This is a genomic window from Orbaceae bacterium lpD02 (assembly GCA_036251875.1).
Lineage (GTDB): Bacteria > Pseudomonadota > Gammaproteobacteria > Enterobacterales > Orbaceae > Orbus > Orbus sturtevantii.
Map to the genome: position 1 here is coordinate 173014 of CP133960.1, position 57671 is coordinate 230684.

The 57671-nt window shown below is 36.5% G+C and carries 54 protein-coding genes and 2 tRNA genes (2 of these 56 only partly in view); 31 read left to right on the plus strand and 25 right to left on the minus strand.

Going from position 1 to position 57671, the window contains the following annotated elements; translation table 11 throughout:
• Window positions 1–828 carry the 3' portion of a 16S rRNA (guanine(1207)-N(2))-methyltransferase RsmC gene (gene rsmC, locus RHO12_00765; GenBank protein WVD66318.1) on the plus strand. Its footprint begins 204 nt before the window's first position, so only the last 828 of its 1032 coding nucleotides appear in the window; its start codon lies beyond the left edge, outside the window; its stop codon occupies window positions 826–828.
• A 48-nt stretch (window positions 829–876) separates the two neighbouring features.
• On the opposite strand, the gene RHO12_00770 is transcribed toward rsmC, so the two are convergent.
• The gene (locus tag RHO12_00770) at window positions 877–1764 is read right to left on the minus strand and encodes a LysR family transcriptional regulator (GenBank protein ID WVD66319.1); all 888 of its coding nucleotides are present in this window, start codon (window positions 1762–1764) and stop codon (window positions 877–879) included.
• 330 nt (window positions 1765–2094) lie between these two features.
• Between RHO12_00770 and RHO12_00775 the strand changes: the two genes are divergently transcribed.
• From RHO12_00775 to RHO12_00785, 3 genes are read left to right on the plus strand one after another with little or no spacing between them, the layout of a single operon-like run.
• Window positions 2095–3414 (plus strand): citrate:proton symporter, encoded by a 1320-nt coding sequence (locus RHO12_00775; GenBank protein ID WVD66320.1) that lies wholly within the window; start codon window positions 2095–2097, stop codon window positions 3412–3414.
• Between the two features lie 26 nt (window positions 3415–3440).
• Window positions 3441–4778, plus strand: coding sequence for an acyclic terpene utilization AtuA family protein (locus tag RHO12_00780; GenBank protein ID WVD66321.1), 1338 nt, complete (start codon window positions 3441–3443; stop codon window positions 4776–4778).
• Between the two features lie 2 nt (window positions 4779–4780).
• Window positions 4781–5080, plus strand: coding sequence for a hypothetical protein (locus tag RHO12_00785; GenBank protein ID WVD66322.1), 300 nt, complete (start codon window positions 4781–4783; stop codon window positions 5078–5080).
• A 388-nt stretch (window positions 5081–5468) separates the two neighbouring features.
• On the opposite strand, the gene RHO12_00790 is transcribed toward RHO12_00785, so the two are convergent.
• A complete protein-coding gene (locus tag RHO12_00790) occupies window positions 5469–6164 on the minus strand; it encodes a S24 family peptidase (protein WVD66323.1) in 696 nt (231 codons plus the stop codon).
• A gap of 404 nt (window positions 6165–6568) precedes the next feature.
• Here RHO12_00790 and RHO12_00795 point away from each other — a divergent pair, with 404 nt between their 5' ends.
• From RHO12_00795 to RHO12_00825, 7 genes are all read left to right on the plus strand, one after another.
• Complete coding sequence (locus tag RHO12_00795; GenBank protein ID WVD66324.1) at window positions 6569–8671, plus strand: 3-hydroxybutyrate oligomer hydrolase family protein; 2103 nt, start codon at window positions 6569–6571, stop codon at window positions 8669–8671.
• 426 nt (window positions 8672–9097) lie between these two features.
• Entirely contained in the window at window positions 9098–9307 is a 210-nt protein-coding gene (locus RHO12_00800) for a cold shock domain-containing protein (GenBank protein WVD66325.1), read from the plus strand.
• A 97-nt stretch (window positions 9308–9404) separates the two neighbouring features.
• Window positions 9405–10256: a carboxylate/amino acid/amine transporter gene (locus RHO12_00805; GenBank protein ID WVD66326.1), complete on the plus strand. Its 852-nt coding sequence runs from the start codon at window positions 9405–9407 to the stop codon at window positions 10254–10256.
• A gap of 160 nt (window positions 10257–10416) precedes the next feature.
• Window positions 10417–11541 carry a 23S rRNA (uracil(747)-C(5))-methyltransferase RlmC gene (gene rlmC / locus RHO12_00810; protein WVD66327.1) on the plus strand — a complete coding sequence of 375 codons (1125 nt, stop codon included), beginning with the start codon at window positions 10417–10419 and terminating at the stop codon, window positions 11539–11541.
• Between the two features lie 16 nt (window positions 11542–11557).
• Window positions 11558–12268, plus strand: a complete 711-nt coding sequence (locus tag RHO12_00815) for an aspartate/glutamate racemase family protein (protein WVD66328.1) — start codon at window positions 11558–11560, stop codon at window positions 12266–12268.
• 94 nt (window positions 12269–12362) lie between these two features.
• Complete coding sequence (gshA, locus tag RHO12_00820; protein ID WVD66329.1) at window positions 12363–13934, plus strand: glutamate--cysteine ligase; 1572 nt, start codon at window positions 12363–12365, stop codon at window positions 13932–13934.
• 28 nt (window positions 13935–13962) lie between these two features.
• Complete coding sequence (locus RHO12_00825; GenBank protein WVD66330.1) at window positions 13963–14754, plus strand: endonuclease/exonuclease/phosphatase family protein; 792 nt, start codon at window positions 13963–13965, stop codon at window positions 14752–14754.
• A 58-nt stretch (window positions 14755–14812) separates the two neighbouring features.
• Here the strand turns inward: RHO12_00825 and RHO12_00830 are convergent, their stop codons facing one another.
• Genes RHO12_00830 through rnhA form a run of 3 tightly spaced genes read right to left on the minus strand, consistent with a single transcriptional unit; the run spans window position 14813 to window position 17355 of the window.
• Window positions 14813–16063, minus strand: a complete 1251-nt coding sequence (locus RHO12_00830) for a transglycosylase SLT domain-containing protein (GenBank protein WVD66331.1) — start codon at window positions 16061–16063, stop codon at window positions 14813–14815.
• Window positions 16064–16102: 39 nt separating this feature from the next.
• Window positions 16103–16876, minus strand: coding sequence for a hydroxyacylglutathione hydrolase (gloB, locus tag RHO12_00835; protein WVD66332.1), 774 nt, complete (start codon window positions 16874–16876; stop codon window positions 16103–16105).
• An 8-nt stretch (window positions 16877–16884) separates the two neighbouring features.
• On the minus strand, window positions 16885–17355 hold the full coding sequence (rnhA, locus tag RHO12_00840) for a ribonuclease HI (GenBank protein WVD66333.1): 471 nt from the start codon (window positions 17353–17355) through the stop codon (window positions 16885–16887).
• An 83-nt stretch (window positions 17356–17438) separates the two neighbouring features.
• Here rnhA and dnaQ point away from each other — a divergent pair, with 83 nt between their 5' ends.
• The 4 genes from dnaQ to RHO12_00860 all read left to right on the plus strand — a co-directional run bounded on the left by dnaQ (window position 17439) and on the right by RHO12_00860 (window position 19503).
• Window positions 17439–18188 carry a DNA polymerase III subunit epsilon gene (dnaQ, locus tag RHO12_00845; protein WVD66334.1) on the plus strand — a complete coding sequence of 250 codons (750 nt, stop codon included), beginning with the start codon at window positions 17439–17441 and terminating at the stop codon, window positions 18186–18188.
• Window positions 18189–18321: 133 nt separating this feature from the next.
• Window positions 18322–18398: transfer RNA gene (locus tag RHO12_00850), tRNA-Asp, on the plus strand.
• A gap of 364 nt (window positions 18399–18762) precedes the next feature.
• A complete protein-coding gene (locus RHO12_00855) occupies window positions 18763–19146 on the plus strand; it encodes a hypothetical protein (GenBank protein ID WVD66335.1) in 384 nt (127 codons plus the stop codon).
• Between the two features lie 90 nt (window positions 19147–19236).
• Window positions 19237–19503: a hypothetical protein gene (locus tag RHO12_00860; protein ID WVD66336.1), complete on the plus strand. Its 267-nt coding sequence runs from the start codon at window positions 19237–19239 to the stop codon at window positions 19501–19503.
• A gap of 25 nt (window positions 19504–19528) precedes the next feature.
• Here RHO12_00860 and RHO12_00865 read toward each other — a convergent pair whose 3' ends face one another.
• Window positions 19529–19780, minus strand: a complete 252-nt coding sequence (locus tag RHO12_00865; GenBank protein WVD66337.1) for a recombinase RecT — start codon at window positions 19778–19780, stop codon at window positions 19529–19531.
• 106 nt (window positions 19781–19886) lie between these two features.
• Between RHO12_00865 and RHO12_00870 the strand changes: the two genes are divergently transcribed.
• The 6 genes from RHO12_00870 (at window position 19887) to aroA (ending at window position 26267) form a co-directional block, all read left to right on the plus strand.
• Entirely contained in the window at window positions 19887–20024 is a 138-nt protein-coding gene (locus RHO12_00870) for a transposase (protein WVD66338.1), read from the plus strand.
• A 22-nt stretch (window positions 20025–20046) separates the two neighbouring features.
• Window positions 20047–20508 carry an IS3 family transposase gene (locus RHO12_00875; protein ID WVD66339.1) on the plus strand — a complete coding sequence of 154 codons (462 nt, stop codon included), beginning with the start codon at window positions 20047–20049 and terminating at the stop codon, window positions 20506–20508.
• A 37-nt stretch (window positions 20509–20545) separates the two neighbouring features.
• Window positions 20546–20845, plus strand: coding sequence for an integrase core domain-containing protein (locus tag RHO12_00880; GenBank protein ID WVD66340.1), 300 nt, complete (start codon window positions 20546–20548; stop codon window positions 20843–20845).
• A gap of 1558 nt (window positions 20846–22403) precedes the next feature.
• Entirely contained in the window at window positions 22404–23858 is a 1455-nt protein-coding gene (locus RHO12_00885) for a catalase (protein WVD66341.1), read from the plus strand.
• 164 nt (window positions 23859–24022) lie between these two features.
• Window positions 24023–24895, plus strand: a complete 873-nt coding sequence (locus RHO12_00890; GenBank protein ID WVD66342.1) for a helix-turn-helix transcriptional regulator — start codon at window positions 24023–24025, stop codon at window positions 24893–24895.
• Window positions 24896–24977: 82 nt separating this feature from the next.
• Window positions 24978–26267 (plus strand): 3-phosphoshikimate 1-carboxyvinyltransferase, encoded by a 1290-nt coding sequence (gene aroA, locus RHO12_00895; protein ID WVD66343.1) that lies wholly within the window; start codon window positions 24978–24980, stop codon window positions 26265–26267.
• A 53-nt stretch (window positions 26268–26320) separates the two neighbouring features.
• Here the strand turns inward: aroA and argE are convergent, their stop codons facing one another.
• The 4 genes from argE to RHO12_00915 all read right to left on the minus strand — a co-directional run bounded on the left by argE (window position 26321) and on the right by RHO12_00915 (window position 32021).
• Entirely contained in the window at window positions 26321–27478 is a 1158-nt protein-coding gene (argE, locus tag RHO12_00900; protein WVD66344.1) for an acetylornithine deacetylase, read from the minus strand.
• 173 nt (window positions 27479–27651) lie between these two features.
• A complete protein-coding gene (locus tag RHO12_00905; protein ID WVD66345.1) occupies window positions 27652–28950 on the minus strand; it encodes an MFS transporter in 1299 nt (432 codons plus the stop codon).
• A 113-nt stretch (window positions 28951–29063) separates the two neighbouring features.
• The gene (gene xylB / locus RHO12_00910; GenBank protein WVD66346.1) at window positions 29064–30533 is read right to left on the minus strand and encodes a xylulokinase; all 1470 of its coding nucleotides are present in this window, start codon (window positions 30531–30533) and stop codon (window positions 29064–29066) included.
• A gap of 108 nt (window positions 30534–30641) precedes the next feature.
• Window positions 30642–32021, minus strand: a complete 1380-nt coding sequence (locus RHO12_00915) for a mannitol dehydrogenase family protein (GenBank protein WVD66347.1) — start codon at window positions 32019–32021, stop codon at window positions 30642–30644.
• Between the two features lie 303 nt (window positions 32022–32324).
• Between RHO12_00915 and RHO12_00920 the strand changes: the two genes are divergently transcribed.
• Complete coding sequence (locus tag RHO12_00920; protein ID WVD66348.1) at window positions 32325–33287, plus strand: sugar-binding transcriptional regulator; 963 nt, start codon at window positions 32325–32327, stop codon at window positions 33285–33287.
• Between the two features lie 23 nt (window positions 33288–33310).
• On the opposite strand, the gene RHO12_00925 is transcribed toward RHO12_00920, so the two are convergent.
• From RHO12_00925 to RHO12_00940, 4 genes are all read right to left on the minus strand, one after another.
• Window positions 33311–33988 carry a YafY family protein gene (locus RHO12_00925; GenBank protein ID WVD66349.1) on the minus strand — a complete coding sequence of 226 codons (678 nt, stop codon included), beginning with the start codon at window positions 33986–33988 and terminating at the stop codon, window positions 33311–33313.
• Between the two features lies 1 nt (window position 33989).
• The gene (locus tag RHO12_00930; protein WVD66350.1) at window positions 33990–34157 is read right to left on the minus strand and encodes a hypothetical protein; all 168 of its coding nucleotides are present in this window, start codon (window positions 34155–34157) and stop codon (window positions 33990–33992) included.
• Between the two features lie 17 nt (window positions 34158–34174).
• The gene (locus tag RHO12_00935) at window positions 34175–34558 is read right to left on the minus strand and encodes a VOC family protein (GenBank protein ID WVD66351.1); all 384 of its coding nucleotides are present in this window, start codon (window positions 34556–34558) and stop codon (window positions 34175–34177) included.
• A gap of 170 nt (window positions 34559–34728) precedes the next feature.
• Window positions 34729–35094 carry a DUF4156 domain-containing protein gene (locus tag RHO12_00940; GenBank protein ID WVD66352.1) on the minus strand — a complete coding sequence of 122 codons (366 nt, stop codon included), beginning with the start codon at window positions 35092–35094 and terminating at the stop codon, window positions 34729–34731.
• Window positions 35095–35322: 228 nt separating this feature from the next.
• Here RHO12_00940 and RHO12_00945 point away from each other — a divergent pair.
• The 6 genes from RHO12_00945 to RHO12_00970 all read left to right on the plus strand — a co-directional run bounded on the left by RHO12_00945 (window position 35323) and on the right by RHO12_00970 (window position 42703).
• Window positions 35323–35399, plus strand: a tRNA-Ile gene (locus tag RHO12_00945).
• A 259-nt stretch (window positions 35400–35658) separates the two neighbouring features.
• Window positions 35659–37070, plus strand: a protein-coding gene (locus tag RHO12_00950) for an IS1182 family transposase (protein ID WVD66353.1) whose coding sequence is annotated in 2 segments (ribosomal slippage) — window positions 35659–36232 and window positions 36232–37070 — 1413 coding nt in all. Because the reading frame shifts where the segments join, the coding sequence is not laid out codon by codon here.
• A gap of 543 nt (window positions 37071–37613) precedes the next feature.
• Entirely contained in the window at window positions 37614–37847 is a 234-nt protein-coding gene (locus RHO12_00955; protein ID WVD66354.1) for a hypothetical protein, read from the plus strand.
• A gap of 15 nt (window positions 37848–37862) precedes the next feature.
• On the plus strand, window positions 37863–38084 hold the full coding sequence (locus RHO12_00960; protein WVD66355.1) for a hypothetical protein: 222 nt from the start codon (window positions 37863–37865) through the stop codon (window positions 38082–38084).
• A gap of 488 nt (window positions 38085–38572) precedes the next feature.
• Window positions 38573–39517: an NAD(P)-dependent alcohol dehydrogenase gene (locus RHO12_00965; GenBank protein WVD66356.1), complete on the plus strand. Its 945-nt coding sequence runs from the start codon at window positions 38573–38575 to the stop codon at window positions 39515–39517.
• A 390-nt stretch (window positions 39518–39907) separates the two neighbouring features.
• On the plus strand, window positions 39908–42703 hold the full coding sequence (locus RHO12_00970) for a filamentous hemagglutinin N-terminal domain-containing protein (GenBank protein WVD66357.1): 2796 nt from the start codon (window positions 39908–39910) through the stop codon (window positions 42701–42703).
• Window positions 42704–42814: 111 nt separating this feature from the next.
• Here the strand turns inward: RHO12_00970 and RHO12_00975 are convergent.
• The 7 genes from RHO12_00975 to RHO12_01005 all read right to left on the minus strand — a co-directional run bounded on the left by RHO12_00975 (window position 42815) and on the right by RHO12_01005 (window position 52168).
• Window positions 42815–44226, minus strand: a protein-coding gene (locus tag RHO12_00975) for an IS1182 family transposase (GenBank protein WVD66358.1) whose coding sequence is annotated in 2 segments (ribosomal slippage) — window positions 42815–43653 and window positions 43653–44226 — 1413 coding nt in all. Because the reading frame shifts where the segments join, the coding sequence is not laid out codon by codon here.
• A 169-nt stretch (window positions 44227–44395) separates the two neighbouring features.
• Window positions 44396–45301, minus strand: coding sequence for an endonuclease/exonuclease/phosphatase family protein (locus RHO12_00980; GenBank protein WVD66359.1), 906 nt, complete (start codon window positions 45299–45301; stop codon window positions 44396–44398).
• Between the two features lie 225 nt (window positions 45302–45526).
• On the minus strand, window positions 45527–46642 hold the full coding sequence (locus tag RHO12_00985) for an ABC transporter permease (GenBank protein ID WVD66360.1): 1116 nt from the start codon (window positions 46640–46642) through the stop codon (window positions 45527–45529).
• A 23-nt stretch (window positions 46643–46665) separates the two neighbouring features.
• Entirely contained in the window at window positions 46666–47784 is a 1119-nt protein-coding gene (locus RHO12_00990; protein WVD66361.1) for an ABC transporter permease, read from the minus strand.
• Between the two features lies 1 nt (window position 47785).
• Window positions 47786–49537, minus strand: coding sequence for an ATP-binding cassette domain-containing protein (locus RHO12_00995; GenBank protein ID WVD66362.1), 1752 nt, complete (start codon window positions 49535–49537; stop codon window positions 47786–47788).
• Window positions 49538–49563: 26 nt separating this feature from the next.
• Window positions 49564–50400, minus strand: a complete 837-nt coding sequence (locus RHO12_01000) for an efflux RND transporter periplasmic adaptor subunit (protein WVD66363.1) — start codon at window positions 50398–50400, stop codon at window positions 49564–49566.
• Window positions 50401–50770: 370 nt separating this feature from the next.
• Entirely contained in the window at window positions 50771–52168 is a 1398-nt protein-coding gene (locus RHO12_01005) for a hypothetical protein (GenBank protein WVD66364.1), read from the minus strand.
• A gap of 549 nt (window positions 52169–52717) precedes the next feature.
• On the opposite strand from RHO12_01005, the gene RHO12_01010 reads away from it, so the two are divergent.
• From RHO12_01010 to RHO12_01020, 3 genes are all read left to right on the plus strand, one after another.
• Window positions 52718–52936 (plus strand): DUF333 domain-containing protein, encoded by a 219-nt coding sequence (locus RHO12_01010; protein ID WVD66365.1) that lies wholly within the window; start codon window positions 52718–52720, stop codon window positions 52934–52936.
• A gap of 96 nt (window positions 52937–53032) precedes the next feature.
• Window positions 53033–54444, plus strand: a protein-coding gene (locus RHO12_01015; protein ID WVD66366.1) for an IS1182 family transposase whose coding sequence is annotated in 2 segments (ribosomal slippage) — window positions 53033–53606 and window positions 53606–54444 — 1413 coding nt in all. Because the reading frame shifts where the segments join, the coding sequence is not laid out codon by codon here.
• 219 nt (window positions 54445–54663) lie between these two features.
• Window positions 54664–55320 (plus strand): YoaK family protein, encoded by a 657-nt coding sequence (locus tag RHO12_01020; GenBank protein ID WVD66367.1) that lies wholly within the window; start codon window positions 54664–54666, stop codon window positions 55318–55320.
• Window positions 55321–55354: 34 nt separating this feature from the next.
• On the opposite strand, the gene RHO12_01025 is transcribed toward RHO12_01020, so the two are convergent.
• The 4 genes from RHO12_01025 to RHO12_01040 all read right to left on the minus strand — a co-directional run.
• Window positions 55355–56122 carry a phosphatase PAP2 family protein gene (locus RHO12_01025; GenBank protein ID WVD66368.1) on the minus strand — a complete coding sequence of 256 codons (768 nt, stop codon included), beginning with the start codon at window positions 56120–56122 and terminating at the stop codon, window positions 55355–55357.
• A gap of 188 nt (window positions 56123–56310) precedes the next feature.
• Window positions 56311–56655: a hypothetical protein gene (locus RHO12_01030; GenBank protein ID WVD66369.1), complete on the minus strand. Its 345-nt coding sequence runs from the start codon at window positions 56653–56655 to the stop codon at window positions 56311–56313.
• 219 nt (window positions 56656–56874) lie between these two features.
• A complete protein-coding gene (locus RHO12_01035) occupies window positions 56875–57360 on the minus strand; it encodes an SCP2 domain-containing protein (GenBank protein WVD66370.1) in 486 nt (161 codons plus the stop codon).
• A 28-nt stretch (window positions 57361–57388) separates the two neighbouring features.
• Window positions 57389–57671 carry the 3' end of a Na+/H+ antiporter gene (locus RHO12_01040; protein ID WVD66371.1) on the minus strand. 1352 nt of this gene lie beyond the right edge of the window, so the window shows 283 of its 1635 coding nt (coding positions 1353–1635); the start codon falls outside the window, past its right edge — the gene reads right to left on this strand; the stop codon is at window positions 57389–57391.

A 57671-nucleotide genomic window follows, 5' to 3' on the forward strand; every position in this document is an offset into this window, starting at 1 on the left:
TTACCAACAAAAGTGTGCTATGAAAATTGTAATACATTGATCTATTATTGGCCTAAAAATAAGCTAGAAGCGCAATTTCAATTAGCTTATTTATTAAATAATCTTACTAAAGGTTGCGATATTTTCATCATTGGAGAAAATACTACCGGCGTGAGAAGTGCTGAAAAATTACTAAGTGAATTTGGCTCTATTCAAAAAATTGATACAGCAAGGCGTTGTAGTCTTTATCATTTTAATGCAGATAGCCGCTTAGCGTTTGAACTTGATGAGTGGTGGCATCAATATAATTTACAGCTTGATGATATGGCGCTAACTATTTCAACTCTACCGGGTGTCTTTAGTCATAAAACATTAGATGCAGGAAGTGACTTGCTCTTAAATTCGTTAGCACAACAATCTGACTTAATTAAAGGCCGTGTGCTTGATGTTGGTTGTGGTTGCGGGGTGTTATCTCTTTTTGCTGCAAAGATTAACCCTGCTATTGACTTGAACTCTACTGATGTTAGTGCGTCGGCATTAGCGTCGACCGAAAAAAATCTAAAAGATAACAGTATTAGTGGTAATGTCGTGGCCAGTGATGTTTTTTCGAATGTTGAAGGTCGGTTTGATTTGATTATATCAAATCCTCCCTTTCATGACGGTAAAGAGACTAATTATGATGCGGCAGAGGCTTTAATCAAAGAGAGCAAAAATCATCTTAAAGTAAATGGTAAACTTTGCATTGTGGCAAATTCATTTTTACCATACTCAAGACTATTAGCTGAGCAGTTTAGACGCGTAGAGGTGATTGCACAAACCACTAAATTTAAAGTCTACTTAGCCTCATAAGTGAGTATTTTCCTAGGTGGAAATCAATTGTTCTTATTATAGTCAACACTAGTCATAGTTAGCATGTTCTTTTATAAATTTATATAGTTTAATTGCCTGACTAGATAACTGACGCTCTTTTTTCTTAATTAAATAAACGGCTCTTTTTAGTGAGAGATCCTTGAAAGGTATAATTGAGATACTATCATGCTCAAATTGAAATAGCGTTAAGCCAGTTGTAATGCTAATACCTTGACCAGCTGCAACTAGGCCCATCATCGTTGTAAGCTGTCTCACTTCAAGCACGTAGCGGATGTTGTAAAGTAAAGCCAGCTGGTCGGTGAATAGGCGAATGCTAGTCCCATTTGAGAATGCAATAAACCGTTCTTCTTCTAAATCTTTTAGCTCAACTTGCTTTTTTTGTGTAAGGGGATGATGTTTAGAGCAAATTAGATAGAAATCGTCAGAAAAAAGTAACTCAGCTTGAATTTCCTTTAATGACGGTGTACCTGCTGTAACCGAAATATCCGCGGTATTATTCACTATTGCTTGTAAACATCGATCCCACTGTGTATCAATTATATTAATGCGAATATGAGGATTTTCGATATTAAATCTTGACATTAGTCTTGGTAGCCACTGGACAGCAAGAGAGGGAAGTACCGCTAGCGTTACGCAGCCTTCTTCTCCTTGCGAATAAAGCTTAATTTCTTCGACAATATTTTGATAATGGTTAGCGAATTGATTAGCGAGTTCAATAAAATGTAATCCATTAGCATTTAATTGAACTTTTCGTGTATCACGATCAAATAGACGGTAACCAATTTCTTGTTCTAATGAGGCAATTAAAGCACTAAATGCAGGTTGTGACAAACAGAGAATTTCAGATGCTCGAGTAAAGTTCCCAGCTTCAGCCAATGCTAAGAATGCTCGCATTTGGCGGATAGAAATATTCATTGTTTGCTCCTTAACACAAATATCTACGTTATTAAAATGACCCAAACTCTAACATAATTTAACTATTTTGAATGCAATAACAAATTTGATTTTTAATTTTTGTGATCGTAGTTGAGCAAAATGGTTTTAACTATTTTTTATTATTGCTAACTCTCTAATAATTAAAAATATTATTGGTAGATGAATTATTACTATTTTGAATAATTTGATTTGAATAGCTAATTAATTGTTTTTAATTTGAAATCTCAATTAAATTATTTGATTTTTGACTAACTACAAATTTATTTTTGCCTAATATAGGAACATATCAATAATAACAAGGAGAATAAAATGTTAGCTCTTGTTGGGGTTTTGACAATTGCGGTCTTACTTTATTGCATTATGTCAAAACGTATGTCGCCTATTGTGGCACTCATTATGATTCCAACCATCGGTGCTTTAGCTGCGGGTTGTGGGCTGGAGACGCCAAAGTATATTGTATCAGGTATTACTAAGCTTGCGCCAATGGCGGCAATGTTTGTATTTGCAATCACATTTTTTGGTGTAGTAACCGATGCCGGGATGTTCGATCCAATAATAAAGCGAATTTTACGCTTTGTTGGTATCAACCCTGTTCGTATTATTATTGGTACGGGCATATTAGCATTAATTGCCCATCTTGATGGTAACGGTGCGGTAACGTTTTTGATTACCATTCCAACCATGCTGCCGCTGTTTGAGAAGCTGGCAATGGATAAACGAATACTTATTGGTATTACGGCATTAAGTGCTGGTGTCAATTTTTTACCTTGGACAGGGCCCATGATTCGCGCAGCGAGTGCATTAAATATTACCACTCATGATCTATTTATTCCTTTAATTCCCGCTCAAATTGTAGGATTAGCCTTTATGATTTTAATGGGATATTACTGGGGGAAAAAAGAACAAAAACGCTTAGATTTAAGTTCTCATAATGCCATTAGTATGTTGGCTACTGGCGAATCATCATTATATGAAAAAGCATTAACGGATGAAGAAACAAGGCTTCGTCGACCCGGTTTATTTTGGGTAAACATTACATTAGTTGTTACAGTACTTGGTACTATGGTTTTTACACGTATCTCGCCAACCGTAGCGTTTATGATCGCACTTACTCTGGCATTAATGATTAATTACCCGAATGTTAAAATGCAATCAGAACGAATTAATGCTCACGCTAAAGCGGCCTTAATGATGGCAAGCATATTATTTGCTGCGGGGGCATTTACTGGAATTATGGGGGGATCAGGTATGCTGCAGGCTATGTCAGAAGCTGCAGTTCACCTTGTTCCTGAGCATTTCGCTAGCCATGTTCCTTTTATTACAGGCTTAATTTCAATGCCATTAAGCCTAGTTTTTGATCCCGATTCATATTACTTTGGTATTATGCCCGTTGTTGCTCATACCGTTGACATGCTAGGTGTACCAAGTATTCAAGTCGCACAAGCATCTATTATGGGACAAATGACAACAGGATTCCCCGTTAGCCCACTCACGCCTGCAACATTTTTGTTAGTTAGCTTGGCGGGGGTTGATTTAGCTGATCATCAAAAATTTAGCATTCCTATTTTATGGTTAGCGAGCATTATTATGACTTTTGCTTGTGTTGCAACTGGTGTATTTCCAATATAAAAATCATTACGTTAGAGGAGTTTGTTATGAAAAAAGTAAGGATTGGCTGTGGCGCAGGTTACGGTGGAGACCGAATAGAGCCAGCCATCGAATTAGCACAAGAAGGGGATATTGATTATTTGATTTTTGAATGCTTAGCCGAGAGAACCATTGCAATAGGTCAACGGCAGAAAAAACAAAATTCACAATTAGGCTTTAATGAATTTTTAGCAGCGCGGATGGAAGCTGTGCTACCGATTTGTGCAGAAAAGAAAATTAAAATTATCACCAATATGGGCTCTGCTAATCCGAGGGCGGCGGCAGATCTTACTTGTGAGATCGCTAAAAATTTAGGTCTATCTAATCTAAAAATAGCGATTATTGAAGGTGATAATGTGTATGATACGGTAATCAAGCAAGACTTAAAATTAGATGAAGCAGGTACGCTTATTTCGAAATCGGGAAAAGATATTATTTCAGCAAATGCTTATTTAGGTGCCGCCCCGTTAGTTGAAGCCTTACAAAATGGTGCAGATATCATTATTGCAGGAAGGGTCGCCGATCCTTCATTATTTTTAGCGGCTATGATGTTTGAGTTTGATTGGCAGGATAATGATTGGGATAAACTTGGTAAAGGGACGGCAATCGGTCATTTACTTGAGTGTGCAGGCCAAATAACAGGAGGTTATTTTGCCGATCCAGGCTATCGAGATGTGCCTAATTTAGCGCGTTTAGGTTTTCCTATCGCAGAAGTCACTGAGGATGGCAATGCTGTGATCACTAAAGTTGCTGATGCTGGTGGCTGTGTGACAATTGATACTTGTAAGCAGCAATTATTATATGAAATACATAAACCAGATGCCTATATTACACCAGATGTTGTGGCTGACTTTACTGGTATAAAATTTAAAGAAGTTGCTAAAAATTGTATTGCTGTGAGTGGCGCTAGAGGCAAACAAAGAACAGAAACACTAAAAGTGTCAGTTGGTTATTGTGATGGCTTTATCGGTGAAGGAGAGATGAGCTACGCTGGTCCGGGTGCGGTTCAGCGAGGGCGGCTTGCTTTAGATATTGTTAAAGAAAGACTAAGTATTTGTCATATTAAGCCCGAAGAAGTTCGTTTTGACTTAATAGGTATTAATTCTTTACATGGTGAACGTCTTTCTAAAAACGTTGAACCTTATGAAGTTCGCGCTAGAGTTGCAGCCAGATTTATTGATAAAAATGAAGCTGCTTTTATCGGCAACGAAGTCGAAACACTTTATACTAATGGGCCTGCTGGGGGAGGGGGGGCATTTAAGTCAGTAAAAGAGATAATCGCAATGGATTCAACTTTGCTTGAGCGCAATTTAGTCAAGGTTAACGTTAGTTATTTGGAGGTATAAATATGAAGCTTCGTGAGATTGCTCATTCACGCACAGGTGATAAAGGTAACATATCTAATATTTCTATTATTGCTTATGATATAAGCGATTATGAAAAAATAAAACAAATAGTAACGGCTGAAAAAGTAAAAAACTATTTTGCCGATATCGTAAAAGGTGATGTTATTCGTTATGAACTTCCTAACTTAGGTGCATTAAATTTTGTAATGTATGATGCGTTAGGTGGTGGTGTTACTCGTACGTTGAGCCATGATATGCATGGTAAGGGATTAAGTGCGGCTTTGATGAATATGGATATTTAAATAAACTTATGTTGCCTTGCATTCCATATGCTTTATGTTGTGAATAAAGCATATGGCTTATAATTTCTAAATGTCTAAGCAGTTACCCATCGATTGAATAACTCATAAAATAAGCGATACACCGACGTATAATCTGTTCAATTTTAGCGATATTTTCGATTATGGATACTTTTATAAAAGGCTTAAATATCAAAATTTATTGATAACAAAACAACATTGAAAAGAAAATAAGATTAGGCCGTTGTATATTTCGGCCATATTGATAAATGAAAACCTACAAAAAAATTAATTAGTAATGAGTTAATTACTAATTAATTTAACAAGATGGTACTGCTATTTTTATCCTAGACGAAGTACCGTAAATCGGGATATTTTGTCTGTAAGATATTTAGTCTGACACATTAGTCAATACGCGTTCTATCTTAGCTACGACCAGAAACTGTGTTGAGCCGTTTTTTTTAATTAAGTGATTGGAAAACGTAGCATTATCATTGATAAGGTGATAACCATCTTCTATCGGATCATATTGAATACGTTTGATCAGTAATTTATCATTCAAAAGAATGATATAGATTCCAGTTAGGACTCTTGTAAGCTCATTCTTACCTAAGCTAATAATTGCGACATCGCCTGATTTTATAGTAGGTGCCATATTATTATAAGGAATCTGAACAATCGCTAAGTTATTGTTTACTAAACCGGAACGAGATAGCCAGTCTCTGCTTATTACCCACTCTGTAATAATTTTCTCTTTCGGTGGAGAAAGTAATAAATCTTGATTATAAAGCTCTACCAAACAATTAAACTCTATCTCTGGAAGAGTTATCACAATGTTCTTACTATCTTTTGGTAATAAATTCGCATTAGATAGAAATGGGTCACTTCCAGTCGCCAACCAAGCAACGGAAACGTTTCCTACTTCCGCCATCGTTAGCAAATTTTGTAGGGTTGGTTCTGATTCCTCTCTAATATATTTTCTAATTGCGCTTTCAGATAAGCGACATTTTTTAGAAAAACTCAGTAGAGAGTCATCTCCGATGATATATTTTAGCCGTTTGGCAAAGGTAGAGTAATTCTGTTTCATAAGCTTTCTTTGCCTTAAAAATTATTTAAAAACAAAAAAGTTTTTATCGTTATTGTTAACAGTAGAGGTTATCGATTCCCTATGCCCACAATCATGCCACAAGCCTTTTTAAAAGTAAAGATAAATAAGGTTTTGGTTAAGATTTCAACATATATTTTTACTATTTTAGAAAAAATTTTCGTTTTTTAAGTTAAGATAAATTGTTGTTCATTACTGCAATACTATATATTTATTACCGCTTCTTTGTAAACATATAAATTATAAAATTTTATAGAAAACAAAATAAAAACTCACTTAATAATTCAAAACAATATTAGCATTTCTGCTGTTCTATCGCTATATTGGTTACCATTATGACGTAATCGTTATATTGCAAATCTTTCAATCAGACATCGAGTTTTAATATGTTTAATATAAAAAATATTTTTATCTTCGTTGCTTTTTGTTTATTAACGACATTAAGTTATAGCCTTAGTTATGCTAATGAATCGTTGCTGAAAAAAAAATATAAAAATTTATCGTTTAACATTAAACCTAATTGGTTGCATATTAATAATAGCTATTTTTATGATGGAGAAACCGATGATTTGGTTACGGCAGGGTATGGATTCACTAAGTTATCACAATTTAAAGTGAAGAGTATATTTAGGGATGTGCATAATCCGACGACCGTAGAATTCAAAAGAGCGAGGCTAAATCGTTATATTGACACTAAAAGTGGCGAAGGACGCTTTTTTGGATTTAATAAACAAAATTTAACGCCACTATTTGATGGTAGAGTAGCTGGTACTGAAATTCAGGCTAGGTTAAATAATGGTGATGAAAAAGTTGATTTTTTACTACAAATCCCTCTAGATTTTGACACAAAACGACCTTGCATTATCGCGATCCCAACTACAGGCTCAGAGGGTGTGTATAATGCAAAAGATATACAAGTTAGAGGATTATGGGGACTAAATCGTAATTGTGCTGTTGTTTATAATGATAAAGGACTAGGCAATTTACTGTTTGATCTTTCTAATGAAAAAAATTACTTAGCTAATGACCGTATTTTGACTGAATCGGCAGTTAATAAAGAACGTTTATTTAATATTAATCTTGATAAAAAAACAACAGAGCAATTTAACCATAGGTATGCAATTAGGCAACTATATTCACAACAAAATCCAGAGGCAAAATGGGGAGAATATGTTCTTAATTCTATAGAATTTGCTTTTTATGAAATCAATGAGCTATTTGCATCAAATAGAGAACTAATGTTCGATAAAAATAATACTCTTATTTTGGTTTACGGTGAGTCAGATGGTGGGGGAGCCGCATTAAAAGCAGGTGAACTTGATAAAGATGGCGTAATTGATGGAATTGTTGCTGTTAATCCTCAAGTCCAAATTGCTGATAATACTGGTTCTCTATTTATACAAAATGGCCAATCAAATGCTAAACCATTAATAGTGAAATCATTGATAGACTATAGTTCTTATGGTGCCTTATATATTCCTTGTGCAATTGCAGCGATAAAAAACGATCTAGCAAAGAATACTATTCCAGAGCTCGCAAGCTTCTTTTTTGCTGAGAACCGTTGTTTAGCTTTAAGGAAAGCCGGATTATTATCACAAGATACAATCAATGAACAAGCTAAAGAGGCTCTAAATAAGCTTTACGAGTATGGGTTGTCACCCAATATGATTGCTCAATTACCTTACTATTATGCTACTCAATCAATTAATTACCCTTATAAGTATATTAGCGAATATGGGCGATATGGTATAGCTGATCATCTATGTCACTATTCAATAGCGAGTATTGAACAAAATGAATTACTCAATGAAGGTACGGTTTCTGGTCTAGGGGAAATAAGCTTTGCGCTTTTATTGGCTAAAAATAACGGTTCATTACCTATCAAATTAGATAGCAAGCTGATTGTGATGGATCTTGTAAATGATGATGATCCAAATGGACCACGTCGAGAATTTTACTCTCGTTCAAAAGAGAGTACGACCATCGATTACAATTTATCAGGAGCAATCTGCTTAAGAGAAAAAATATTTGATAAAAGAGTAAAAGATGGCTTATCGGAAGTTTTAGCCAATGGTAATTTAAATAATATAAAAACAATTATTGTGCATGGTCAGCTTAATATTAAAAACTTGCCTAATTATTCAGCGAGGGCTTACGTTGCTTTAAATAGTCTTTTAGAAGGTGAAGGTTCTAATTTAACGTATATTGAAGTTGAAAACGCTAGCTATATTGATAGTGTCCCTCCGTTTGATAATATCCTACTCCCTATTGATTATTATGGCGAAAGTGCAATGAATTGGTTATGGAATAGTTTAACTCATCAGGCTTTATTACCAGAAAGTCAAGTTATTAGAACAAAAATTAGGGGAGGGAACAGTGGCTTTGCACCAGCAATTAATTACTCCAATTTAGCGACAATAGAACAGAAGCCTAAAAAAGAAAATCGAATTGAAGCTAAGAATGGAACAGTCATCTTGCCAAATAATTAACGGATAATGCAATAAAATAGCTTTTTATTTGCGAGCTAATTAAATCTGCGTATAAGAGAATAATATTTGAAAAATTAGTTTTATGTGAAGGAATAACTTAAATTTATAGTCTGAGTTTTATATTAATTAAGTGCAATTTGATGTAAATCAAATTACACTTAATTGTTAAAATATTTATAAGAAACTGTGAGCTAGTTCTCCAAAATATACATTATTTACTTGCTTTCGATTGTAATCTGTGAGGTAATAACAAGGGATTTATAACACAGAATAAACTTTGTGGTAGCATTAAGATTTAAAATGTAATTTTTAGTGGTTTTGTTTTTTTGCTTATTACGTTTCTAATGTTTTTTACTGAGTTGGCTGATGTTGTAGTCTTTAAAAAAAGCCAATAGGCAAGAGATTAATTTTTGTAGGAAATTCATAATGACTAAGAAAACAGGCCAAGTTAAATGGTTTAATGAAAGTAAAGGGTTCGGTTTTATCACTCCAACAGATGGTAGCAAAGATGTATTTGTTCACTTCTCAGCAATTAGTGGTGATGGATTTAAAACTTTAGCTGAAGGGCAAAAAGTTGAGTTCTCAATCCAAGATAGTCCTCGTGGACCAGCAGCAGCTGAAGTTGTTTTGTTATAACAAATCTATTTTGATGAAAAATCCGCAACAATGCGGGTTTTTTTTGTTTCAAATAAATGTAAACTATTTATGATTTTTTTATACATAATGAGATATTATGGTTTATTTATTTCTTGTTACAATTATTTGGTCTTTTTCATTTAGCTTAATTGGTGTTTATTTAACAGGTGTGGTTGATAGTTGGTTTGCTGTTGTTACCCGTATCTTGCTGGCATTTTTGGTTTTTGTTCCTTTTTTACGTTTTCGGATTTTTTCGTTAAAGCAGAAAATATTATTAATGTCAGTTGGTGCGTCTCAATTAGGTGTAATGTATATTTTTTATTATCATGCTTTTTATTATATTTCAGTGCCAGAACTATTATTGTTTACAATTTTTACGCCCATTTATGTTACGCTTTTATATGATATCCTACAAAGACACCCAATTAGAGTAAGCTACTTGCTAGTTGCTATATTTGCTGTGATTGGCACAGCCATAATTCGCTACGATCATATTTCAGTCAACTTTATGACCGGTTTTTTGCTAATTCAGGGCGCTAACATTGCTTTTGCTGTTGGTCAAGTTGGCTATAAACGTATAATGGAATTGTATCATTTACCTCAGCACTATTCCTTTGCATGGGTGTATATGGGGGCTGTAATTATATCTATTATATGCTGGCTTATATTTGGTAATGCACAACAATTACCAACAACAATAACTCAATGGTTAATTATTATTTGGTTAGGTATTTTTGCTTCAGGTGTTGGTTATTTTTTATGGAATTATGGTGCAACCAAAGTTGACTCTGGAATGTTGGCAATAATGAATAACATGGTGATCCCAGTAGGTATTTTACTTAATGTAGTCATATGGCATCACCAAATTGATTGGATACGTTTTATTAGTGGCTCTGCTATTATTATTTTATCAATCGTTATTCATCAAAAATGGTTAGCCCGCTCTTAATCGACTCAAAAAAAAGCCATCTAAAAATTAGATGGCAAATATTAAATGAAAAAAATAATGCAGTGGCACATATTAAGACAGGTGAATATCCGATAAGTTCCCCAAAAAAGAAATTTTTTTAAATTAAAAATTATATAATTTTATTAAGTGTATTGTAGCGATGATATGTAACTATTATGAATCTAAAAAATGCTTATCCTGTCAATGGATAAAAAAGCCTTATAATGAACAAATAAATGCAAAGCAGGCTAAATTATCTCAGCAGCTACTTCCTTATCAGCCTCAATCTATTTTACAACCGATAAGGAGCGCCGAATCAGCATTTCGTAATAAAGCTAAAATGGCGGTATTAGGTACGGTAGAAAAACCGATCTTAGGCATTATGACTAATGGTGAGCCAATCGATTTATGTGATTGTCCGCTTTATTCTACATCAATGCGCTTTACTCTTTATAAAGTCAGAAAACTAATCAAAAAACTCGCTTTAGTCCCTTATAATATAGGTAAAAAAAAAGGCGAACTGAAGTTTATTATATTAACGCAAGCAGATGACCAATTTATGCTTAGGTTTGTGTTACGTTCAGACAAAGAACACTATAAAATTGCTAATTCTATTGCATATATACAGCAAAATATTACGCAATTAGCCGTAGTTTCGGTCAATATTCAACCTGAACACGCAGCGATTGTGGAAGGTTCACTGGAGTTTATTCTTACCAAACAAAGGCGATTAGCCATAAGGTTGAATAATGTTCCGCTATTTATGCAAAAAGGTAGTTTTTTTCAAACTAATACAGAGGTAGCAAGTTTATTATATGCAACAGCAAGGCAATGGTTATCACCATTAACGATTAGTCGCATTTGGGATCTTTTTTGTGGCGTAGGCGGATTTGGGCTTCATTGTACGAATAAAGATACTGAATTGGTTGGTATTGAAATTAATCCAGAGGCAATTGAATGTGCCAAATTATCAGCTAAATTGATGGGATATGATAAAATTCGTTTTGCATCATTAGATGCAAGTCAATTTGCGTTTGAAAAGTCTACATTAAAAGCGGATGTTATTTTAGTTAATCCACCGCGCCGTGGATTAGGTAAAACGCTTACTAATTACCTACAACACATCTCGCCAAATTATATTGTTTATTCGAGTTGTAATCTAGATAGTCTAACAGCTGATTTGACCTATTTAACGCATTATAAAATTTTATATGTTCAACTATTTGACATGTTTCCTCATACTGACCATATGGAAGTATTAGTGATGTTGCAATTAACAACTTGAAAGAGGTAAAGCTAAGATGAAAACAATTGGATTAATTGGGGGAATGAGTTGGGAAAGCTCGGTGACTTATTATCAAGTTATCAACCAAATCATTAAACAAGAACTCGGTGGATTACATTCTGCACATTGTATTTTATACAGCGTTGATTTTCACCAAATAGAGCAATGTCAAGCTAGCGGTGATTGGGATAAAAGTGCAGAAATTTTATCTGCCGCAGCACTAAAACTACAACAAGCAGGGGCCGATTTTATTGTGATCTGTACCAATACGATGCATAAAGTGGCTAAGGATATTCAAGCTCATATTACGATTCCTATCATACATATTGCCAACGCCACGGCGCAGGCTCTAAAAAGTCAATCTCTCGATAAGGTAGCACTACTCGGAACTAAATATACGATGGAGCAAGATTTTTATAAAAAAATCATTATTGACCATGGCATAGATATTATTGTTCCGGAGCAAAATGATAGGGATATTATCAATAACATTATCTTTCAGGAATTATGTTTAGGTACGATCAGCATCAGTTCAAAAAATATTTTATTAAACATTATTGATAAGTTGGCCGCAGCAGGGGCACAAGGTATTATTTTAGGTTGTACTGAACTAGGGTTACTTATTGAGCAAAACGACACTCAATTTCCTTTATTTGATACGACTCTTATTCATGCAAGCAATGCTGCTTACTATGCACTTGGAATTGATCCCTATAAAAAATTATAGTACTTGGCGTGATAACAAGTATCTAAGTTTGTGGTATGATGACCCAATTTAGTTATTGAGTACCTAATTATTGAGTACTCAGTTACCGAGTGCTATGGAGGTTATTTTGATTCCTGATGTATCAAAAGCATTAGTTTGGCTTGAAAAGCATTACACGATTTTAGAAGGTATCCAACGAGGACTTGAACGAGAGACGCTGCGAATTTTACCCGATGGTACACTATCTAAAATGCCATTTCCCTCTGAAATTGGCCGTGCATTAACTCATCCATGGATCACTACTGACTTTGCGGAGTCAATGCTTGAATTTATTACGCCAGTTAATACCAATATTGATTATATGTTAACATTTCTCAGTGACCTTCATCGTTATGCAAATATAAATATTAATGATGAACTAATGTGGCCTCTGAGCATGCCTTGTTTTGTCGCCAATGAGGCGGACATTATTTTGGCTCAATATGGTTCATCAAATGAAGGGTTATTTAAAACGCTATATCGTGAAGGATTAAAGAATCGTTACGGTGCTATGATGCAAACCATTTCAGGGGTTCACTATAATTTTTCTTTACCGATGGCTTTTTGGCAGGCAAGGGATGGTATTAAAAATGCTGAAGAAGATGCAAATATCATCTCTGAAGGTTACTTTAGGCTCATTCGTAACTATTATCGTTTTGGCTGGGTGATCCCTTATTTATTTGGCGCATCGCCTTCTGTTTGTGGCTCTTTTATTAAAGATCCTGCAAGACGAAAAGAATTTGCTATGCAAACAAACGGCAGCTGTTATTTACCTTATGCGACATCGTTACGTTTAAGTGATATTGGTTATACCAATAACGCACAAAAAGAGTTAGGTATTACCTTTAATCAGTTAAATACTTATGTCGATGGATTGAGAAGAGCTACACATACTAAGTCGTCCGAGTTTAGTCAACTTGGTATAAAAGTTGACGGTAAATATCGGCAAATAAATGATAATATCTTACAGATTGAAAATGAATTTTACGCACCAATTAGGCCGAAACGAGTGCCTAAAAAAGAAGAGACCCCTTCCTCAGCACTACTACGTGGTGGGATTGAATATATTGAAGTGCGATCGCTCGACATTAATCCTTTTTCTCCAATAGGGGTGACTGAAGAGCAAATCCGTTTTGTTGATCTATTTTTAATTTGGTGTGCACTTGCTCCGGCGCCAGAAATGAGTAGCGAAGAGTTGCAATGTAGTAAAATTAATTGGAATCGCGTTATTATGGAAGGGCGTAAACCTGGGCAAATAATTAGCATGGGGTGCGGAAGCTATCAAGAGCCGTTGGCTAAAGTAGGTCATGACTTATTTAAAGATTTATTGCGGGTTGCCGACGTATTAGACCATAATGATGCACTAAAACGCTATCGCAAGGTGTGTGAGCGACTAGATAGCATGTTTGATAACCCTGAATTAACGCTATCTGCGAGAACATTGCAAGCGATTAGTGATATGGGTACCTCTGCATTTGGTCTTGCACTTGCTAAGCAATACAAACAACAGCTTAATGCTGAGCCATTAAAAGTGCTGACGGAAAACGATTTTACTTATCAAAAAAATCAATCGATTGCTAAACAGCAGTTTACAGAGCAAAATCAAACAGTAACATTTGATGAATATATTAAACAGATGAATCAGTAATATAATTCAGTCATGAATAAGGAATAATATGAACAAGATTGTTGGTTTTTTATCTCCTTATGATTATGTTGTCCGTTACCATGAGGACAACAAAGTAGAGCTGATTTACTCCGAACACAACACGATACTTAGTCAACCCTTAGTTTCAGCTAATAAATTAAATATTTTAGTCTGGAATATCTTTAAGCAAAAGCGTTTGGATTGTTTAAATGTATTGGCTAACTATATGGATAAAACCGAATTAATCTTACTACAAGAAGCGCAAACAACCACGAGTTTACTTAATTTGATTAATCAGCATAAAAAAATCGCTGATCATGTTCCTGCCTATTCCATTAATAAGATTCATACTGGAGTGATGAGTATAGCCAATGTTATTCCTATTAGTAGCTTATCATTTAAAGAAAATGAGCCTTTAATTCGCATTCCTAAGTCAGCCTTAGCAACACAATATTTATTACCTCATACGCAAGATACATTACTGGTTGCTAATATTCATGCCGTCAATTTCAGTTTTGGTATCAAAATCTATCGTCAACAAATAAGAATATTACTAAATCAATTAAAAACACATCAAGGACCGGTTATTTTAGCGGGTGATTTTAATGCATGGAGTCGCAAGCGTAAGCATCTGCTTTATAGTCTAGTTCGTAATATTAATTTGAAGCCTGTTAATTTTACGACGGATATCCGTAAAAAATTTATGGGCAGCCCGCTTGATTTCATTTTTTATCGAGGCTTAAAAGTTGAACAGGCGGAAATCATTCACACCAAAGCATCTGACCATAATCCGCTGCTCGTTAGCTTTATTCTTGCTTAATAACGTTTCTCACAAAAAATAGCGGTCTAAAAAAACAATAGAATGTAAATTTACTAAACTATGAGCTACCATTTTTAATATTAATCGTCAGTTTATCGCCAGGTTTCAATTTATTTAAATTATTAATTTTATTCCATTTAGCTAATTCACTTACTTTTACTTTATGATTTTTAGCGATGTTATAAAGATTATCGCCTGATTTTACCCGATAAATAATTTGGCTATAACGCTTATGCTCTTGTTCATAATAGTTAATATCATGATCGGTAATTTGAATATATTTTTTATTAGTAAATTTAGGATCGAAATAAGTATATTTTGGCTCAAAGGTTACAGGTTGTGAAAGCAGTAAGTCAACAACCTTTGAAGTGACCAAATTAGACTCTTGCAATTTACTATAAAGTGTTTGAGCATAAGATGATGGAATAAATAAATGATAAGGTCCTTTTACGATTTTCTTTAAATAACCGGCATTAAACTCAAGTAACTCATCTAATGAAATACCTGAATAATCGGCAATTTTGTCTAAACTAATTTGTTTAGATAGATCGATTCTAACTAAAGAATTAGCATAGGTACATGCAGGTAATGATACGTCGTACTGGTCATTATTTCTAATAACACTGGTTATAGCCAAAAACTTAGGTACATATTGCATCGTTTCTTTTGGTAAATTTAATGCCCAAAAATTAGTCGGTAATCCTTTGGACTTATTCCATTCAATGGCCCTACGTACTCGTCCTTCTCCCGCATTGTAAGCGGCAATTGTTAACAGCCAGTCTCCTTCAAAGCGCTGATTCAAATATTGCAATAAGTTCAATGCGGCATCGGTTGATTCGATAAAATCGCGCCGAGGGTCATACCAACTACTCTTTGTTAAGCCATAGGCTTTTGCAGTAATAGGGACTATTTGCCATAAACCTACCGCTTTGGCATAAGACGTAGCTAAGGGATTATAAGCACTTTCAATTAATGGTATGAGCGCAAGCTCTACTGGCATTTTTCGCTCATTTAGCTGGCTTACAATATAATAGATATAAGGCTCTGAACGTGATGTATTTGCTTCAAATGACACTTTATTTTTTAGGATTTTTTCTTTTTCACTGGTGATGCGTTTATTAGCCGGAATATCAATTATCAATTCATTTTGAATAAATGACCAAGGATCTTGCGTGATCGATCGATAATTAGTTTGAGCTACAGATTGTAGATTTTGTTTAGGGGATACTATCACATTAGGTGATTGGGTATTTTGACAGCCATTAATTAAAAAGGTTAAAAGTAAACCAGTAGTAATACGTAATTTCATTATACAACAACTTTATTTGATCATTGCGGGCTATTATACCTAAAAATTATTCTTCTGTGTTCTAAAAAATTCAAATAATTTCAGTTCATTATTAATCTTAAACTCTGTTTGTAATTTTAAATCGTCACAGCGAAAAAATAAATTGACCTTTTTTTCTATTTCAATGGTTGTTGGTAGGGTTATCGCATCGTGAGCTATTTTTTGATAATAGGCATTAATATCAATATCATTAGGGACTAAATGAGTAGCAAATTTTAAATTGCTCAGCGTATATTCATGGGCTGGGCATACGATAGTATTATCAGGCAGGGATTTTAATTTATTGAGCGAATTCAACATTTGTGTATAGGTACCTTCAAAAACTCGACCACAGCCAGCAGAAAATAGTGTATCGCCACAAAATAAGTATGGATTAATGTAGTACGCAAGATGACCAAGAGTATGACCAGGAACCGCAATAATATCAAAGGTAAAATCACCAATCGTTAGCGTTTTTTGCTGTGATATTTTTGTAATGGGTAAGTTTATTTCATCGGGGCCAAACACGGGCAAATTATCATAGTTTTTTTGTAAATCAATAACGCCATCAATATGGTCGTTGTGATGGTGGGTAAGCAAGATGGCAATAGGTGATAATTGATGGGTTGTCATATAATTTATAACAGGCGTTGATTCGCCAGGATCAATAATAACGACCTGCTTTTGGGTATTTCCTAATAACCAGATATAATTATCTTTTAATGCTGGAATAATATGTAATCGCTTGTTACTTGTCATATGATTCTCATTAATGGATATAATCGTTCTATTCATAACATCCTTTAGCTAGATTCTGCTGTAAATCCTTGATCATCATGTATTGGATTATTCGCCGATTCTTTAGCAAGGATATCGCATCGTTCGTTTTCAATATGTCCAGCGTGACCTTTGACCCAAACCCAATTAATATTATGTTTTACTACTACAGCATCTAATCTGGTCCACAAATCAACATTCTTGACTGTTTTCTTATTTGCTGTTCGCCAACCATTTTTTTTCCAGTTGTGGATCCAAGATAAAATACCATTACGCAAATATTGGCTATCTGAATAAAGTGTAATATCACATTTTTGCGTTAATGCTTCAAGTGCAACAATCGCTGCGAGTAGTTCCATACGGTTGTTAGTGGTTAAAAAATAACCTTCACCTAAAATTCGTTCTGCTTGTTTATATTTTAGTATTGCCGCATATCCTCCCGGCCCTGGATTACCAAGGCATGAGCCATCGGTATAAATATCAATTTTTTTTAGCATAGCAAAACAGTTGTTAAAATTTGAGAATAAACGATAAACTATACTACAGAATTAATCCTTAATTAAAAACAACTAAATTGACCATGAACAGTAAAAATATTATCACACCAAATAGACAAATAGTGCTTGATACTGAAACAACGGGTATGAATAAAGACGGTAAAAATCACTATGAAGGCCATAAAATTATTGAGATCGGAGCCGTTGAAATTATTAATCGGCGTCTTACTGGTAACCATTTTCATGTTTATATTAATCCCTTACGATTAGTTGATGAAGAGGCATTTAATATTCATGGTATTAGTGATTCTTTTTTGCAAGACAAACCGACTTTTAATGACGTAGCTAATCAATTTATTCAATTTATTGATGGCGCCGAGCTAATTATTCATAATGCATCGTTTGATGTTGGGTTTATGGATTATGAATTTAAATTAGCGAATGTTGATTTTATTACCGCCTCACATTGTGTAGTAACTGATACGTTAGCCATGGCACGTAAAATATTCCCTGGTAAACGAAACAACTTAGATGTACTTTGTGAACGCTATCAAATCGATAACTCTCATCGAACATTACATGGTGCATTGTTAGATGCCGAGATTCTAGCTGAAGTCTATTTAGCTATGACAGGAGGGCAAACGTCGTTATCATTTAATCAAGAAGAGGGAGGACAAAACCATTCATCTTCAGCACATTCAGTTCAGCATAAAATAGCGAGAGAACACTTTAATTTGAAAGTAATTATGGCAAATGACAATGAATTAGCTGAGCATAATAAATCATTAGATAAAATTGATAAAAAAAGTGAAGGTGCAATTTGGCGCAAATAGCGGCAATTGAAATTTAATGATGAATTTATGTGCAATTGAGGTTAAGATGGAAAAATTTCATTGACGACTTTGTAATAAATCTTTAATATTCAGCCTACTTTATAACGCTGTTTATTGACATAAAGTAAAAAATGGAGCGGTAGTTCAGTTGGTTAGAATACCTGCCTGTCACGCAGGGGGTCGCGGGTTCGAGTCCCGTCCGTTCCGCCACTTTTTGATTATAAATCAATTTATTAAAAGTGCTTTCGCAGAGCGCATTTGTTATTGTAAAACTCTCTGTGTCAGCTTTACTCCATGTCTCTAAGTCTTGCAATGCGTGTGGGTGATTACCATTCATAGTATGACGGCTATCCCAAACATGACACATTTGACCCATGCTGTTTTCTGATTATCGCCATAACCTTGTTTAACTGGTAGGCTAAACTCAGCTACAGCAGTGCCATTTTGTCAATATCTTAACTCTGCATCTTTGCCAACATTTCCGCTAGCTGTTAGTGTGTTAATTGCATCTTGCTTTTCCTATCAATTATAATGTTTTATACTAAATTAACTTTAATTATCTTTATGGAATGGTATGTTCATTCGTTCAACTACTGAAGATGTAATTTTCAATTTCACAACAATGTTTTCTTTTGGAGGTTTTCTTTATATAGCGCATTTTATTTACCCAAACTCAATAGCGCTTTATGGTCTGGATGCTCCGATAGGTGACTATTTTTTAATTCCAATATTTTTAATGAGTTATGGCATTTTGGTTTATTTCTTTGGATTGTCGGTAATTAATCGAAAAGTATATGATCACTCAGATATCTTCAATATAAATGCAAATCAAACAAAGAAAAGAGTTAACAAACATCTTGTTTATTTTATACCAGTGCAAATTTGGGGCCTAATATCTGCTTGCATTGGGTTATTTATGTTATTGATTCAAATTATATACAGGCTTATTTATATGTAATTCTACTTGCCATTTTCTTGCTCCAGTTGTTTTCTTAATATAAAATAAATACCCCTTATTAAACCAAATGAATTCTAGGAATCATAATTTATGAAAATTGATAGCCCTAATGAAAATAAATTGGCTATTAAAATAATAAAAATTATATGTGTTTCTTTGATATTTATTGGTATTGGTTTTCTTATTTATTACCAATTATTCATAAATCGTAAAGATATTAGAGCTGATATTATTCTCTTGAGTGCTTTATTGTTATTACAGTTTTTTTATTTTTTATTTAAAAGAGATTTTTCCGCTACAAAAATAAAAATGATGCTAATTGAAATCAGCGTTGTATTAGTGCTTTGGTGTATTTGATTTATTCGTTATAGCCATATTTACCTCATTGGTTTATTACGTTAAAATCACCATCTAGGATCATGTCATTATTTTGACTAATTCCTGCTTCGGCTTTTTCATCTAATACGACAGCTTTTTGAATTTCAATTGATGCTGGTAGGTATTTAAATAATCGACGAATAACTGTTTTCTTTGCCATTTCTTCGTAATATGTTTTCCATGGGCCTATATCACCAGCTTTACTGGTTTCCTTTACTTTATCGATTTGGCTTTTTGTCATAACTTCAAATTGCACGCCGCCGTCTTTTAACTTAGCAACAGCATAAATATGATGTAACGGTATACATTTATTGGAGAGAAACTTAGCGGTATGATAAAACCTCAACTAAGGAGGTATACCAATGACTCGACAATTAAGTAGCGAGTTTAAACGAGAATGTGCAGAGCTCGTCCTCAATTATGGTTATACACATAAAGACGCGGCTAAAACAATGGGCGTAAGCTTATCGTTACTTCAGCCTTCTTCGCTGTGGAAATGATAAACAGCAACAAGTCGTGTTGATGTTAAAGAAGGCAGGTAATTCAATTCATCAGATTTGTCGATGTTTATCCTTGTCATCGAGTACATTTTACTACCGAATGAAACCTAGAGCATCTAAACTCACTAATATCAGCCTTGAAATAGCGATGAAGGCAAGTCATCACGATATGGACGGTATCTATGGCAAATGTAGAATGCTAGTTGAATTAATTAAAAAAGGGTTTAAGTTAGGGTTGGATAAAATAAGGCGTGTCATGAAAAAATTGGGGTTAGTTGCCAAAACACCTAAACGGCATGCTTACCCTCGAGGAGGCAAATCCTCGATATTGGCACCGAATCATTTAAACTGGCAGTTTAATCCAACCAGATTCAATCGATATTGGTCAGGGGATATCACTTATATAAGAATAAGGCAAGGTTGGCTCTACCTTGCTATCGTAATGGATTTATGCTCAGGGCGTATTGTGGGGGGATTTTTCTGATAAACCTGATTCTCAACTGACAGTAAAGGCACTAAATATGGCAATACAGAGACGAAAAGGAAATAGCCCTGCTTTATTCCATTCAGACCAAGGTGTGCAATACCACAGTGAACAGTTTCAACGCATATTAACTCATCATGACATTACGTTTAGCATGAGCCGTGCCGGAAATTGTTTAGATAATGTAGTAACCGAACTGTTTTTTCGTTCATTAAAATTAGAAAGAATAAATTATCGAGACTATATCAAGAGAGAAGAAGCTATTACAGATATTATTGATTACATCGAGCCTATTTATAATCAAAAAAGAAGGCACTATAAACTAGGATTTATTTAGCCAGCTGAATTTGAGTATAATGTATTAAAAACTGCCTAAAAGTGTCTCCAATTTTAGTTGATCGTTACAAATATGTGAATATAAAATTTCTGGTCTTTTTTTGAAGTGACTTAGTATTAAAAGGGGCTCATTTCGATGCTATATCGATAACAGGTATACATTTATTGAAATTTTGATACAATTAATCAATGTATTAATTCGCTACTCAAGGAGTCTATTTATGCCAAAGATCGGTAAAAAAGTTTTTTGGGGTGTTATTGCTTTAATACTGGTAATTTTAATTATCTTCGATTCATCTATTGATTTTATTTATTAATTAATCAAACGGTATAATTCATTAAGCTATCCTATTTTAAATGCTCAGCAATTTCTCGAGCATATATTTTGATATTTATTTTCCCATTTTACTCGTTAATCATTAGCCTCTGAGTTTCATGAGTCTTAAGCATATTTAATTATTCAAAAAACCACACCATTTAGGGTGATATTATTTGGTAAGTTAATCATAAATTGTTAGAGGCCAGAATAACTGCCGGTTAGGCATAATAAACTCTCACGCAAGCAGAAGAATGTGTCAGACAAAAATATTGTTAAAAAACGCCTTGGCGTATTTATATGATTTTACATTATTAGTAAAACACTAATTTATAATAATTGAACACAATAATAATGCCTAATAATTAGTCAATTGCTGAACACCTTCTTATTACTATATTTTACATACTTACTAAAGTAGTTATCAACAGATTTTGTGGATTAAATGATTGAAAATGTAAAAAATCATCCAACTTATTAACGAGTGAAATCACTAATTATAAATTTATTTTATTGTTATTTAATTACATTTAGCTACGATGGTTTCTATTTTATTTACTGAATTTTATCGTTTCTATATCTTTTTATTACATAGTTTTAGCATACCTAAAATTTGGCATTTGCTTATCTTGGCAACTCCTTTTCGGCTATAAAAGTCGCACTCTTTTATTATTTTTTAAATATTGATTAAGTATTCAACAGCATTTGAAGAATGATTAATCTTCAGCTAATTACGTTTAAATAGTTATGCACATTAAATTTGAAATTATAGGCTTTTTTGTGGGAAAAACGAAAAAAAAGCGAATCAACAAGTGATTCGCAAAATATATGATGAAAAATGAATATGACCTAAGTCAATTCATGTTTATTATTGCTGAATTCATTTTATTTGTCAAATAATTTATTTAAAAAAAATGAATAATACGCAAAAAAATAAATTTAAGGTTTAAATAATATTTTAAAATAAATAATTAAAAGACATCCAGATGAAATAACAGTAAAAAAATAATAGAAAATTTCTGCTAATTTCAATAAAGGGCGAAATTATATATTGCAAACCATCACCAATATTAAGATAACGATAAGGTTACAGCGTTATTAACTTGATATTATTTCTTAGAAGTTCAGCAAATAACCCTTGAAAATATGTGGTTATGATTTTAAAGTGTTAGGCAAATTATTAGTTTTGAAATAGTAATTTTAAACATAATATCCCTATATTTTACTGTAAAGGAGATGTGCAATGTCAGAAAAGAAAAGTTTAACTAACGCGAATGGTGCGCCAATAGCTGATAATCAAAACTCAAGAACGGCAGGTGCTAGAGGCCCGGTACTAATTGATGATTACCAACTGATTGAAAAACTCGCACATTTTAATCGTGAAAACATACCCGAAAGGCGTGTTCATGCTAAGGGGTCTGGTGCATATGGTACATTTACAGTAACTAAAGATATTACGCATTACTCTTATGCTAGTCTTTTTGCCAAAGTTGGTAAAAAGACGCCACTATTTATTCGTTTTTCTACTGTTGGCGGTGAGCGAGGCTCATCAGATACAGCGCGAGATCCTCGCGGCTTCGCGGTTAAATTCTATACCGACCAAGGCAATTGGGATGTTGTTGGTAATAATACGCCAGTTTTCTTTATTCGTGATGCATTAAAATTTCCTGATTTTATCCATACCCAAAAACGAGACCCTAAAACTAATTTAAAAGATCCACAAATGATGTGGGATTTTTGGTCATTATCACCAGAGTCACTGCATCAAGTGACGATTTTATTCTCCGACCGAGGTATTCCCGATGGTTATCGACACATGCATGGTTACGGCAGTCACACTTATAGCTTAATTAATGCTGATAATCAGCGTGTTTGGGTAAAATGGCATTTTAGAACCGAGCAAGGTATTAAAAATATTCATCCTAAAAAAGCAGCAGAATTAGATGGTATACATCCAGATTCAGCACAAGATGATCTCTTCAAAGCGATCGAAAAGGGCGAATTTCCTAAATGGCGTTTATATATGCAGGTTATGACTGAAGAGCAAGCCAATAATCATAAAGAGAACCCATTTGATGTAACAAAAGTTTGGTCTCAAAAAAGCTTTCCATTAATTGAAGTGGGCTTAGTTGAATTAAATCGTAACCCTGACAATTATTTTGCCGAAGTCGAACAAGTTGCTATGGCTCCGAGTAATGTTGTTCCCGGTGTTGGATTGTCACCTGATAAAATGCTACAAGGTCGATTATTTGCTTATGCTGATGCGCAGCGCTATCGGATTGGGGCTAATTACCAGCAATTACTCGTTAACGCACCAAAATGCCCTTATCACAATTATCAACGAGATGGAGCAATGCGTTTAACAAGCGATGGCGCCCCGAATTATGAACCCAATAGCATTGATAATGCGCCAAAACAACAGCCACAATATGCTGAGCCGGCTTTACATTTAGGTGAAGTGGCTGCAGACAGGTATAACCATCGCTTAGACGGAGATTATTACTCTCAACCAAGAGCACTATTTAAGCTAATGAAACCGGAGCAGAAACAGCTATTAATCGATAATATTACTGGGTCAATGCAATCTGTTGCTCGCGATATACAAATTAGGCAATTAAAGCACTTTTATCAAGTCGACCCCGCTTATGGCGAAGGGATCGCAACAGGACTGGGCATCGATATAAACCTAATTAAATAATTAAACAATCAACGCATTTTTGTCAACCACACCACAATCAGCGGTGTGGTTTTCTATTGCAAATAACGAATTAATTGTAGTAACAAACCGATTAACCCGTAACTTTATTGGCATCAATATATTGGTATGATAGAATTTTACCAGCTAACTAAATTGAGTGTGTTATGGATAATTCTACTATCGACTATTTTTCAATTGGCCAGCGCCTGCGGGCTTACCGAATCGCAGCTTCACTTAAAGCAGAAGATGTGGCTAAGAACCTAAAAATTTCACGTGCTGCGGTTTATCGCCTTGAAAAAGGTGAAATAATTAAGATTGAAACACTTGACCGTTTAGCATCATTATTGGATACCTCAGTAACTAGCTTGCTTGGTGTTGATACTGAATATTACTCTAGCGGGGATGGTTTTTTTGAACGAATGCGACAACTAGAAGAACAATCGACTCAAATTTATTCTCATTTTGACCCATTCTCTTTTTTACTGACTTCTAATAATTACTTACAGCACTTAGCGACAATGTTAGCTGAAGCTAATATGCCACAAAATGAAAAAAAAATAGCCACAACGCTAGCCATTCTTAAAGAGCGTAAAGGTAATTTTCACTCCTCCTTTCCTCAGTTTATGAATTTAATTGGTTTACAAAATGTTGAACGCTTTTTACATTTGGGGTTAGTCGGCAGCTTAAATATATCACCAAGCAAAAAAATGGAACGCTGCTTATTAGCACGCAAAGAAGTCGAGCATCTTATTGAACTATTAGAAGAAAAAGGTGATAGTTTAGAAATTGCGATTACACAAGAAAGCATTCCGTCTTTGACTTTTCAAATTTTTTATCAACAACAGCGACCTTTGGGGTTAGCAATTAGTCCTTTTCGGTTAGGTGAATTACCTAATGTCTGTTCAGGTATTGCTTCCGTCACCGCATCTAATGATGCCATTAAACGTTATCAAAACTTATTTGATAATTTGTGGAAAAATAGTGCCAAAAATAAACAAGCAATCAATTTATTGAAAAAAACGTTAGAGCGTTACTAAATATGACATGCAATTTATTGAGTTATCAAGGTATTCACTCTAAAATGCCTACCAAATTATCTTAACTATAAAGAGAATATTAATGTCTGATCTTGAAAATAAGTTAACTTTACAACCGATCAAATCGTTTTCAGGAACGATTAATCTACCAGGGTCAAAAAGCGTATCAAATCGTGCCTTATTATTGGCTGCCTTATCACAAGGGACAACGCGATTAACTAATCTATTAGATAGCGATGATGTGCGCTATATGCTTAATGCGTTATCTCAATTAGGCGTTAAATATCAGTTATCAGATGATAGAACTATATGCGATATCGAGGGGACTTGCGGTTCTCTTATTAGCCACAAACCATTAGAGCTTTATTTGGGTAATGCCGGTACAGCAATGCGACCTCTAGCTGCTGCTTTATGCCTTGGACAGCAAAATATTATTTTAACGGGCGAGCCACGAATGAAAGAACGACCAATTAAGCACTTGGTCGACGCGCTTCGCCAAGGCGGAGCAAAGATTGATTACCTTGAAAATGAAGGCTATCCACCATTACATCTTTACGGCGGTTTTGCTGGTGGCAAGATAGCGGTTGAAGGTTCGGTTTCAAGTCAATTTTTGACCGCGTTATTAATGGCCTCTCCACTTGCGCCGCAAGATACTGAAATCACCATAATCGGAGAGTTAGTATCAAAGCCTTATATTGATATTACACTTAAAATGATGGCAGTATTCGGTGCACAAGTACTTAATGAAAACTACCAAAAATTTACTATTAAAGGTGGGCAGTCTTATCTCTCACCTAAGCAATACTTGGTTGAAGGTGATGCATCATCGGCATCTTACTTTTTAGCTGCGGCAGCAATAAAAGGTGGTACAGTTCGAGTTACCGGTATTGGCAAAAATAGTTTGCAAGGCGACATACAATTTGCCCAAGTACTCGCAAAAATGGGCGCAAAGATCACGGTGGCTGATGACTATATTGAATGTACTCGCTGTAAACTCGACGGAATCGAAATGGATATGAATCATATACCTGACGCAGCAATGACTATTGCCACGACTGCGCTATTTGCAAAAGGACCCACAACTATTCGCAATATTTATAACTGGCGAGTAAAAGAAACTGACCGTTTAGCCGCTATGGCAGCCGAACTACGCAAAGTCGGCGCTGAGGTCGATGAGGGTCATGATTATATAACCATCATTCCACCGACCGAATTAACTCATGCTGAAATTGAAACCTACAATGATCACCGCATGGCGATGTGCTTTTCATTAGTTGCATTGTCAGATACTGCGGTGACCATTTTAGATCCTAAATGTACCGCAAAAACCTTTCCAACGTATTTTACTCAATTTGCTAAAATGAGCCAATAATAACAAAAAGGCAACAATGGGTTGCCTTATTATTGATTCAATAGTGAGTCAAATTATAAACAAAAACGTTTAATTAAACCTTCAATAGCTGCTTTAGTTGGTTTCAAATATTCCATTGATACAAATTCATCTGGCTGATGGGCTTGCTCAATTGATCCTGGACCTAACACAATTGTTGGCGCTATTTTATTTAAAAAGGGTGCTTCAGTACTATAATTTACGGTTTCTGCCGTGTGATTTAACAGTTTTTCAACCTCTTTTAAAGCTGGCTCATCCTTTTTACATTCGTAGCCACCGATTGGATCTACTTCATTTTCAACTTGAATGCGATTAGGATAACGCGCCATAACAGGCTTTAATGCGTTACATATAACTTCATATAAACTATTCGGATCGATTTCTGGCAAAACGCGGATATCTAATAATAGCTCACAACAGCCACAGATTCGATTCGCTGCATCACCGCCTTTAATCATGCCTAGGTTCATTGTTGGGTAAGGTACGGCAAAGCTATCATTATGGTATTGTTCTTTTAGCGTCTGTTTTAACACTAATAATTCGGCAATCACTAGGTGCATTATCTCGATAGCGTTTACACCTTTGTCGGGATCGCTTGAATGGCCGGATTTGCCGATCACTCGGATAACATTGGCGGTAAAGCCTTTATGAGCTCGAATCGGTATTAATGACGTTGGTTCACCAATGATAGTACAATCAGGTTGTAACTTCGTACTTTGTGCAAAGTAAGCCGCTCCAGCCATAGTAATTTCTTCATCGGCGGTAGCTAAAATATGCAATGGTTTAGTTAATGTTTTTAAATCAATATCACGCAGCGCATCTAAAATGAAAGCAAAAAAACCTTTCATATCAGCGGTGCCCAGTCCATACCATTTATTAGCAATTTCGGTTAGTTTGAAGGGATTTTTTGACCAGAGACCGTCATCAAAAGGGACCGTGTCAGTGTGGCCACTAAGTAATAAACCGCCTGTTGTGTGGTTACTATCATTGCTATAGCTGGCAAGTAAATTATACTTATTGCGGGTGTTAGGTACGGCAGCTAAGCTAATTTTAAAGCCTAAATCGGCAAACCAATTAGCTAATTTATCGATAAGTTCCTTATTTGGGCAGTCAAGTTTCTCGTTGCTAATACTACTAATTGTTGGAATAGCAATCAGTTCATTATAAATCTGTATAAAAGAGGGCCGTTTCATATAATATCAGTCCAAGCATTCATTTTTATATTGCTGATATGATACAACAGTTTTATTTAATTAATGAAACAGATTTATTGTTTATTGTTATAAGGGCGGTGAAAGAGGGATTTTTTTAAATAGAAAAAGGAAGAGAGAAATATCTTCCTTTTATGCTATGTAAATGCGCAATATTAATTGTAGATAGCAACCGTATCGGCATCCGCATCTTCTATTTCAGCGGTAGATTGTTGTTTATTGCGTGCTGGTTGTGGCACACGAATAATAAAGGTCAGGACAAAGGCGAAAATATATAAGCCAGTGTATGCCCAAACAACGTGAATAATATCACCAAAGCTTAAAATCACCGCGGCAATAGCGGGGGCAATAAAATTACTGAGCCCAGCCGATAAATTATAAATTGAGACCGCAGCACCTTGATGATGAGGCTCTAAAGCTGGGAATACCGCCGTCATTGGTACAAATGCCGCAACAAAAATACCTAAGCAAACAGCTGGGATCATGGCGATAAACATATTATGACCAAAATAGAGTGGTAAGTAGTAGAACATCAAACTAGATGCAGCCATACCAATGCAACCAAACCATCTCACTTGACGGATCCACCCAATATATTCACCCGTAATTCCCCACAGAATATTAGTAAAAATAGTGGTAAAGAAGAATACTCCCCAAATTTGTAACCATTCCGAAATAGTGAAGCCTAAACGATCAACAAATAATAACGGCATAATAATCGCGAAGCCGAACAGAGATAGCGTATTAATAATACGGATTAAACAAGCTAAAAAGATATTTTTATTGGTAAATAAAATCGTTGCCGCTCGACTAAGCTCTGACATTTTCTCTTTTAAAGGTAAATCAACTTTTGAGCGGTCAACTGGTACACTGCGTAAACTAAAATAAGCAATTAAACCACCTGCCGCTACCCAAACAACGGCTAACCAAAGCGTGCCTGATTCACCAATAAACGGAATGGAAAAGCTTGGTAAATAACTACCAATTACCCCAATACCGACAGAGTACATCGCCCAAAACCACCCCGTTGCGGCGGCGAGATGTGATCTCGGCAATACTTGTACGAGCATTAACATAAAAGAGTAAATAAATAACGGGTAGGCTAAACCGCGAATACCGTAAAACAGAAGCATGAAAGTATAATTTCGCATATCCAGCCCAAGTGCTAAAAACAATACATGCATCGCGATCCACAACAAAAAGCCAATGGTCATCGCTTTTTGCGGGGTAATCACCTCAGCAATAACCCCCGATCCCCACGCAGCTAATGCCGCTGCAAAACCATATATAGTAAAAACGGTTGCTGCTTGTGACGATGAAAAACCTAAGTCAGTAATATATTTTGACAAGAATGCCATTTCAAAGCCGTCGCCACTCATAAATATTGCGATAGCGATAAATCCCCAAAATAAGTGTTTAGGCAATCCAAGCCAATATTGTTGCTTATTATCCATGATGGTATCCTCTTCGATAATATAAATTAGCGTTAATCATTGATGATTAGGTTAGGTAATATTTAGAATTGCTAATCATCAATTTTGATTATTTCAGTACTGGTTATTTACTGCTATTTAGGTAATAGCTCCCTCACAATTTTTTGTTGTTGGTATAAAACTTTGAATGCATCAAATCGTGCTTTAAGTATTGGGTATTTTTGGCTATTTGGTTGATAGCGCGATTGTATTGGTGGTTTTTTGCATACATCATGTTCATTACCGCCATCTGCAAGCCAAGCTAACCTTGCCGCACCAAGCGCACCCGAAGAGCTTGCTGGATGAGTAACAATAGGCACTTGCAAAATATCTGCAATTAACTGTGCCCAGATAGGGCTTCTTGCGCCACCACCAGTTAAGCTACACTGTTTAATCTGTGTTTTTGACTCACTCAATACTTCCATTCCGTCAGCTAAGCCAAACGCGACCCCTTCAAGTACTGAATAGCCAAGAATCGCTCTGGATGTCTCATGCGTTAAACCAAAGAAAGAACCTGTTGCATCAGCATCATTGTGTGGGGTTCTTTCTCCCGATAAATAGGGTAAAAACACGGGGGCTCGTTTCATTTGTTCCTCAGTTAACTGAGCAATCTCATCCATTAAAATATTTTCAGTCGTGGATAAAACATTACATAACCACTTTAAGCAGCTAGCTGCGCTAAGCATAACGCTCATTTGATGCCAACGATTTGGCAATGCATGTGCAAAGGCGTGTACGCCACTTTTAGGATTGGCTTGTAATTTATCGTTAACAACAAAAATTACGCCGGATGTCCCTAAGGAAATAAATGCATCACCATTATTGACTGCGCCGACACCAACAGCTGAAGCCGCATTATCGCCGCCACCACCAGCAATAATCACATTATTATTTAATCCCCATAATGTGGCTAAATCATCACGGATGAGCCCACTGTTAGCTGAACCCTCAACGAGCGTTGGCATTTGATCTCGGGTGAGATGGGTGGCCTTAAGCAGTTCATCAGACCAATCTCGTTTCGCGACATCAAGCCATAACGTACCGGCTGAATCGGACATATCACCGACAAATTGTCCCGTTAATTGCCAACGTAAATAATCTTTTGGTAGCAGTACCTTATCAATCTTAGCAAAAATTTCAGGTTCATTTTTTTCGACCCAAACGAGTTTCGGGGCGGTAAAACCAGGCATAACTAAATTGGCGCTGATAGTCAAAAACTCTGGATGGTGTTGCATTAGCCATTGGCACTCTTCAGCACTTCGGGTGTCATTCCATAAAATACAGTCGCGTAATACTTGATGCTGTTTATCGAGTAACACCGCGCCATGCATCTGACCCGACAAACCAATGGCCTTAACTTGCCGCCATTGTTCAGGAAATTTTTGCCGAATAGCCGCAATAGTTTGATTCGTCGCATCCCACCAAGATTGTGGTGACTGTTCTGCCCAATTTTGATGTGGGCGCTTAACCGTTAAAGGAACATGACTAGATGCAATAATTTCACCCGTTTCGTCAATAAGTACCGTTTTTAATTCTGATGTACCAATGTCTATACCTAGATACATAAACAACCTCTTTTAAGCTATTATTTTTATAGTTTATCGGTGAATACAAACCGTAGCGGGTTGCATTCACCTTAGTACGTCAATGTTGCTCATTAATATGTGTAGCGACTACGCATTTGCAGCCATCCATTGATTCACTTTATCTACTGCTTTATGCATTAATTGATGGAAATCAGCTGAGCTCGCTAATGTACCAAACAAGGTTTCGCTACTTATAAATTGATCCAATGCATCGTTTGCCAGCATCATTTTTTTATGATTAACCTCGTCTAACACCCCATCTTGATAGGTGTAAGGCAATTTACCCTGCGCCCATTTTTGGAAATAAACAAAAAATAATGCTGGTAATATCGCTGTAGCTTCTGGTGTTATTTTCTTTTGATAGCTTTCAATTAATGTTGGCGTGATCATACCCGGAATTTTAGATAAGCCATCTGCCGCGACACGTTGATTGGTATCTTTAATATACGGATTACCAAAACGTTGTAACACCACGTCCCGATATTTACCGAGATCTAATGGACTAGGTGTTAAGCAAGGAATAACATTTTCAGTTACATAATCCCAGGTCATTTTGTGGATCGCTTTATTATGCGTACCTTCATCAATATAATTTAAACCAATCAGCGTACCCGCCCAAGCAATACAACTGTGGCTAGCATTCAAAATCCGAATTTTAGCTTCTTCCCAAGGTAAAACAGACTTAACCATTTCAACATCGACTTTTTCTAATGCAGGGCGACCATTAATAAAGTCATCTTCAATAACCCATTGAATAAATGACTCACCCATAACTGGTACTTGATCATCAATACCTGTAGCTGCTTTTACACGTTCTGCAATATCTGGCGTTGGGCGAGGAGTAATGCGATCGACCATTGTGTTGGGTGAGGTGGTATTTTTTTCGACCCATTGTTGCAAACTATGGTTACCTTTCTGCTTGAGGAAAGCCAGAAAGCCGGCTCTAAAGCGTTCGCCATTATGGCGTAAATTATCACAATTTAGCAGCGTGACGGGTTTGCCGTGCGCGGCAACGCGTGCGGTTAAAATTCTCTCTAATGCACCGTAAATTGTCGATGCGCTACCTTTTAAATCAGCTTGAATATCAGCCTGTGTAACATCTAATTGATGCTCTGGAGTGAGGTAATAGCCCGCTTCTGTCACAGTAAAGGCAATAACTTTGGTATTTTCGTCGCTACCTTGTTCTACAAGAGATGACAATTTTTCATCCCAAGGCAGTATTTTCTTGATTGAAGTGATGGTTTCATATTCTCGCTCACCTTCAGGAGAAACTGTTTCTAAAACATACTCACCGTGCTGTTTGGCTAATTGCGTTAATAATGCATTAGCGTCATTACGAATATTACCTAACGCAATAGACCAGCTATCATCACCTTGCTTAATCAATCGGTGTAAATACCAAGCTTGATGAGCGCGATGAAAAGAGCCAGAACCGATGTGCATCCAAACAGATTTTTGTTGTTTCATTATTTTCCCCTATCGAATGAGTATTTGTTTATGCTTCGAGCAAATGTTTCAGTGCAGAGTCTATCTAATATCGTCGGTAAATTCCGTGATTAAGATCGCATAATTAACATTTGCTCACTGATTAAACTTTTGCTCATTGAAAATTATTAGGTTAATATAGCGCCAAACAAAAATATCAATAACAACTTAATTACTAGATAGCCGATATATTGAAAAGCCGTTAAATTAGCCGATTTGAATTAAAGCAGATCGAATTGAATAAATACACCAGTTGGTAAACGCAGTTAATAGGATAAAAGCAGCATGAAGCGAACAGAAATGAGATGTGACATCAACAAGCAAAATCAAATCGCGCGAGTAGCATGGCTCTATTATGTTGCAGGTAAAACGCAGCTAGAGATTGGTCATATTTTAGGGCTATCACGTCAAATTGTGCAGCGTTTACTGTCGAGTGCTAAAGAGTGCGGCATTGTCAATGTTAAAATCATGCATCCGATTAGCGAATGTATGGAGCTTGCTGAAAAGCTACAAGCTAAGTTTAACTTGTCATTGTGTCGAGTTATCCCTTCTTTAGGATTAGAAAAAGAGGCGATTGATGAAATGATGGCGATTGAAGGTGCAAATGTGATGGGCAGTTATATTCAGCAAGATCAGCCGTTAACTATAGGGGTCGGCTCAGGAAAAACGCTAAGCAGCATTATTGATATTTTACCTTACTCTGACCATCCACAACATATATGTGTATCACTCATTGGGGCCATTGCCAGTGATGGCTCTGCCACGCGCTACGATGTGCCGCTTAAGTTGGCAGAGAAGATACAATGTAAATACTATATTTTACCCGCGCCTTTATATGCCGACTCGGTTCAAGATAAACAAGATTGGTCACAGCACAAAGCCTACCAAATTGTAAAAGATAAAGCGGAACATGCGCATGTTGTATTTGCTGGAATAGGTGAAATAGGGATTGGTTGCCCACTTAATACCGAAAAATTTTTGACTGATAACGATGTGACTAAACTAAGCCGATTAAATGCCGTGGCGGAGCTATTAGGTTGTTTTATTAATGACCAAGGTGAATATTTTTCCAATCCATTTGATGAAATGACAACCAGTATTCGTATCACTAAAGACATGTCAGCGACAATAATCGGCTTTGCCTCAGGGACAACTAAATATCAAGCTGTGCAAGCGGTATTAAAAGGCGGTATGCTTAATGGCTTAGTGACTGATGAGCAAACCGCAATACGGTTATTAGAAAACTAAAACAGCAAATTTATTAAAACTAACTAGTTAGGGATAACTAATGAAAAAAAACGTTCGAGCGTTTGGTGCGTTTCTGGGGTAAACAGTTGCTCGGTTATCTGATAGGTTGAAATTCGGTCTAAACGAAAATGGCGGAAGTCATTGCGTTTGTTGCACCAACTTACCATCGTCCACTTATCATGCCAAAAAAAGATCCCTAAAGGGCAAATCTCACGAGTTTGAGGATGGGGATCTTGGGGCTTCTGATAATCGATAATGACGATTCGCTTTTGGTAAATTGCTTGGTTTAACGTATCAATCATCGTGCCATAATTGACTTGCTGCGAATTTGGCGCATAAATTTTAATACTATCCATCTCTTTTTGCTGTTTTTTAGGTAACGTACTATACAGTTTAGATAGTGCTTTATCGGCGCCTTGTTTTACCTTACCACCAAGCGAAGATGTCATCTTGGCACCGATAACTAAACTGGTCAGTTCATCAATATCGAACATTAATGGTGGTAGATCGTAATCTGTATGCAATACATAACCGACACCGGCAGCACTATCAATCGGTACGCCAGAGCAGAGAAGATCTTGAATATCGCGATAAATTGTTCGTTCTGATACTTCTAATTTTTCAGCTAGCCAATTGGCCGTCGTCAAGCGCCGTGTACGCAAAAATTGAATTATCTGAAATAAGCGATCGGCTCTACGCATATTATTTAGTGATAAAATAATCGAGTGGATTGTTGGTTATTATGCGTGATAAACATAACAGGGTGTTATTAGGTATAACATAATTAACGGTTGCTAAAGCGTTATAATTTTTAGCAGAAGGGCTAAATAGCCCTTCTGCTATAACAATAACTAATTGTCTATTGTTCATTCAATTTATACCAACTGCTAAGGATTGATTGACCAAAGACCAATATAGTTGCCTTCACAATCTTTAAAACCAGCAATATAGCCGTTTTCACCAATATCCGTCAATGGAAAAACCATTTCGCCGCCAAGCTGCTCAATAATTTTTAGCTGCTTAGAGACTGACGATGTCTGTAAGTAAATGATAACGGTTCCAGCGCCAGCTTGATGATCACTATAATAGCGGCTATGGACAAGGCTACCGCCAGTATACCCTTCAATATAAGGGAAAATAGCGTGTTTCATCTCTTCATTTTCATGACGCTCAAAGCGGATCTTAAAAGCTGTTTCATAAAATTTTATTGCACGTTCGAAGTCTTGAGTAACAATTTCGAACCAAGCTAATGGACTCGTTATTGATTGCATTTTAGGCTCTCTTTTTTATTAATGGTTAATTAAGGCAAAAAGAGTATAAGTGAAGCCTACTGACAGCATTATGTCAGTAGTGATAATACAATAGGTTTAAAATAGCATTACCCAACAATAGATAAAAAAATAACGCTATCAAAGCGCTATTTTATCTTATTAAATCGACGTTAAGGGCATTTATACACTTCACCTTGCATAACTGCATCTGTTGGAGCAAGGTCCGAGATATATTTCGTGGTCGTATCTTGTGCATCATAAACGGTATTGCCCCCCATGGTTGCGGCATTATTTAGCAAGTCAACTGCTGCATCACGAATGAGTTCGCTATGGGTTTTATTACCTGAAAAAAATGAGCCTCTACGGCCTTCAACCTTACCAATATAGTGGCAGCTATCAGCGGGCTTCGTATCTACAAACTTTACCTGCTGACCGGCTGGCGTCAGTTGGTATTTTGATGAGCCACTACAACCATTAAGTAACAAAACAGCCGCGGAGGCTGCTGCAACAACTAAATATATTTTCTTTATTGCCATACCATGATTCCTTTTAATCAGCTAATATTATCGAGTTAATATAAATTATTGTAACAATTTAAGCGACTAAAAAAGGTTAAATTTTCTATTTTGCTGGCTAATATATTCATAATTTAGCGAAATAGTTGAAGTTTTGACCAATCTATTAATTATTTAATAATAAAATCTAGCAAAAATGAATTAAGTTTATTATAATCGCAAGCCTTATCGAAAGACATATCCGATATTGGCCCCTTAGCTCAGTTGGTCAGAGCAGTCGACTCATAATCGATTGGTCACTGGTTCAAGTCCAGTAGGGGCCACCATTTAATAAATAAAATCATTATTTTACAATACATTATCTGCTTATTTTTTATCTCTTCTGATTATTTTCACGCTTATACTCAGCGTCGATTATATTGTTAAAATATTAAACCTCAGCAAAATAATATACTCCACGCACTATCTATTTTTGTCTTAAAGCCCAATAAATTTTATTGGGCTCAGATTGTTGACAAAGAACTCGCTTTTTAGCGAGTTTTTTGATCTAATAGTGTGGTGTGTAACTATCAAAGGTATGTCCCGATGCTTAGAAAACCGACACCAGCAACCCCTGAAAAAATAGAACAAATATCGCTCGAAGCCCTTGTTCCTCAAAACCACCTTGTCCGTAAAATTGCTAAGATTATTGATTTCGAATTTATTCGTGATGCAGTGGCGTCCCTTTATTGTAAGGATAATGGACGCCCGGCAGAAGATCCCGTCAGATTATTCAAAATTATGTTATTAGGTTATCTTTTCGGCATTCCCAGTGAGCGGCGATTGGTGCAAGAAATACAGGTTAACTTAGCTTATCGTTGGTTTTTGGGGATGGGATTAACCGAAAAAGTGATTGACGCGTCAACCCTAAGCCAAAATCGTCGACGTCGATTTAATGATAGTGACATTTATCAACAGATTTTTGATAATATTGTCGAGCAAGCTATCGCGAAAGGCTTAATTAGCGGCCGTATCTTATATTCGGATAGCACGCATCTTAAAGCCAGTGCCAATAAGGGAAAAGCATGTAATGAAAAGCGTATTATTGAGCCGAGCCAATATATTAATGAGTTAAATAAAGCAATTGAGGAAGAGCGGGCTACACATGGAAAAAAGCCTTAGCGCCAAGGACGGAAACACGGTATAAAGCAATTAAAATCAGCACCACCGACCGAGAAAGCGGTTTTATGCATCGGGAAGGCAAACCTAAAGGGTTCTTTTATCTTGACCACCGAACGGTTGATGGTAAACATAATCTAATTACCGATACGCATGTTACGGCGGGAAATGTTCATGATTCTCAACCTTATCTTGCTCGGCTCAAACGGCAGGTCACTCGGTTTAACTTTGCGCCTGTTGGTGTGGGTCTTGATGCGGGGTATTTTACCGCCCCTATTTGCCATTTATTGTTAGCTGAGCAGATATATCCCGTAATCGGTTATCGCAGGCCGAATCACGGTGCGAATGCCATACGAAAACGGCAGTTTATTTATGATAGTCAACGCGATACCTATACCTGCCCCAATGGGCAATCACTGATTTATAAAACGACAAGTCGAGAAGGTTACCGTCATTATCATTCTAAAGCAGGTGTTTGCAAGCAGTGTCCGTTATTATCACAGTGTACACAAAGTAAAAATAGTCTGAAAATCATTACTCGCCATATCTGGGAAGCCGATAAAGAAAAAGCGAATGATATTCGTCTAAGTAAATGGGGTAAAAAAGTTTATGCGAGACGAAAAGAGACCGTCGAGCGAAGTTTTGCTGACGCCAAACAACATCATGGACATCGTTATGCGAGATTTAGAGGGCTTGCTAAGGTTCAAATGCAGTGTTTGTTAGCCGCAACAGCACAAAATATAAAGAAAATAGCGCTAAAGCTATTTTTATTGCTCTATTTTAGGTCACTTTTGAATGGATTTAATAAAATTTCAATTAAAAATCGTATTTATGGCTAAAATAAAAAAATAAACCCCGAATAATATCGAGGTTTGTCAACAATCTGAGCCCAATAAATTTTATTGGGCTTTTTTATGTTCAAATTTTACCCGTTTAACCGCGACTTTGTTTTTATTCAATAAATAAACGCTAACCTAACGTTTCTTTTTATATGTAGGCTATTGCATGGTTTGATGGAGCACTATGCGCAAAATAGTGTTGCTCTGTTCGCTTACTCGGTAGCGTTACTAAGTCATTGTCTAACTAAAATAAATAGTTGCTAATTGGAGCAAAATATCATAATTTTACTGTTTGCGTTTTGGCTTAAAATAAAATGTAATCGTAATGGAATAAAGCAATAATAAAAAATAGAATAAAGATAAAAGGAGTTACCCCTGGCCAGCGGTCTTGACGCTGCATTAGATTCACTCACTGGCACACTTAGCGCTCAGCGACATAATAAATATTCACCACTGACGCTTTCAGGGTTATCTTCTGCGCTCTCGGTGTTATCGGTACAAAGTAATAAAACACTCAACCCGCCGTGGCGTTACGATACTAGCATGGCTCCACATATCCCTATTGCTAATGTAGTTAATCAGTCTGTCCAGTTTACCTTTATTGCACCAACGCTTATTCCATATCTCACGCACACTAAGTCACTTGATAAACCAGCAATGCAACTGCCTAATGACTGGCAAATAAAGGGCGTTACCGATAAAGACAGCAAAACCAAAACCAAAACATTTAATACTGGTAGTGCAGACGTTATCCGGGTTCAATTAGTCGAAATATGATAATTAGGGACAAAAATGAACACTCAAACCATAACTAATAATAAATTTACAATTGCCAAAACCCAAAAAATCCCCTTTGGTGGCGATATTCCCGTCCATACCCAAGTGATCAAGCGTCCAGTGGAAGTGATACTAACCTTGGGTATCTTTTTTGATGGTACTAATAACAATGCCCATAATACCCAAATACGAAAAAATTATGAGCAGCAATCTGGGCAGTTAGAAACCATTATGTGACCAAAAGGGGAGGTCAAAGATGGTGCAAAAGTGGCGTTAATTAAAGTCCATGCCCCAATCTTAACCGTGAAGGGATGTGGCAACGATTAGTCCATGCAAATTAAAATAGCATAACATGTTAAAACGAGTTATCACTACTATTGTAGTTGGTTTATTACTTATCAGTTGTAGCCAGAATAATCATCAGGATAAGAGTAATAGCGTTAAAATGCCCTACAATTATTTATAGCGCGGTTAACGCGATTTACTAATCCCTAACTATTTTCAGTAATGGTCAAAAATGGTTGCACTAAAATGCTGGGCATAAAATGAATCAGGTTCGGGTGCAGCCTATAAAAACAATATGCAAAGAATATTTAATTTATAGCACTAAAAAATAGCCTGCAAATCGTTGGCGAGCCGCCAGTATGTAACGTATACTTTTATTAAAAAGACTTCGTGTATGGAATTATTTAGCCTCTATACAAAACAGAGCCAAGGATCACCAAATGAAAAAAATAATATTTAATAAATGTGGAAATGCTGAGGTCTTAACAATAGGAACGGTTCCGACAATTGATATTAACGGAAATAACCAAGCTATCATCAAAATATACTACTCTTCGCTGAATGCAATTGATTGGAAATATCGGCAAGGATATTTTCGGTTCTTTACCAAACTGCTCAAGAGTGATTTGGGCTATGATGTTATTGGCAAGGTTGTAAAGCTGTCGAGTAATGTAACAAAATTTCAAGTAGGGGATATCGTATTAGGATTATTACCTACTCTAGTGGGAGGGGCTCATAGTGAATATGCCAGATTAACCACAGACCAATTTATAAAAATATCTTCAGAAAATAACCTAAAGCAATTAGCAGGTCTACCGATGGCGGGTGTTACAGCTTGGATAGCCTTGTTTGAAAAGGCCAAGCTGCAGAAAGGACAGAAAATTTTAATCAATGGCGGGGGTAGTGGGGTGGGTCATTTGTCCATACAGTTAGCGAAAAGTTGCGGCGCTGAAGTAACAAGTGTTTCTAGCCAAAAAAATGAAGACTTCTGTAAGGAGATGGGCGCCGATTTTACAATTAACTATCAAAATCAGGATGTTCTTTCTCTCAATAAAAAATTCGATGTCATATTTGATATTGTATCCAACTTATCAATTAAACAGGTAAAACCGCTCTTAAATGAAAATGGCGTTTATGTTGCTACAAACATTTCACTCTCGCTGCTCAAAGGTATGCTATTTAATCCTAAAACCGTCAAATTTGTCTATGTTCATCCCCATACAAAAGCGCTTGTAAATCTGTACACGCTTACCAAACAAGGCAAGTTAAACGTTCATGTGGATAAAGTGTTCAAAATAGATGATATCATTGCCGCACATCAATATATGGAGCAATCAAGAACAGTCGGAAAAGTGATACTCCAAATTGCTGCTGATGATAATTAAACTGTAACGGTCTAATACTTAGCTATTACCTAAAATTATAATTATTGCGATGTTTGCATCTAGCTTAGGCAGTATAATCCAAACATTTCAAGCTCCAATTCATTAAAATAATATTTTGCGCATTGTCTGTTTTTGCCTTAAAGACTCATCATCCGTTTATATCCAATCAGCTAATCAAACCAATGGCTCCATAAATGTAAATTTACTGTTAATGATTTTACTATTGTAATATAATTCGCACTTTTATGATTTTAAACTTGATTATTGAAATTATAGTAATAACTTCATTGAGTTAGCTAAGGCAATCAACCTTGGTTACGATGGCAAACTTAGTATAACTACTGATACAAACGAACGCACAAAGTAATAAACAGACAAACGGAATCAACTATGAATAAACATTTTTATCGCATTATTTTTAATAAAGCCCGCGGCATCATGATGGTGGTAGCGGAAATCGTTAAGCGTCACCAAGGTGAAGGGCGCAGCAGCCAAAAAGCCAGCAGTACAACTAGCCGTGGTAAAGTGACCGCCGCGTTAAAACCGCTGAGCTTCTTAACTTTTGTGGCACTGGGTATGGTAAGTGTTGTGACCCAAAGTCAGGCTAGCACTATTATTGCCGATAACAGCGCCGCGCAGTCACAGCGCCCGAACATTGTCGAGCGTCCAAATGGCCCGACGGTAGTTAATATTCAAGAAGCAAACGGAGCAGGCGTTTCACACAATAAATACAACCAATTTGATGTATCACGAGAAGGCGTAATTTTAAATAACAGCGCGCAGTCATCAAATACGCAGCTAGGTGGCAATATTGCCGGTAATAGCAATTTAGCTCACTCTGGCGGCGCTAAAGTTATTTTAAATGAAATTAACTCAGCTAATGCCAGCCAACTTAGCGGTAAAATCGAAGTCGCCGGGCAAAAAGCCCAAGTGGTCATCGCCAACGCAGCTGGGATTACCTGTAATGGCTGTGGCTTTATTAATGCTGATAGAGCAACCCTGACTACCGGTAAAGCTATTATTGGTGCTGATGGCACACTACAAGGTTATCAGGTTGAACAAGGTAATATCACCTTAAATCGCATTGATAACAGCTTTTATCGGAATGTTACGCTCAATAGTGATGAGCAAGATTATACCGACTTAATTGCTAGAACAGTAAATATTAATGGCATTATACACGCTAATAACCTAACAATTATCGCTGGTAAAAATAAGGTTAGTCACGATTTACAAACCATCGAAACGCTGGAGAGCAATGATATTAAACCTGAGTTCTCTATTGATAGTAGCGCTTTGGGTGGAATGAGTTCTGATAAAATTACACTGATTAGCACTGAGGGAGGGGTCGGTGTTCATTATGCTGGCGGTAACGGCGAGTTTAATATTACTGCCGAAGGTAAAATTGTTGTTGGTGGTTCAATTAACCCATATGGTGGCTCGAGTTTTGACAATGTTAATTTTTATAGCAAGGATGATATTGAAATGGGCGGTTTTTTTGTCAATAAAAATATGAGTTTCATTAGTGATAAGTCAATTAAATTTACAAGATATATAGAAGAAATTCGAGGAGAACCGAGCGATGGTCTGAATGAATTATCTGCATGGCGGGGGGCTTTAATAATTCAAGCTGGTGGTGATTTTTATAACGAAGCTTCGCGAATAGATGGAGATGAAATTTCCATTATTGCGGGCGGTAAAATTGTCAATACAAGAGAACTAATGAGTTCAGATTTAACGCTAAATGCGAAACAAGGTATTTATAATAAAGATACAATCGATAGCCCCAATCTTAAATTAACGACTGAGCAAGCTATTAATAATGACGGGCGCCTAGATGTTCATGATCTTACTTTAACCGCAGCTGAGGTAACGAATTCGGGTGTGATTTATCGTACAGGTTATAATGGCGTAGGAGACTTAAACATTACTGTCAATGGCAAATTTACCAACACTGGTATTATAAATGTATCCAGAATTTGGGGACCGCAGCAAATCAATCTCACCGTCAATGGTCAATTTGATAATATGGGTAATATATTTGCAACAAGCGGTATTAATCTGATGGTCGATGGGTTATTTACGAATACCGGTGATATTGACTCACAGGGTGGCGTTAATATTAATGCTAATAAAGAGATTAACAATAGCGGGAGTATTTACGGTAGTAGTCTTAGCCTAACCAGTCAAAGAGATATTAATAATAGCGGTACTATTCACGCTCCCATTACTAGCCTAACCAGTCAAAGAGATATTAATAATAGCGGTACTATTCACGCTTCCATTACTAGCCTAACCAGCCAAAAAGATATTAATAATAGCGGAACGCTCTCTGCCTATTATGGGCTTGTTGTTAAAGGTGCCAATGTCAATAATAGTGGCATGATACAAAATTTGTATAATGATTCGATGACGGTTGCGGCGACGGGTACACTTACCAATAGCGGAAAAATCAAGTCAGCTAAAAATATGAATCTTGCAGTAAATACGCTTAATAATAACGTTAACGGTGAAATATCGAGTGGTGGGGCGCTAAATATTGGCAAGACCATTAATAGCCAAGGAAAGGTTACCGGCAAAGCGCAATCAGTCAATAACCACTCAGCAACCATTGAATCGAAAGGTAATTTAACCATTAACGCTGAGCAGATTAATAACATTAATGATACCTTTAGTGCGGAAGAAAAGGTTAGCGAAAAGCATGTTAACGGTTATACCGCTTATGATGAGCGTAGTGGTACCTATTACGAATATTCGCCAGAACAGGCTTATGAATTTTATTGGGGACCGATGAAGGCGAATATGCTAAAAGCGTCTGATGATAGAAAATTTTTGACCTATAAGTATTATGATTATATTGAAAAAACGTACCAAACAGTGGTTAACAATGAAGGTATTGCTGCTAAAATCAGTAGCGGCGGCAATCTTACCCTTTCTGCTAATAAGGTCATCAACGATAATAGCGTAATTAAATCGGATGGTAATAGAACAATAACGGGTAAGCTTGAAGAAAACATTATGAAGAGCGGAACGTCAGTGGTAAAAGAAGGCACAGGTTATAATCAATATCGATACACATGGGCTTTTAATAATAGCATTCATCGCGAGCAATGTGATTACGGCTCAAGTGCTGGCGCCAGCCCAGAGTGTAATTCACCTATAATTGACGAACAAAAATGGTTTTAAGTTGTATTATGCGTAAAATAAGCAGATACCCTTAACCCCAAAGCCCAATATATATTATTGGGCTCAGATTGTTGACAAACCTCGATATTATTCGGGGTTTATTTTTTTATTTTAGCCATAAATACGATTTTTAATTGAAATTTTATTAAATCCATTCAAAAGTGACCTAAAATAGAGCAATAAAAATAGCTTTAGCGCTATTTTCTTTATATTTTGTGCTGTTGCGGCTAACAAACACTGCATTTGAACCTTAGCAAGCCCTCTAAATCTCGCATAACGATGTCCATGATGTTGTTTGGCGTCAGCAAAACTTCGCTCGACGGTCTCTTTTCGTCTCGCATAAACTTTTTTACCCCATTTACTTAGACGAATATCATTCGCTTTTTCTTTATCGGCTTCCCAGATATGGCGAGTAATGATTTTCAGACTATTTTTACTTTGTGTACACTGTGATAATAACGGACACTGCTTGCAAACACCTGCTTTAGAATGATAATGACGGTAACCTTCTCGACTTGTCGTTTTATAAATCAGTGATTGCCCATTGGGGCAGGTATAGGTATCGCGTTGACTATCATAAATAAACTGCCGTTTTCGTATGGCATTCGCACCGTGATTCGGCCTGCGATAACCGATTACGGGATATATCTGCTCAGCTAACAATAAATGGCAAATAGGGGCGGTAAAATACCCCGCATCAAGACCCACACCAACAGGCGCAAAGTTAAACCGAGTGACCTGCCGTTTGAGCCGAGCAAGATAAGGTTGAGAATCATGAACATTTCCCGCCGTAACATGCGTATCGGTAATTAGATTATGTTTACCATCAACCGTTCGGTGGTCAAGATAAAAGAACCCTTTAGGTTTGCCTTCCCGATGCATAAAACCGCTTTCTCGGTCGGTGGTGCTGATTTTAATTGCTTTATACCGTGTTTCCGTCCTTGGCGCTAAGGCTTTTTTCCATGTGTAGCCCGCTCTTCCTCAATTGCTTTATTTAACTCATTAATATATTGGCTCGGCTCAATAATACGCTTTTCATTACATGCTTTTCCCTTATTGGCACTGGCTTTAAGATGCGTGCTATCCGAATATAAGATACGGCCGCTAATTAAGCCTTTCGCGATAGCTTGCTCGACAATATTATCAAAAATCTGTTGATAAATGTCACTATCATTAAATCGACGTCGACGATTTTGGCTTAGGGTTGACGCGTCAATCACTTTTTCGGTTAATCCCATCCCCAAAAACCAACGATAAGCTAAGTTAACCTGTATTTCTTGCACCAATCGCCGCTCACTGGGAATGCCGAAAAGATAACCTAATAACATAATTTTGAATAATCTGACGGGATCTTCTGCCGGGCGTCCATTATCCTTACAATAAAGGGACGCCACTGCATCACGAATAAATTCGAAATCAATAATCTTAGCAATTTTACGGACAAGGTGGTTTTGAGGAACAAGGGCTTCGAGCGATATTTGTTCTATTTTTTCAGGGGTTGCTGGTGTCGGTTTTCTAAGCATCGGGACATACCTTTGATAGTTACACACCACACTATTAGATCAAAAAACTCGCTAAAAAGCGAGTTCTTTGTCAACAATCTGAGCCCAATATATATTATTGGGCTTTTTTTATTGAATAGCGTAATGATTAACAACGCACTTAACTATAATCAAATGACATTAAATCAACTCAGTTATTTTTAATTACCATTTGAACGGGGTAGTGATCGGAATATTGGTCGGTGAAATCATCTTTAAGGACTTCGACGCCTAAAATATCTTTTTTTAGTGCCGGTGAGACGTAAATATAATCATAACGCAATGGTGTCGAGGCCTGGTCGTAGAAAATTTTGGTCGGTGCCGTTGCAACAAAATTATTATTTTTCATTCTTAGGACATCAATAAAACCAGCATCAAGCAAGTTTTGTTGTACAGTATAATCTAACTTGCCATCAACTAGGTTTTCTAAAATAGGGCGATTAGCTTCTTTTTGCTTTAAATCGTTAACGAGATGGCCTTGCTCGTACTCTTTTTTATCTAGAGGTGAAAAAGAGTTTAAGTCGCCCGCTAAAATCCATTTACCATTAGGGTCATGACTGTATTTCACTGAGTCTATAATCAAATTTATTTCATCAACTCTTTTCGCCGTCCAAAAAGGATTCATATGGGTAACAATAAAGTGGTAATTGCCAATATCTGCATATAAAGCACCATGCCATAAATTATCGGTAACTTTAGTCACATTAATGATGGGGTACTTTGAGGTGATTGCGACGGGGAAAAATTCATCATCATCCAGATTGGGGGATTCTTTTAGTAAAACGGCGTATTTATGACCATAGCTTTGTGCAAATTTTTCTAATTTTTCACGGGTAAAGTGATTCATCTCCTGCCAGGCAATAATATCCGCATCCTGTTTTTTTGCCCAGTCAATGAATTTTTGTTTTCCTTCGCTTTGATCTGATTTCATTCCCCAGTATGCGTTATAACTAATAAATTTTAATTGGCTAGGCTGATCAATTGAGGCGAAAGCCAAATAAGGGCTGAGTATTAAACTGGCGGCAAAGAGCGCTATTTTTAATTTATGCTTTATCATGTTTTACCTTATTGTTTAGCGGATGATTTAGTTAACATATTTAAAAGTTAAATTTTAAGCAACAAAAATAACATTTTTATGATTTATTTGTGATTGAGATCATAAGGGCTAAAAATGGGTCAGTAAAATAAGCTCAATATCATCCCACTATTGCGATGCTTGCGCTAAGCTATAAAATAATGTGCTAGCTGAGCGGCGATTAAACAAGCCATTTTGAATGACAATCTAATCCAGCTTTTTCTTAAATAAATAGTATGCGCTTGTGGTGGTTATCACGGTGATAACCAACAGAGGCCAAAGGTTTTGCCAAATAATTATAAAGTTAACATTTTTTAAGTAAATCTGTTTAGTCAGATCATTGAAATGCATAACTGGATTTAGCCAGGTAAGATGCTGCAAAAATTGAGGCATATTTTCGACCGGTGCAATATAACCCGACAGTAAAATCGCCGGTATCATAAAAACCATAATACCAATAAATGCTTGCTGTTGAGAGGCGCTGATTGCGGAAATAAATAGGCCAAAGCCAACGAGTGATAGTCCATAACATAAAATGCAAATATAGTAATAAATGAGTGACCCTTGAAAGGGTATGTTATACAGTAAAATGCCTGCCAATAAGACGATTGTGCCTTGTAGCGTCGCGATAATAACCGCGGGTACCGCTTTACCAACAAAAATCTGCCCAGTATTTAAGGGGGAAACCCGTAGCTGGTCAAGCGTCCCTTGTTCCCGTTCACGCGCAACCGATAGCGAGGTGACAATCAATACACCAATCGTGGTAATTAAAGCCACTAATGACGGTAGTACAAACCATTTGTAATCCAAATTAGGGTTAAACCAATGGCGGACCACTAACTGATTTTGCGCACAAATTTGCTGATTATTGCACTGCATCTCGGCTTGATATTGTGACACTATTTGTTGGATATAATTAGCGGCAATTTGTGCGCTGTTAGAGTGGCGGCCATCTAAAATAAGTTGGATTTTAGCTATTTCAGCAGTTAGCTGTTTTTTAGCAAAATCATCCGCAAAACGAATAACTAACAGCGCATTTTGATTATTAATGGTCTCTTTAATCTCGTCAGCCGATTGCAGTATGAGTGTTTGGCTAAAACTATCGGCATGAGAAATACGATCAATAATGGCAGTTGATATCGGATCAATTGCGGTACGGTAGACGGCAATCGTTGCATTTGTCACATTTAAACTAGCGGCAAAAGGAAAGAGTATAATTTGTATTAGCACTGGCATCATTAAAATAATGCGCGTTGGTTTTTCTTGTAGTAGCAAAATAAGCTCTTTTTTGATGAGTGCGAGCATCCTATGTAATGTTTTCATATTGTCCTATTATGCTTATCCAGTTATTCCAGATCTAACTTAGTTTTTCTGATTATTACGATTAACAGTAAGCTCATTACGGTAAGCAAAAAACCAGCGTTAACGATTAAAATCGAGAACGTGTTACCCGCTAAAAAAAGCGTTTGTAGCGTGTTTACATAATAGCGGGCCGGAATAATATACGTAACGAGTTGAATAATAGCTGGCATGCTATCTATTTCAAATACAAATCCAGATAACATAATAGCCGGTAAAAAAGCGGCATTAATGGCTAGCATTGCCGCATTAAACTGGTTGCGTGTTAGGGTAGAAATTAATAAACCGATGCTAAGAATAGTAAATAGAAAAAGCGAGCTAATCATAAAAAGTAAAAGCAACGAGCCCCTAAAGGGCACGTGCATAATAAACACGGTGACGACAAGACATACCACTAATGCCACAATCGCCAATAAGTAATAAGGTAGCAGCTTAGAGATTAATAACTCTAATTTTGTTATTGGTGTCGATAACAGTGCTTCCATGGTGCCGCGTTCCCACTCTCTAGCAATAACTAACGAGGTTAGAATTGACCCGATCACGGTCATAATAATGGTAATGGCGCCAGGTAAAATATACTGCTTACTTATGGCTGCTGAATTAAACCAATAACGGCTTTCAAGCGCAAAATTGGCGTGCGGCGTTGACGCTGTATCTTGTGACTGTTGTTGCAACCAAGTTTGCCATGCGCCCGTCATATAACCTTGAACAAAATTAGCAATATTCGGTTCGCTGCCATCAGTAATGAGTTGAATGGTCGCATTATTATTTGCCATCTGCTGAGCAAAATTGGTTGGAATAACCACAATGCCTCGGATTTCGCCACTATTTATTTTATCATTCAGTTGTGCACGATGTGTACCGACAATCGGCGTAATATAAGGTGAACCTTGTAGAACATCGATAAAATTATGGCTATATTGATTGTGTTGTTCAACTAAAACGCCGATTCTAATTTTATTGGTGTCAAGATTAATACCGTAACCAAAAATAAACAGTAGCATTAATGGAATAACTACCGCGATAAGTATGGTACTCGGATCGCGAATAATTTGCCGTCCCTCTTTTTTGCAGAGTGTGATAGTGCGGCTAAACGAAAACACCATGTTATACTCCTTCCCTTGGTTGGCTAGAGTTTAGTACTAATTGAATAAACGCATGCTCCATAGTAGGATTGGGCATCGCTTGTGTTGCAATAGCCCGTTTAAGCTGATCGGGTGAACCTAATGCAATAAGTTGGCCATGGTTAACGAGCCCAATTCGGTCGCAATACTCCGCTTCATCCATAAAATGTGTGGTGACCATGACGGTAACGCCTTTTTCAACCAGACTATTAATTTGCAGCCAAAATTCACGTCTAGTGATGGGATCAACTCCCGAGGTTGGTTCATCCAAAAAAATAATCTCAGGTCGATGCATTAATGCACAGGCAAGGGCTAGACGCTGCTTGTAGCCTAGAGATAAAACCGCTGGGGTTCTATCTAAAATAGCTGCAAAGTCAAATGCGGTGATCATTTCATTAATGCTGGTGCGCTGTGCGTCACCATATAAACCATAAATACCCGAAAAAAACTGCAAATTTTGCCTTACCGTTAAATTGTCATAAAGTGAAAACCGTTGTGCCATATAGCCTAAATTTTGTCGAGCTTGAATTGCGTTGTTTTTTAAATCGAGGTTTAGTACTAACGCTTGCCCACTGCTAATCGATAATAAGCCACACATCATTTTAAATATGGTTGATTTCCCTGCGCCGTTAGGGCCCAATAATCCAAAAATTTCACCGCGAATAACGGAAAAATCAACATGGTCGGTGGCGATAAAATTGCCAAATTTTTTAGTTAACTGTTTTGCTTCGATAACGATGTCTTGTCGACTACAATCGATAGGTTGCATGATATTAGCCAAAATGGACTCTTTTGTCTTAAGTCCCCCTAACAAATCGATAAAAGCATCTTCAAAGCGTCCCTTTGCGGGCGTCACATTTAATGATGAATCATTCAAAGCGCCTTCAATATCTTGGACGTCTATCGGCTGCTTAAAAATAAGCCGAATATTATCACCTTCAATGACGCCATCACTGACTGTGCCTTGCTTTAAGGCGTGTTGTAACAATTTACGGTGAGGCTGATTTGATGAGAGTAAATATACCCGACCGTCAACTCGCTTTGTTAGCTCATTGGGCGCGCCTCTAAAAATCAGTTGGCCTTGATTAAGTAATAAAATATCCTGACAGTTTTGTGCTTCATCGAGGTACGATGTACTCCAAATGATTAACATACCACTTTGGGCAAGTTCATTAACCATTTTCCATAATTCTTGTCGAGAAATCGGATCAACCCCAACGCTTGGCTCATCTAATAACAGTACTTTTGGTGAACCAAGCAGGGTACATGCTAAACCTAATTTTTGCTTCATGCCGCCGGATAATTTCCCAGCGAACCGCTTGGTGAAGTTGGTTAAATTTGTAAACTCAAGGAGCCGACTAAAAAGCGGCTTGCGTTCATCTTTTGCAATTTTTCGTAAATCGGCAAAAAGGGTTAAATTTTCTTGCACGGTGAGATCTTCATATAAGCCAAATTTTTGTGGCATATAACCCAAGATAGCACGTAGATTTGCCCCATCAAGTGCAGGATTCAGTCCGGCTACGTTAACCAATCCGTCCGTTGGTAATAATAAACCCGCTAAAATGCGTAAGAGTGTCGTTTTACCTGCGCCGTCAGGCCCCACTAATCCCGTTACGCCATTTGCTTTAATCGTAAGCGATAAAGGCTGTAAGGCTGCAATCTGCTTAGTTTGGCGACCAAAAAATTTTGTTACATTCTGTAAAATAATTTCATCGGTTATTGCTACTTTGTTCATATCACATGAATCCAATAAAATACCATTCATGGTTTAAATTTAATGGTAACGGGCATACCTTGACGTAGTAAATCATCGGCCATTCCCTCTCCGGATTGGTTGACTAAAATACGTAAGCGATAGACCAGATCGGTTCTAAGCACCGGGCTTTCTACTGATTTAGGCGTAAATTCTGCGGTTGGCGACACAAAGCCAATTTGGCCAAGATAGGGTTCATCAGGTCTGGTATCAGTATAAATTAGCACACTACGTCCAGGGATTGCTTGGCCTAAATTAACTTCGTCAATATACGCCTTAACATAAATAGGGTGAGTTAGTGAAATTGCGTAAACACTGGCGCCCATATTTAGCATGGTGCCTTGCTCAATAGCTCGCACAAGGATTACCCCATCAGCAGGCGAATATAACTTCGTATCATCAATATTTAGCTCGGCTTGGCTAACATTGGCTAGTGCAAGTTTTAAATTAGCCAATGCCTGATCACGAGAATTTTTGCTATTATCTAGTTGGTCTTTTGATACGGCTGACTTTTTTATTAACTCAGTTTGCCTTTGATAAAACCGCTCAGCATAATCATAGCTGGCTTGCGCTTGCAGTAACTGAGCTTGTGCTTGTTGCATGCCGATTTGGTAAGGTTTATCATCTAATATAGCCAATAAATCGCCCGCTTTGACATAATCACCTTCTTCTTTTAATAGGGTAGTTACTCGACCCGGAATTCGAAAGCTAGTATTAACCGAGCGAATATCAACATTACCATAAAGCGTTGTGTTGTTAGGCTGCTGGAAATGTTGCCAAATAAAATATCCAGTAATCGCTAAAACAACGCAGCTAATAGCGACAATAAGCTGTTTTCTCATCATAAACCTCGATTATCTATTCACTATGACACATTAAGTCATTTTGTTAGTACATTCGTAACCACTGCTTCTTAATCATTAGACTCGACGCATAATTTTTTATCAGCTATTGCAGCAAAGGTGATAAGATTTATTGCATAAATTTTGTCGATTTTTAGTCAAATAAATACTGTAGCCGCAGTCATCTAATGAAAGGGATTTTACACCATATCCATTAACATGTTTAGTGTAATTAATTGTAAAGGGCTAACCATAATAATAGCTGTGTATCATTGATATGATAATGTCGAAAATTGTTTTGACAATAATTAAGCATTATCACAATGGATAAGCAAAATTTTCAACCTGTCTTAGGTTGTTTTATATCCCACGATTAACGTGAACGACACGCAATTTTATGTAACAGCGCAGGAGTGCCATCTGCGCGAATATAACCATTTGCCGAATTAACTATGTAATTACGTGTTGCGCTCCATGCTTCGGAGGTCCAATATACATTATTAACCCAGTCACTATTGGTATAATAACTTGCTGTTGTATCGCCCCATTCAGAAAAAATTCCCTCACCAATTGCCCGGGTGTAGGTTCCATTCAACAAATCATTATTGAGAATGACTTCCCCTCCATTGTAAGGAGGGTACAAGATTGGGTTTCCATGCGGATTATTTGTGTAATCTGCGCGAGTTGGAATAAGGTAATCACCAGGCTTATTACCTAATGATTGACAAAATGTCTCAGCATTAGCGTAGCCATTGCTATTGCCTGGTTTAGTTATGAACCATTTAGTTATTTCAAACTCATAACTAACATGACCACCACTATCGGCAATTTTTACCCGTGCAGGACTAAACTTCCCAGCGCCAACCCCTGTAGTAGCATTAGGCCCTGAAATATTAACCCTAACCACATTTGACCCAGTTGCCGTTGCAGTCGCGGTTAAGGGACCCCCTGTTACGGTTGCGGACCAGCTACCAGCCGATTGAGCGTCTATACCTGCTATAATTAAGTTAAACCAAGCACCATCGAAACCGGTAGTAGGGAAATTCAATGCTAGGTTATTCGTTGATTGTGGAGTAAAACCATGTGAAGGAGTCCAAACTGATGGTTTATAGCCAGAGTAATTGTCATCAATATTGGGCTGCAAATAACAAACAGATGCCGCATTAGTGGGTAAGGTAACTTTGTACACTTTAGTGGTATCTGGAAATTTATTCTCTAACGGTAAGCCATAAGCAGAGATCGAACCGATATTACTTGTTTCAATCTTTAATTCGTAAGGCGCATTACATGCGCTAAAATTTTTGGATAAGTCACTCGCAGTCAACAGCACAGTTGCACCATTTGAATTTTTATAACTCCATGTCGCCGCTATCGTTCCAGTTAATCCCGCGCCACTTGGCAAGTCTCCATCCATGTCAATATATTGAGCAACATCAGCTAAATTCCTTGGGGTGCTATCGGCGATAACTTTGGGTATGACATCTAGAAATGTATCTGAGGTGCTAACTTCAAATGACGTTGTTACAGGTGTTATTGTTGAGCCTAAAGGGTAGTCTATTGAAAGTAAATCTTTAAGCGCTACAGGCGTTGTTCCATCAAATAATATATTGGGCGCTCTACCATGGATCAATTCTGTAGTGGTTGCACTTAACACTGCATAGGCCGGAAAATTAATCGCACCGAATAAAATACAATAAGAACAAAAAGAAAAAAATGAATGTGAACGTGTTAATGCATACTTTAATTGTAGCTGTTGTTTTTTTATTATCATAGTTAGCTAATCTTTTCTCAAAATTATTGTTATTCTTCGCTTAACCAAAAAAAATTAATCACTTAGCTCATATTTTATTGCGAATCAGATAAGTTTTTTAAGTGCTTTTATCTCTCTTTATATTTTTGGTTTAGCGTTTTGTTGTTATTTCAAACAATTTTATTTAGTTAAATTAACATAACATAAACAATCGATTTTTCACACTCCTTTTGTGAACATAATAGGGTTAATTTAACAAGCTAAATAAAATTGAATAGTTGTGTTAAGTATTATGCAAAGTTGATCATTAAAGATGTTTTTATTGAAATAGCAATATATAGCTTTAAGCGCTGTAGGCTTCAATTTGTCTAAGGGAGGATAATCAAACTATCAATTTCAGCATTGGATAGCTAATAAATAATTTGCATATACTCCTTTCTTGCCTATTTTTAACTAGAAATATTTCTTAATCATTAGTTTTAAGTAATGATATTTTTATGCTAAATTGATAACTGCATTATGTAACTATATTCATTAGCAACAACTGTTAAGCAAAATAAGGGACACAACATGAAGAAATTACTATTAATCGGCATATTCGGTATATTAGCGGTCGGGTGTGCAAAAAAAGACACGATTAGTATGGCGAACCCCGCATCCGAATATTGTGAAAGTATCGGCGGGAAAGTTCAAATAGTAAATGATCCAAAAGGTGCATATGGTTTGTGTCATTTACCTAATGGGGAGGTGATTGATGAATGGTCGCTATTTAATGCCAATAATAAATAACCGCGTAGGCGGTTTCAGATTGTTGACAAAGAACTCGCTTTTTAGCGAGTTTTTTGATCTAATAGTGTGGTGTGTAACTATCAAAGGTATGTCCCGATGCTTAGAAAACCGACACCAGCAACCCCTGAAAAAATAGAACAAATATCGCTCGAAGCCCTTGTTCCTCAAAACCATCTTGTCCGTAAAATTGCTAAGATTATTGATTTCGAATTTATTCGTGATGCAGTGGCGTCCCTTTATTGTAAGGATAATGGACGCCCGGCAGAAGATCCCGTCAGATTATTCAAAATTATGTTATTAGGTTATCTTTTCGGCATTCCCAGTGAGCGGCGATTGGTGCAAGAAATACAGGTTAACTTAGCTTATCGTTGGTTTTTGGGGATGGGATTAACCGAAAAAGTGATTGACGCGTCAACCCTAAGCCAAAATCGTCGACGTCGATTTAATGATAGTGACATTTATCAACAGATTTTTGATAATATTGTCGAGCAAGCTATCGCGAAAGGCTTAATTAGCGGCCGTATCTTATATTCGGATAGCACGCATCTTAAAGCCAGTGCCAATAAGGGAAAAGCATGTAATGAAAAGCGTATTATAGAGCCGAGCCAATATATTAATGAGTTAAATAACGCGATTGAGGAAGAGCGGGCTACACATGGAAAAAAGCCTTAGCGCCAAGGACGGAAACACGGTATAAAGCCGTTAAAATCAGCACCACCGACCGAGAAAGCGGTTTTATGCATCGGGAAGGCAAACCTAAAGGGTTCTTTTATCTTGACCACCGAACGGTTGATGGTAAACATAATCTAATTACCGATACGCATGTTACGGCGGGAAATGTTCATGATTCTCAACCTTATCTTGCTCGGCTCAAACGGCAGGTCACTCGGTTTAACTTTGCGCCTGTTGGTGTGGGTCTTGATGCGGGGTATTTTACCGCCCCTATTTGCCATTTATTGTTAGCTGAGCAGATATATCCCGTAATCGGTTATCGCAGGCCGAATCATGGCGCGAATGCCATACGAAAACGGCAGTTTATTTATGATAGTCAACGCGATACCTATACCTGCCCCAATGGGCAATCACTGATTTATAAAACAACAAGTCGAGAAGGTTACCGTCATTATCATTCTAAAGCATGTGTTTGCAAGCAGTGTCCGTTATTATCACAGTGTACACAAAGTAAAAATAGTTTGAAAATAATCACTCGCCATATCTGGGAAGCCGATAAAGAAAAAGCGAATGATATTCGTCTAAGTAAATGGGGTAAAAAAGTTTATGCGAGACGAAAAGAGACCGTCGAGCGAAGTTTTGCTGACGCCAAACAACATCATGGACATCGTTATGCGAGATTTAGAGGGCTTGCTAAGGTTCAAATGCAGTGTTTGTTAGCCGCAACAGCACAAAATATAAAGAAAATAGCGTTAAAGCTATTTTTATTGCTATATTTTAGGTCACTTTTGAATAGATTTAATAAAATTTCAATTAAAAATCGTATTTATGGCTAAAATAGAAAAATAAACCCCGAATAATATCGAGGTTTGTCAACAATCTGTAACCGCGTAGGCGGTTTTTTAATGCAAATAGTTTATATAAACTAAACTGAATATTATGTTATTTGTAATCATAGCCAATAATCGTTCCGTTATTTCTCTGTAACATTTTACTTTAGTAAAAACCATGCAAAGTGCAAAGCAGAAAAATATTTTCACAAAAGGAAGCCTATAATGAAAGTCAGTGATAATTTTCAACCAGACACTCATCTTATTTTTTTCTGTTTACTTGCTTTTATTGGTGGTTTTGTTGATGCGGGATCTTTTGTTATTTTTGGTGTTTTTACTGGGCATCTTACCGGCAACAGTGTATTAAGTATGATTTTTCTTGCGCAGCTAAATTGGGCAATGTTAATCATTTCGCTAATTTCCATCTTTGGTTTTTTATTTGGAACATTTTCTGGTGCATTAATCAAAATCAGGTATTCATTGCCATTATTACATGTTTATATTCTTTTTGCTGAGCTGCTATTATTTGCCCTTGTTTTTATTCTCTATTTTGGAGCTTCATCGCTTTATTCTGGTAATTTGGCAATTATCATGATCAGTTTTTCAATGGGAATACAAAATGGCTATTTTAATAAAGCGGGAACGGTAAATACCCACTCAACTTATGTTACTGGAATGATAACATCGTGTATCCATGTATTTTTAAATAATATGAAAGATGATATTAATAAAAAAGTGCTGCTCTTTTGTATATTATCATTTATTTTGGGGGCATTAATTGGCGGTGTTTTATCGGTTAACTACCATTTAGTTGGATTTGCTGGTTCATTAGGACTACTGTTTGGTGCAGTTATTTACAGTGCTATACTTGGTTGCCAATAGCAATGATATTATTGCTATTGGGGACGCTTAAATCTTAACGGCTCTTTTTATCACTCGCGCTTAATTGAGCGAACTCGGTTTTAGCTTTTTTTAACTGTTGTTCAAACTTTTGATTAGAATGTAGCGTGGCAACAACAGCTGAAGCTACAGTCCTTGCTGAATCAATATCACTTTGCCAATGATAACCACAAATTACTCGACTTTGACCGAGCTCAAAACCTCGTTTAAGGATCTGATCTTGTCTATTAGGATTAATCTCAGCTAATACCAACGCGGATGCCCAACCAATGGCGGTATGACCTGAAGGATAGGAGCCATTAGTTGATAATTTATCTTGCTCTTTTGTATTACAGGTAGCGACACCATAAAACGCAAATGGTCTAATGCGCATGTAGTATTGTTTGGCTGAACGCGTTGCTAAATCTCCAGCATCTTCAATCATATTAGTTAATAGCTTATGGATCTCAGGCGAATCTTTTTCGGTTATTGGATAACCAAAAGCGGTAGAAAAAGCATTAGCAACACCACCAGCCGCTAAATTTGCATCCTCAGCTGCTTGTTTGCCGCGTTCCGTATCTCGTAAGAGCCTGCCTTTTTCATACATTGCTTGATCATTTAAAAATAGAATACTCCCTACTTCCGGCGGTGGTAATAATAGTGCTAAGCTATCGATTGCTTGCGCATTAGTTAAATAATAAAGGTGTGGTTTAGTTGTGACATCATCACCAGAGGGAATTACTGCCAAACTACTTGCAGGTACAAAAAGGCTTAATAATAATACGATTACTAAATTTTTTTTCATTTAAAACCCCATGCAATTGATAATATTAACTATTCTTAGCATCATATAGTATATTTTGGGGAATTTCTTAGAGTTAGATCACAGATTAGTACGAGTAGGTTTAAGAAGTAGATTTGAATTACCAATGATAAAAACCACTATGGTTATAGTGGTTTTTGAGTTGTACGAGTATATTTTAGTCGATTAACTTAATCCGTGTTTTTATCTTTAGCATTATTATAGGCTTCAGCCGCTTTTTCTTTAGCATTATCATAAGCTTCGCTAGCTTGTTTATGCGCGTTATCTAATGCCTCAGCGGTTTTTTCCTTAGCGTTATTGTAAGCATCAGTTGCCTGTTCTTTGGCATTATCGTAAGCTTCATTTAGCTTATCTTTAGATGCATCATAATTATCTGATGTAGTTTGTTTCACATCTTCGGCTACCTGTTGGCTGCTTTGCTCTGTATTAATCGAATGGTCTGTTTTGCTGTCTTGATTATTGTCACAAGCGATAAGAGCAAAAGCAGAAAGCACTAAAATAAGTAATTTTTTCATATCATGATTCCCATTTTGTTATAACAAAGATTAAATAGATCACTAATTTACTATTTATATAGTGATTCAGATATTATCATTCACTTTGTTTTTTTTGAAGTTTTATTTTTATTAAGTAACTTCTGCCTTTATTGGCGATAGATCTATAAATGGCACTGTCTATAATTAGAATATATTTGATGGTTAACTTATTTTTAATTGTAGGGTTAACGATTTATATTACACTCTTTTACCTGATTCAATAAAGTTAGCTAAATTTTCAAGCCCTAATCTAACAAATTTTGGCATTGATTCTAAGTCGATCGAATCCATTAAGTTTTTAACACATAAACCTAACTCAGTATCGCCTTCGACAATTAGTTTACGTTGAAAAAATAGTGTATCGGGATCTTGCCTGCGAGTTGCAATCAGAACAAGATCATTGGTATTACCGCTAAAGCTGGCATCTGCTATTTCAGATCGGCTAACAATAAGCTTATTATTAACGTTACTAATAAACCATACCAACTGTAAATCACGTACTTCTATTTTTAACCAGCGATTTTCTAAAAAATCGAGATCGCCATCGATTAAAGATCGTTCAAATTGTGTTTGTAGCAGCCGCTCAATAATTTTTCGTTTTAACGAAAAAGGTACTATTTTTAGCGGCCTACTTAAGGCAGTCGGTGTTTTTTCCACTAATAGCGAATGTACTTTATGTAACATATCAATTCCTAACTTAGCAAGTAGTTAACTATATTTCTGAAATCATTGCTTCATATAAATCAAGGTCAAGATTTAATCGGTCGAAGGTCTCATCTGAGATCTCATTTTTTATTTTTAATTGGTATAACGTCGAACGTTCAGAGCCGATAGCAACAAGTCGCATACGTCTTTCTAAATTTTCAGCTTCTAACGCTTTTGCTTCAAGATCCTTTAAACCCGTTCTGCGCCTTAATGAACCGATAACTCTTGACCCGACTTCATTAACAATTTCATTATCAATTCCATCTGAGCTGTCAAGTAATAAGCTATTT

Excerpts from the sequence above, each read along its gene's own strand:
- RHO12_00970 (WVD66357.1), top strand. The coding sequence starts at position 39,908 with ATGAATAAACATTTTTATCGCATTATTTTTAATAAAGCCCGCGGCATC.
- RHO12_00965 (WVD66356.1), top strand. The coding sequence starts at position 38,573 with ATGAAAAAAATAATATTTAATAAATGTGGAAATGCTGAGGTCTTAACA.
- RHO12_00780 (WVD66321.1), top strand. The coding sequence starts at position 3,441 with ATGAAAAAAGTAAGGATTGGCTGTGGCGCAGGTTACGGTGGAGACCGA.
- RHO12_00785 (WVD66322.1), top strand. The coding sequence starts at position 4,781 with ATGAAGCTTCGTGAGATTGCTCATTCACGCACAGGTGATAAAGGTAAC.
- RHO12_00805 (WVD66326.1), top strand. The coding sequence starts at position 9,405 with ATGGTTTATTTATTTCTTGTTACAATTATTTGGTCTTTTTCATTTAGC.
- RHO12_00860 (WVD66336.1), top strand. The coding sequence starts at position 19,237 with ATGAAAATTGATAGCCCTAATGAAAATAAATTGGCTATTAAAATAATA.
- RHO12_00935 (WVD66351.1), bottom strand. The coding sequence starts at position 34,558 with ATGCAATCAATAACGAGTCCATTAGCTTGGTTCGAAATTGTTACTCAA.
- RHO12_00770 (WVD66319.1), bottom strand. The coding sequence starts at position 1,764 with ATGAATATTTCTATCCGCCAAATGCGAGCATTCTTAGCATTGGCTGAA.
- RHO12_00925 (WVD66349.1), bottom strand. The coding sequence starts at position 33,988 with ATGCGTAGAGCCGATCGCTTATTTCAGATAATTCAATTTTTGCGTACA.
- RHO12_00960 (WVD66355.1), top strand. The coding sequence starts at position 37,863 with ATGAACACTCAAACCATAACTAATAATAAATTTACAATTGCCAAAACC.
- gshA (WVD66329.1), top strand. The coding sequence starts at position 12,363 with ATGGAGGTTATTTTGATTCCTGATGTATCAAAAGCATTAGTTTGGCTT.
- RHO12_00885 (WVD66341.1), top strand. The coding sequence starts at position 22,404 with ATGTCAGAAAAGAAAAGTTTAACTAACGCGAATGGTGCGCCAATAGCT.
- RHO12_00980 (WVD66359.1), bottom strand. The coding sequence starts at position 45,301 with ATGATAAAGCATAAATTAAAAATAGCGCTCTTTGCCGCCAGTTTAATA.
- RHO12_00995 (WVD66362.1), bottom strand. The coding sequence starts at position 49,537 with ATGAACAAAGTAGCAATAACCGATGAAATTATTTTACAGAATGTAACA.
- RHO12_00815 (WVD66328.1), top strand. The coding sequence starts at position 11,558 with ATGAAAACAATTGGATTAATTGGGGGAATGAGTTGGGAAAGCTCGGTG.
- RHO12_00775 (WVD66320.1), top strand. The coding sequence starts at position 2,095 with ATGTTAGCTCTTGTTGGGGTTTTGACAATTGCGGTCTTACTTTATTGC.
- RHO12_00920 (WVD66348.1), top strand. The coding sequence starts at position 32,325 with ATGAAGCGAACAGAAATGAGATGTGACATCAACAAGCAAAATCAAATC.
- RHO12_00870 (WVD66338.1), top strand. The coding sequence starts at position 19,887 with ATGACTCGACAATTAAGTAGCGAGTTTAAACGAGAATGTGCAGAGCTC.
- argE (WVD66344.1), bottom strand. The coding sequence starts at position 27,478 with ATGAAACGGCCCTCTTTTATACAGATTTATAATGAACTGATTGCTATT.
- rlmC (WVD66327.1), top strand. The coding sequence starts at position 10,417 with ATGATATGTAACTATTATGAATCTAAAAAATGCTTATCCTGTCAATGG.
- RHO12_00930 (WVD66350.1), bottom strand. The coding sequence starts at position 34,157 with ATGAACAATAGACAATTAGTTATTGTTATAGCAGAAGGGCTATTTAGC.
- RHO12_00955 (WVD66354.1), top strand. The coding sequence starts at position 37,614 with ATGGCTCCACATATCCCTATTGCTAATGTAGTTAATCAGTCTGTCCAG.
- RHO12_00940 (WVD66352.1), bottom strand. The coding sequence starts at position 35,094 with ATGGCAATAAAGAAAATATATTTAGTTGTTGCAGCAGCCTCCGCGGCT.
- RHO12_00905 (WVD66345.1), bottom strand. The coding sequence starts at position 28,950 with ATGGATAATAAGCAACAATATTGGCTTGGATTGCCTAAACACTTATTT.
- RHO12_00880 (WVD66340.1), top strand. The coding sequence starts at position 20,546 with ATGGCAATACAGAGACGAAAAGGAAATAGCCCTGCTTTATTCCATTCA.
- RHO12_01030 (WVD66369.1), bottom strand. The coding sequence starts at position 56,655 with ATGAAAAAATTACTTATTTTAGTGCTTTCTGCTTTTGCTCTTATCGCT.
- RHO12_00830 (WVD66331.1), bottom strand. The coding sequence starts at position 16,063 with ATGAAATTACGTATTACTACTGGTTTACTTTTAACCTTTTTAATTAAT.
- rnhA (WVD66333.1), bottom strand. The coding sequence starts at position 17,355 with ATGCTAAAAAAAATTGATATTTATACCGATGGCTCATGCCTTGGTAAT.
- dnaQ (WVD66334.1), top strand. The coding sequence starts at position 17,439 with ATGAACAGTAAAAATATTATCACACCAAATAGACAAATAGTGCTTGAT.
- RHO12_01025 (WVD66368.1), bottom strand. The coding sequence starts at position 56,122 with ATGAAAAAAAATTTAGTAATCGTATTATTATTAAGCCTTTTTGTACCT.
- RHO12_00825 (WVD66330.1), top strand. The coding sequence starts at position 13,963 with ATGAACAAGATTGTTGGTTTTTTATCTCCTTATGATTATGTTGTCCGT.
- RHO12_00915 (WVD66347.1), bottom strand. The coding sequence starts at position 32,021 with ATGAAACAACAAAAATCTGTTTGGATGCACATCGGTTCTGGCTCTTTT.
- RHO12_01035 (WVD66370.1), bottom strand. The coding sequence starts at position 57,360 with ATGTTACATAAAGTACATTCGCTATTAGTGGAAAAAACACCGACTGCC.
- RHO12_01005 (WVD66364.1), bottom strand. The coding sequence starts at position 52,168 with ATGATAATAAAAAAACAACAGCTACAATTAAAGTATGCATTAACACGT.
- gloB (WVD66332.1), bottom strand. The coding sequence starts at position 16,876 with ATGAATAGAACGATTATATCCATTAATGAGAATCATATGACAAGTAAC.
- RHO12_00855 (WVD66335.1), top strand. The coding sequence starts at position 18,763 with ATGTTCATTCGTTCAACTACTGAAGATGTAATTTTCAATTTCACAACA.
- RHO12_00800 (WVD66325.1), top strand. The coding sequence starts at position 9,098 with ATGACTAAGAAAACAGGCCAAGTTAAATGGTTTAATGAAAGTAAAGGG.
- RHO12_01010 (WVD66365.1), top strand. The coding sequence starts at position 52,718 with ATGAAGAAATTACTATTAATCGGCATATTCGGTATATTAGCGGTCGGG.
- RHO12_00875 (WVD66339.1), top strand. The coding sequence starts at position 20,047 with ATGTTAAAGAAGGCAGGTAATTCAATTCATCAGATTTGTCGATGTTTA.
- RHO12_00990 (WVD66361.1), bottom strand. The coding sequence starts at position 47,784 with ATGGTGTTTTCGTTTAGCCGCACTATCACACTCTGCAAAAAAGAGGGA.
- RHO12_01000 (WVD66363.1), bottom strand. The coding sequence starts at position 50,400 with ATGATGAGAAAACAGCTTATTGTCGCTATTAGCTGCGTTGTTTTAGCG.
- RHO12_00890 (WVD66342.1), top strand. The coding sequence starts at position 24,023 with ATGGATAATTCTACTATCGACTATTTTTCAATTGGCCAGCGCCTGCGG.
- RHO12_00795 (WVD66324.1), top strand. The coding sequence starts at position 6,569 with ATGTTTAATATAAAAAATATTTTTATCTTCGTTGCTTTTTGTTTATTA.
- RHO12_00985 (WVD66360.1), bottom strand. The coding sequence starts at position 46,642 with ATGAAAACATTACATAGGATGCTCGCACTCATCAAAAAAGAGCTTATT.
- RHO12_00790 (WVD66323.1), bottom strand. The coding sequence starts at position 6,164 with ATGAAACAGAATTACTCTACCTTTGCCAAACGGCTAAAATATATCATC.
- xylB (WVD66346.1), bottom strand. The coding sequence starts at position 30,533 with ATGTATCTAGGTATAGACATTGGTACATCAGAATTAAAAACGGTACTT.
- aroA (WVD66343.1), top strand. The coding sequence starts at position 24,978 with ATGTCTGATCTTGAAAATAAGTTAACTTTACAACCGATCAAATCGTTT.
- RHO12_01020 (WVD66367.1), top strand. The coding sequence starts at position 54,664 with ATGAAAGTCAGTGATAATTTTCAACCAGACACTCATCTTATTTTTTTC.